Genomic DNA, 57,671 nt, shown 5'->3' with positions numbered 1-57,671 from the left:
CTAAAAGACTTATTATTTCACTTTCTGCAAATACAGTACACATACTTGATATATTTACAGGTGTTTTGTCAATTACAAATTCATCAATATTATTAATATCTTCTTCTAATATTCTCATCATAACATCCATAAATCTTCCTGTTCCTGCTGCACATTTATCATTCATCAAAAAATCTATAACATTTAATGATCTATCAAGTAAAATTGCTTTTGAATCTTGTCCACCAATATCTATTACTGCCCTAATATCAGGATTTAAAAATACTGCTCCCCTTGCATGGCAAGTTATTTCAGTAACTTTTTTATCTGCCTCTTTTAAAAGATTTCTTCCATAACCTGTTGTAACTACATATTGAACATTTTCACTATAAAGTTTATCAAATACTTTATAAATACTTTCTTTTGGTTTAGCTGCTGTTCTTATTATTAAAGTTTCTACTATTTCATTTCCATCAAATAAAACTCCTTTTGTTGTTGTTGAACCTGAATCTATTCCTAAAGTATATCTTTTCATAAAACTCCTAAAGCATTTCAATAAATGCAGCCATTCTAGTATTTAATTGTCCAATATCTGCTGTTGAGAAATCAGTTTCTACACTCATATAAGGTTTATTCTTTTTATCATTAACAAATCTCTTAATTGATAAAGTTTCAACGTTATATGTATGACAGGCTGTTAATATTACATCAACAACAGCATCAACTTTATATTCATCTATCATTTTATCTAAAAGTTTTATTCTATTTGGATTAGGTGTCATACATGAACATCCAATAGATAAATATTTACGAGCTAATGCATCATAAACATCAGGATTTTCTTCATCTACTAAATCTTCAACAGCCTTTGCTCCACTACAATTTTCAAGTGCAACAACATATCCACCATTATCTTCAATAGCCTTTATTACTTTTTCAGTAGCTCCTCCAATTGGACATCCTGTTATTAAAATACGTGGTTTTTTATCATATTTCTTTTCTTTTTCATATTCAGAATTAATTTTTTCTATTAACTCATCCATTTGAGCCGGTATTTTTTCTCTTTCAAAACTAAAAGTAGTTCCATTTAAAACTTTAAATATATCTTGTCCAAGTAGTGGAACTGGATCTTTTTTGCCTAATTCATAAAATCTCTTTAAAGCTTTTCTTTCTTCATTTTTTATTTTTATAGCCTTCTTAATATCTTCTTCTGTAATTTTAACATCAAACATTTCTTCAAGATTTTCTTTAAGTTTTATTATTTCATTTTTCCATAATTTTAATCCATCTTCAGTTTGTGAATTTGGAAGTTGCATAACATGTACTGGTTTAAATTCACTTAAATATTCATACATTTTTTTCTTTCCATCACATGTTGTTTCGCCAACTACTAAATCTGAAAAATAAAAATAAGGACACTTATCAGTTTTCCCAAATCCATAACTTGATTTAATTAAAGGGCAAAGATTACGTGGTAAATCTTTTTCAGCATCTGGTATTGTTTCATCTGAACTTGCACAAAGTGAAACTGTAGCTGCCCCCATAGCTAAAGCAAGTTCTTGTGGAAAGTAAGTACAAAAAACTCCAATTAAAGGTACATCTTTATCCTTTAATTCCTTTGCCTTAATAAAGCCATTTCTTCTTACTTCTCCAAATTCATTAAATACTTCTGGTAATTCTTTTTGTAAATCCATAAATTCTAAACTCCCCTTATAACATCAAATTTATAACATTATTTTGTTAACGTATACATTTAAATAATACCATAATTTCCTTAACTTTTAAAATTTTCCATGTTAATTTTATATGAACTTAAAACTAAAGTCTTTATAAAAACTATTTATTCATATCCAAGTAATACTTTCATTCCAAACAAATCCCCATAAATAGCTGTACCTTTTATTATTCTTTTATTTTTATATGAAATATTTTTATATGCTCTATATGCTTCTATTTCTGATTCATATGCAACTAATGCTTCCTCTTCTTCATTTTCTGAATTTCCAAGTACTATAAAACTATTTTTTATTTTTTCTTTCGGTAGATCTCTTTCAAAATTTATTTCATCAAAATAGTCATCATTTCTTGTATGTACATTATTCGCTAAAATTTTATGTTTGTAGTCTATTCTTTCCTCTAATTTTATAACATTTCCAACCGTCCTTCTAATCATGCCCCTTCCTCCCTTATATAAAATTTTCTATATTTAAATTTTATATTTTTTGTATATCATTGTAAATTACTATCAAATATTATTTTAAAAAAATTCAATTTTTGTAACTTTTTGTTTAATTTAATTAAATATTCACTAAAATTATTTATTCTTCATTATGGTAAAATTTGTTTCATTTTTCCTTTTATTTTCGTATAATTAATATATAATTTTATTATTATTTATTAAGGGCTTTTGCTAAAATTAATTTTACACAAAAATAGAGGGGATATATTTTTATGACTAATTTAAAAGAAGATACTTTATTAGAACTAAAGGATTATAATTTTCAGAGAAATCTATTAGAAATAAAAAATACTTTAGATAATGAAGAAATTTTTGAAGATTACTTTGAATCAGTAAATTACAGTGCTGAAATCGAAAGAAAAAGTCCTATTTCTGGAGGAAATTCTTTTGGATATTTATTTGTTGATGAATGGATATGGAATACTATCTTTGTTTTAAGTAACAAAAAGTTATATTTAATAAATACAAAGGAAAACTATGAAAAAGTTTCTATTAATGAAATAACTTTTGATAAAATTGAATATTTGAATTTATATTTAAATGATTCTAACGAACCACTATTAGAACTTAAACTTTATGATGAGCCAAAAATTCAATACAAGCCACGTTCGTGTAATTATTTAGATATATTGAAAAAATTTGATAAACTTAAAATTATAGAAAATAAGGAAGCACCTAATATGACTACTAAGAACAATATGTCAACTATAATTATTTGTTCTATTTTTATTATAATATTAATTGCTTTAATTCTTATCTACATCTTTATTTAAAAAAATAATACCTAAAAGGCAATGTCATGTAGTTAACTAAATGACATTGCCTTTTAGGTTCCTTTTTAAAGAAAACTAATTATACTATTAATAATTTTCTGCTCTAACTTCAAAAAATCCTTTTGAGTAATTACATACTGGACATACTTCTGGAGCTTCTATGCTTTCTATAAGGAAACCACAATTTAAACATTCCCATATTGTTTTTTCTTCTTTTTTAAATACTTCTTTATTTTCAATATTATTTAAAAGCTTACGATATCTATCTTCATGTGATTTTTCTATTTTTGATACTTCTATAAATTTTTCTGCTAAATCAAAGAATCCTTCTTCACTTGCATCCTTTGCAAATCCCGCATACATATCTGACCATTCATAATGTTCACCTTCTGCTGCATGAAGAAGATTTTTAATTGTATCACTTAAATTTCCAAGTTCCTTAAACCATAATTTAGCATGTTCTCTTTCATTACCAGCTGTTTTTAAAAATAATTGATAAATTTGTTCATATCCTTCACTTTTTGCAACATCAGCAAAGAAAGTATATTTATTTCTAGCTATTGATTCACCAGCTAATGCATTCATTAAATTCTTTTCTGTCTTAGTTCCTTTATATTTATTAGTTGATTCAGTTTGTTCCCCTATTTTAACAAATACTGATGCAGGACTTTTACAAACTGGACATACGAATCCTTCTGGTAGTTCTCCTTCATGTACATATCCACATACAGAACAACGATATTTAACTGATTCCTTCACTGATTTATCTTCATTATTAACTGATGTATCTTCATTGTTATTTAAAGACTCATTATCTTCTACTTTTACAAATACTGAAGCAGGGCTCTTACAAACTGGACATATAAACCCTTCTGGTAATTCTCCTTCATGTATGTATCCACATACTGTACAACGATATTTAACTGATTCACTCATTTTTTTACCTCCTAAATCTTCACTTCTATCAAAATATATTGTATGTAACATTTTTTCAGCAAGTTCACTTAAAGGCTTGCCATAAAACTCTTTGTAAAGTTCTTTTATTTCTTCATTTTCGTGACTTAAACGAATTTCCATATTAGAATCTCTTTTATAAAGGCCTTCAATACGTTTTGCTCTAAGAGAATCTCCTTTAAATTCAGTGTCTTTTGGTTGACCACCACCACCAATACATCCTCCTGGACAAGTCATAACTTCAATAAAATGATACTGCTTATCTCCATTTTTCATTCTTTTAATAAATTCAGATGCATTTTTAGTACCATAAATAACAGCAACATTTATATCCATATTGTCAATTTTTACTGTTGCTTCACGAATTCCTTCTAATCCTCTTACTGGTTCTAAATCAAAAAACTGCTTTGGTGGCTTTTCATTAGTAATATATGAATAAGCAGTTCTAAGTGCAGCTTCCATAACTCCACCTGTATTAGCAAATATAACACCTGCCCCTGAAGCTTCACCCATTAACTTATCATAACTACTATCTTTTAAATTATTAAATTCAATATTTTTTTCTTTTGCCCAAGTAGCTAATTCCCTTGTTGTTATAACATAGTCCATATCACGCATATCTTCTATGTCATAGTACTTTCCTGAGTCATTCATCTCATCTCTTTTAATTTCAAACTTCTTTGCAGTACAAGGTGTTAAAGCAACATTTATAATTTTTGATGGATCAATTCCCATTTTCTTTGCAAAATATGTTTTTATAGTTGGTCCTTGCATTCCAATTGGACTTTTAGTAGTTGAAATATTCTCTAATATTTCTGGATGAAATGTTTCTGCATACTTTATCCAAGCTGGACAGCAACTCGTAAATTGTGGAAGTGGTCTTTTTTTAGTTTTTATACGTTCTAATAATTCACTAGCTTCTTCAACTATTGTTAAATCTGCTGCAAAATTTGTATCAAGAACATAATTAGCACCTAGCTTCCTAAGTAAAGCTACCATTTTACCTTCAACAAAACTACCATCTGGCATATTAAATTCTTCACCTAATGATACTCTAACTGCAGGTGATGTAGAAAATATAACTATTTTATCATTGCTTTTTATTATAGATTCAACTTCTTTATAATCATATGATTCAGTAATACTACTTACTGGACATACATTAGCACATTGCCCACAATTAATACAAACAGCAATATCATTAGTATTTTTTAAATCATAATATCCATTTACTCCTATATAATCAGTACAAATATTTTTACACATACCACACTGTATGCATTTTTCTTCATGTCTAAAAATTGACGGATTATCTGGTTCAATTGCTACACGAATATTAGTAGATAAATGTTTGCTCATTTTTTCACTCCTTTCTTAGTGAACTAAATTATTAAAAATATTTTTAAGTTCATTTAAATTAAAATACTTATTTGTTAATAACTATTCTACATAATTATACTGCAAACTTTGAAAAAGTTTTCACAAACAATGTAAAGTTTTAGAAAATATAGTATGAATTTTATAGAATTTACCTCTTGAATTATTTACTTTTTATAAACTCTTAATATCTATTTCATATATTTGTTTTAAAAATAAAATTTTATACTTTTTATATTATTGATATATTTATAAAATAAAAAAGCATCTATATTTTGTAGATGCTTTTTAAAAATTATATTTTATTTAATATTTTTACTCATAATCAGATAATATTCTCTCTCCGAAAGCTATAGAATAAATTGCTGTAGCCTTTACTATTCTTTTTCTTTTATGAGTTATTTCATTATAAAACTTATATGCTTCAATTTCTGATTCATAAGATGCTACTGGGTTTTCTTCTCCATTTATATTAGTTTCAAGTACAATGAACATATTTGGAATTTTCTCCTTAGGTAAATACATCTTAAATTCTTCTATTGTAAACTCATCTTGATCTAATGGTAGGTTGTGTTTTATTTTTTCTGCTTCTTCGTCAAATCCTATTTCTGAGTTAGAAATATCTTCTCCACCATTATCTTTCTTATTAAGTTCATCTTCTAATATAATAATATTTTTGCTGTCATTTTTCATATTGCTTATGCTCCCCTTTTACTTAACTTCTTTAAGTATTATTCCTTTTTTAAAACTTCCTCTTTCAAGTCTTTTTTCTTCTCTTTTATTTAAAAGGTCTTCTTCTTTATATCCTAAATTATCTGCAAGTGCAAATAATACTTCCATAACATCTGCGAGTTCTTCTAAGTTTTTATCCTCTAAATATTCATTTACTTCTTCATTTAACTTTTTTTCTAAATACTCTGTTTTTTCTTTTCCTGTTACTATTTCTATATTACAAGTTTTTCCTGAATCTTCTATTATCTTTGGTATATCATCTCTAACTAATTTATTATACTTTTTCATCTTTAATCATCAGCTCCTACATTATCTATTCCTCTATTTTTATAATACTCAATTACTCTCATATTAATTGCATCAATTACATTTTCTTTAAAAGTATCATTATCTAAGAAATCTTTAAGTTTATCTGTTAAAGTAAATTTATCCTCTTTAAATGAAAAGAACTTCCCTCCGGATTTAACTAAAAACTTAAGTGGCATTTCTTTAGCCTTTTTTACGTATTCTTTTTTGCCCCAATTTTCTATACTGTCTTTATTATTTTTTCCTATAATATCTTGTTTATTTGATGGTTTACTATAAAACTCTTTCATCCAATTATATATATCATCTTCACTAATTGAAAGCCTCATATTTCCATTATTACAAAAAGCTAAAAGTATTGGCATCTTGTATGTTTTACTCATATTAGTTGATTCTATATAATTAATAAACTCTTCTGCTAAAGTTCCTCTTAAACTTAATTCATCCTTACTTATCTCTCCTAAACTATTTAAAAAGGATAAATAATTTCTAAAAGGATTTTTCTTTCCCTTTTTCCTAACTTCTCCGTAAATTTCACCATCTATTAAACTTATAAATTCTTCTCTATTTGGAATTTTATTAATTTCTTCTTTTACTCTATAAAATTCCTCTTTTAGCTTTTCTTCAAACTTCATTTCTTTACTTAAAAGTTTTTTGTATAAATCAACAAGTTCAAAATCAAAATCTATATAACAATCTTCTGGATAAGTAAAATAATTTGGATTATTTAATACACTTTTATCTTTGGGTTTAATTCCTCCAAGAAGTTTTGGAATCATATCAGCCTTTTTATAATTGCCTATAAAATCAAGTACATTTACATAATCTTTATTTTTGTCTAATCTTAGACCTCTTCCAAGTTGTTGCATAAATATAGTTTGAGATTCTGTTGGTCTTAAAAACATAACCATATCTAATGATTTTATATCAACGCCTTCATTAAACATATCAACTGAAAATATTATATTAATTTCTCCATTTTTAAGTTTTTTAAGAGCATCTTCTCTACTTAATGAATAATCTCCTCTTGCATCACTGTATACAGCACAAGCTTTAACTCCATTTTGCACAAAACACCTTGCCATATAATCTGCATGAGCTTTTGATGAACAAAATCCTAGAGCTTGTTTTGAATTAAACTTTTTATAATGGTTAAATATTAAATTTGCTCTTTTATCAATCATTAATGCTTTTTCAAGTTCTAAAGCATTATATTTTCCATTTTTAAATTGTATATCTTCATATTTTACTGTTTCATCATGAATTCCATAATATCTAAATGGACATAAATATCCTTTATTTATTGCTTCAGGAAGTCTTATTTCATAAGCAATATTATAATCACATATAGAGAATACATCTCTATTATCCATTCTTTCAGGTGTTGCTGTTATACCAAGTAAAAATTTTGGCTTAAAATAATTTATTATGTTTTGATAATTTTTTGTGACTGAATGATGAAACTCATCAATTACAATATAATCGAAATAATCTTTTTTAAACCAATTTTCATTTAAATACTCTTCCTTACCTAAACTTTGTACAGATGCAAAAAGAGCTTCTACATCTCTATCTTTATTTTCCCCTTTAAAAAAGCCTGTCTTTAAATTTTTTCTTACATTCTTAAAACTTTCCTCAGCTTGATTTAATATTTCTTCTCTGTGAGCTATAAATAATACATTTTTAAACTCTAATGAATCAAAGGCTGCAAGATAAGTTTTTCCTATACCAGTTGAGGCTATTACTATCCCCTTATCCATTCCATCTTCACGAAGTTTTTTAAGTTCACTTAATGCTTCTATTTGTGCTCCTCTTGGTGAAAACATTGGTATTATATTATCTTTTTCTTCCTCATTTTCATCATCTAAATTATTTAATTTATATATTTTAGGCTTTTTCCATGACTTAGAATATTTTTTAAGCTCTTGATCATTTAATACTATTGATTCATTTAAAAATAAGTTTTCAAACTCTCTGCAAAAATAATTAAAATCTTCCTTATTTTGCTCTTTTTTAAGTCTATAATTCCACTCTAATCCTGATGTTAAAGCTGATTTTGAAATATTTGAAGAACCTATAAATATATCTCCTTCTCCATCTTTATAATGGAAAATATATGCTTTCGGATGAAAAGACCTTTTTGAATCTTTATAAAATCTCATATCCGCCTTATCCCCTAATATATCTTTCATTAAATATAGGGCTGATGGTTCTGTTATCCCTAAATAGTTACCTGTAAGTATTCTTATTTTGCATCCATTTTCTACTGCAAGACTTAAATCTTCTTTTAAAAGCTTAACTCCTGTTTCTCTTAAAAATGCAACTATTATGTCAACCTTTTTTGCTTTTTTAAATGATTCTTTAAGCTTATATATTAAAAAGCTTGTATTTCCACCTGTTATACAATTACTATTTTCATCTATTCCTTTTTCTTCTACCCCTGTTATGCTAATTTCTTTTTCTATTATTAATTTTTCCATAAATACTCCTAACCATTATAAAAAACTAATTGCCTTTTTATTCTTCTTACCCCACCTCTTGGATCTTCTATATCACCTTTGTATCTTGGTATTATGTGCATATGAAGATGCATTATTGTTTGTCCTCCATAATATCCAACATTTACACCAATATTGTATCCATCTGGATTATATTTTTTATCTAATATGCTTTTTACTTCATGAGATAGCTTATACATATCATTTATTTCTTCTTCTGTTGCATCAAAGTAATTTTGAAAATGTCTTTTTGGTATTATAAGAACATGTCCTTCATTTACTGGAAATTTATCATATATCGCAAAACATAAGCTGTTTTCTGCTATGTAGTATTCTTTTTTGTAACTGCAAAATAAACACTCCATACTTTTCCTCCTTTTTCTTGTATGTAAATATTTTAGCATATATTATAATAAAGGATAAATTTAGATATATAAAAAGTGCTAATAACTTTTGTTAATTAGCACAATTAATAATTTATAAATTTAATTTCTTTGTATGTTGAAATGGCTCTATTTTCACTTCATATATTGAATTACTTTTTGTAAATTCAATAGGTTTTGATTTGAATAAAACCTGTATAAATTCCATATGTTTTTCAAATTCATCATAACTACATATACCTTGAATATCAATTAAAACCTTTGTCTTTGTTCCACCATCAAGTAATTCAATATTCTTTATTTTAGGAACTTTCCCCTGACTATTTGCTATTTTTCTTTCTGAAAAAACATAATAAAAAGCTTTTTCTATTAATCTTTTACTGCTACGATCTTCTAAATATCTCTTTAAATTTTTTATAAAAGTCATTACTAACCCCAAGTAAATTTATTAACTCTTAATAATAGTATACTTTTAAATTAATAATTGTTACATAATTTTATTTTCTTTCATTATTTAAATATTATTAAGTCTTAATTCTATTAACTATTTAATTAAAACTTCTTTATTTGCAACACTTATGCTGTCAATTGATATTTCCTTAGCCGTTATATTACTACTAAATCCATACATTCTTTCCTTTAAATAATCCCTAAGCTTCTCATCAGTACAATAAATATAACAACCTTTATTTCCTCTAGTCATTAATGTTCTATAAGTATTTTTTATTATTTCATCTGCTAATTTAAGAGCCTTATCTTTATCTTCTTTAAACATCTTCTTAATACCACTTAGACTTTTATCGGTCTTTGCTCTCTCATTAAAATCTGTAATAATTTTTTCTCCATCATACCTCATATCATTTCCTATAATAACCCCAACATAATCAAATTCAAGTCCTTGACATGTATGTATACACCCAACTTCATTTATTGAATTTTCATCAATTGCCCATGTTTTTGAATTTGACAAATTCCATTTCATTTTAAAAATTCCATCTTGAAGATTTATATCATATTCATCATCTTTAGAAAACTTCTTAGTTTTCCAATCCCAACAATATCCTGCTACAATTCTAGATTTATTACTAATTTTATTTTTTTCTTCAATAGCTTTTCTCATATCATTTGGATTATCAAATATTCTAAAATCATAATCAAATTCAAATCCATCAAAATTTGCTGTATCCTTTATTTGCAAAATATCATCTACCCAAGATAGATAACCATCTGATCCATTACACCTAAACTGAGATTCAAGTTTTAAATGCTTTGACTGTATACCTAGTTCACTTGAAACTCTATCAATCTCGCCTATACTTCCAAAATCGCTCAATGTAACCCTTTGATTTTCATCTATAAAAAATACTGATACCTTTGAACTTTTTATAATTTCTTTTATTTGATTTTCTCCTAAATTATGAAACATACCTGATTTTCTATTTAATCTATGTGCTTCATCTACTATTAAAACATCAATTTCATCTTCACAAGTATTTATATAACTTCCTGAACCTTTAAAAAGATTATTTATATAAGTTGTCTTATAATTTCCTTTAAGTTTTTTTGTATATACTTCTCTTGGCGCCGCATTTTTTGAAACATACTGACATGTTAGTTCTTTAGCTGTTACATTAACTAAAAGATTTATTGCAAGAACCGATTTACCAGTTCCCGGTCCTCCTTCTACTATAATTACACTTTTCTTATTATATTTTATTGAATTTTTTATATTCTTTAAAATTATCTCATATATAACTTTTTGATCATCAATCATTATAAATTCTTCATTTCCATCTAACATAAGCTTTAATGAGTCTTGTAAAGATTTAGAAGGTCTAATCTTTCCTCCTTCAATATCATATAGTCCTTTTTTGTAATCTGCTTTTTTCACATATTTACAAATAAATTCTCTAAGCTTAGTTGCTTGTCCTCTTGTAAATGTTGGTGCTTTTTTTAAATAATATTCATACACTTTATTTTCTATAGGATCATTTTCTTCTTTATAATAATTATGTAGATATGCACATGGTACTACATTTATCTTCTTTTCTTGAACTGATGAATTATAATCTTTTATTAAACTATAGTAACTCCATACTTGATATGCTGGATGTGGTGTTTTTCTTATACCTTTATTTATATATGTCTTTACAATTCCATCTTCATCTTCTACGCACTCTAACTCTTCCCATTGTTTTAATTCTATTATTACTAAATTTTCTTTATTATTTTCATCTAAACCAGAAACAATAAAATCTATTCTTTTTGATGTTGCTGGAATTCTATATTCTATTGCTATACCACATTCATCTGAAATTTCCTCTGTATTTAAAACTTTATACATACTATCCATTGAATTTTTCCAAGCTCTTATTTCTCCTAAATTTGCTTTTCCAATTCTTTTTTTATATTCATTTTCTATTTTTATGCTAATTTCATCATTTGTAACATGATCCATAAATTCTTTTTTACTAGCTTGATATATTAACAAAACCTTATTCCCCCTATGTTTTGCATTATAATTCTGTATATTTTTTTGAATTTCCCTTTGATTTTTCCACAGGATATTTTTTTTCATTTTTATCTATTTTTGCATTCATAATATTAATTATATCCACATCTAATCTATCTGCCATCATTAAGCAATATATCATTACATCTGCAAGTTCTTCTTCTACGTTTTCTTTATTAAATTTTGAATCCCATAAAAAGTTTTCTAATAATTCTGCTGATTCTATAGATATTGCTTTCGCTAAATTTTCCGGAGTATGAAACTGACTCCAATCTCTATCATCTCTAAATTTCAATATTCTTTTAATTAACTCTTCCATCTATTTTATCTTCCCCTTAAACTTGTTTTATAAGAAAATTATACCATAAAATCTTTTATCTAATTCAAACTAGATTATTATAAAAACTACTTATTTTCTCAACAAATATTATTTCATTAATACTCTGCTAATTATATGTAAGTTATATATTTCATCTTAATGTTTAACTTACAAAAATAAACCTGCATTAAATCTTTGCAGGTTTATTTAAATATAATTTATTTATTTTCTTCTAATAACATTTTTCTATAATCTTCTGCATTTTCATAACTATTATTTCCATCCTTTGGAGTAACATTTTTATAATTTTCATTTACAATAAATACCATTCCTTGATTTATCATATATACCTTATTATTTATTGCATCATAATAAAATTCTTGTGGTCCTGAAAACTCATCTTTTGGAATATAATGATATAAAGGTTTATTATTCATTTCTGGAATATTAAAGTTTTGTTTTACTACTCCTTCATAAACAACATTTTTAAATCCCTTAGAATGTATTATTTCTAACCCCGTATTTACAATATCTTCTTTTTTAGAATTTTCTTTTTTCTTTGTTTCTTCAGCTTTTTTCTGCTCTTGCTTTTTTAATTCTTCCTGTTTTTTTGTAATTTCATCTTTTATATTATTAACTTCTGATTTTTGTTTATCTGATAAATTTTTTATATCAATATTATCTACTAATTCTTTTGCTTTATTTAATGCTCCTTCTTTTATTAATCCTTTTATTTTTTTAATATTATCATTATATTCTTTATCTATTTTTTCTTTATCTTCTATATTTTTATGTAAATTTTTAATATCATTATTTAAATTTTGATAATCTCCAACTTCTTTTATATTATTCAATAATTCTAATGCTTTATCATAATTTCCATCTTTATACTCTTTCTCTGCTTCTAAATATCCATTTAATATATCATAAGTTTCTTTATTTTCTGTTCCACCACCCTCGTCGATTGCTAGTTTAAATAAATTTTTAGCTTTATCATACTCACTAGATGCAATTGCTATTTTCCCTTCTTCAACTGCTTTCTTAGCAGTTGAATTTCCACAGCCATATAAAACACTTGTTGCTAATATAACTGTTATAATTGTCGTAATTATCTTCTTGTTCATTTTATTTCCCCCATTTTATAAATTAAAATATATTATTTAAAAATTAATTTTTTATCATATACTAAAATTTAATCTAAGATTATCTCCTCTATAGCAAAAGAATATTTTATAAAATTATTTAGAAAACCATATAATATATCACTGCTATTCTCTTCATTTTCTAATTTTTCTTTATCTATTTTAGATATACAAATCCAATCATTGTTATCATAATTTATAATATCAAAATTAAGTCTTTCAGCTAATTCATCTCTTCTCTTTCTCTTAGCTTCTTTATTAGATCCCAATCCTTTATTTAATCTTGATATAGCACCTTCACCAGCCAATTTAGTTAAATTTTTCATTATATAAATATATTTATCATCTTCTAATGCCTGTGATAATTCTAATTGAGAAAAGAATTTTCCAAACTTATAATTTGTTCCAAGTACTATATGAACATCATTAATTCTATAATCATATCCCCAATCTCCTATACTCAAAAATAAATTATAGTTTTTATCATCAATTGTGAAACAAAGTTTATTTTCTTCTATTTGATCATTTAATAAATATATATCTTTCATAGTTCCATTAGCTTCTGTTTCAGCTAAAGAATCAATTTTTATATAAGCATTTAACTTATCAAAAGTTAATTCTATTTCTTTATTTATTGTATCTTTAAGTAATATCTTTTTAAGTTTACGAGCATTTTTCTTATATATTAATCTAACCTTCCTATTGTTTAAATCTAATAAATTATATCCTTTAACTACTTTATTGCTTTCATTTGAATTTTTATCTTTAATTATTTCATCAGAAGCAATATCAACATCTTTTTCTTCTGTATTATAATCTAAAGAATTACTCTTCTTCATATTTTCCCATCTAGTAAGTAGCTGAAGATTACTAAGTTCAGTAAGACCACCTTCTGATATAGGAACTATATGATCTATTTGAAAAATAACTTTATTTTTACTTTTATAATCACTTATAGCTGAATGATAATATCCATCTTTATCTTTGAATTTATTAAAAACAGCTTCTCTTAATTCGCTTGCTTTATCTGGATTTTCTTCTTCTAATTTATTTAAATCTAATGTTCTTTCATCTACATCTTCATAGTTTACTTCTATAGTATCTATACATTCTTCGTCAATACCAAAACTTATTTTTGATATTTCTTTGTTTACCATGTCATATAATAATCTTTCATTTCCATTAAAGAATAATTTTAAAAAGTTATTTTCATCTTCCCATAACTCATTAATATACTTACGCTTAGCTCTTTCTCCTAAGTCTTTATCATATATTTCTTTAGCTATTTTTGATATATCAAATTTTTCTCTTTCTTCTAAAGGCATAAATTTAGGCTTTTCCCCTGTTTGAGAATAATAAATTATAATATCTTTTATATCATCTTCATTGCAAGCTATTGAAGTATCTGACCCTTTTAAATATTTACTTTTTGCTAAATTATAAAGTTTATTTACTTCTATATCATTTAAATATTCTTTTTCTTCTACATTACATTCTTTAAAAATATTATTTAAATTATTTATAAGACTTTCTAAATCATTCTTAAAACAATCATAAACTAATATGTCACATATCTTTTCATTATGTTCATCATTAGTACTATTTAATAAAATACTAAAGGAATATATTCCAACTGGAATTCTTTCTATAAAAGGTAAGTCTTCTAAAGCTTCTGTATTTACTGTGTTATCTATTATTTTTGCAAACTCTTCTATTTTCTTTAGTGCAATTAATCTAACTATATTTTTATTTCTCTCTTTTGGATTATTTATATCATCATTGTAATTACTTTCAATTAATATTTTTGGATTTACCCAAGAAATTTTATCTTTCCAATCATCTACAAAACTAACTACATAAGCTTTTTCTGTTCCACCTGCTTTTTTCCCTCTTAACGCTCTTCCAATCATTTGAGTCATAAGTATGGAAGATGTAGTCTGTCTTGCTAAAAATACTGTTTGTGTATTTGGTATATCTGTTCCTTCTGTTAATATATTTACATTTATTAATACATCTAACATTCCATCTTTAAAATCTTTTATTATTCTATCTTTTTCTTCATTACTTATAGAAACTAAGGTTCCACCTGACTTTAATCCTGATATAACATAATCTGCTTTTACTCCATACTTTTCAAAAATACTTTTTAATGCTATTGCATTCATTTGATTTACTGCAAAAACTATTGTTTTTCCATACTTGTCCTTATTTTTTATGTAATGATCTACTATAAATCTATTTCTATCTTTATTTTCTGCTATAAATTTTGCTATATTCTCTGGAAGTACATCACTGTTTTTTATAAAATTTAATTGTTTTAAAGATAAATCTAGTGACATATCTATTTTTGTTTTTTCTTCTATAAATATTGGCTGTGATAATATTTCTGTATTTATAAGCTTCCTTAAATCAATTCCATATGTAATATCATCTTTAAATATTTTCTTTAAAGCACCTTTTTCATCTTCTGATGTTCTAAAAGGTGTTGCTGTAAGACCTATAATTCTTACTTTTCCTTTTGCTTCTTTTTCTACTTCTTTTAATATTTTTACATACCCTTTAGCAACTGCATGATGTGCTTCATCTACAACAATAAAAATATCTTCCTTTGAAACTTTAACCCAATTTTTTATTAAATATTTTATTCCACTTCTTAAGCTATCTTTACTTGCTATTATAATATCATCATAACTTTTTATATTTACTGGTCTATCATTCTTTCCTGATATTATTCTGTAATTGTAAAAAGTTCTATTAGGAACTAAATTACTATAACTATTATCTATAAATGATTTTAAGGCTTGATCCAAAAGTTCATGCCTATGTGCTATCCATAAAACTTTACTTTTTTTATTTATTGCATTTTTTAATATCCATTGGACAGCTGTTAAAGTTTTACCTCCACCTGTCGGAAGCACCAAAAGACCTTTATAATCTTCTTTATTTTCTACTTCAGCGCTTAATGCTTTCATAGCTTCAATTTGGTGAGGATAAGGCTTTCTCTTCGTTTCACCTTTTGTTATTTTTACCATGCCTGCATTTTTATTCTTTACTAAACTCATATTAATAAATCCTCTCTACTATTAAATCTTATCTTTTGTTATATTATAAGTTAAAGATACCCTTAAAATATTTCACTTATTAACTTAATCTTTTCCACTATTCCTTTACATTCGCCTCTTTCATCTTTATATAACTTAAGCTTTTCTTTACTTTTCTTTAAATGTAAGTTCTATTTCTTCCCAAGTTGATCCACAATCTTTACATTTACGATTAGGATCATCATCTGCAACCTCACATCCACCAAGTTCTATATTTCCTTTTTCATACTCTTTTATTCCTTCTTCATTTGGAAGTCCATATATTATTTTTATTACTTTATTTGATCCACAAACTGGACATATACTGTCATTATTATATTTACTCACTTAAATCACACTTTCTATTTAACATTTTATACAAGATAATTATACAATTTTATCAATAAAATTCCAATTATTCCAAACTTAATTTCCTATATAAATAAAAAACACTAACTCTTTTTAAAGTTAATACTCTTAAATATTATTTATTGATGCCAAGCTCACACTATATAAAAATATCTACTTATATGAATATTAAATTATATAGAACCAATAATTTTTGCAATGACACAATTATTAAAATAAATATTTTTATCATGATTATTATCATCATAATTTCTTTTAATAAATTTAATTAAAAATATTTTTTTAAAGTAGAAGTTAAATAAATTTAAGCCACTTATCCTAAAATAAGTGGCTTAAATTTACTTTTATTAAAAGTAAAACTTTAAAAATTTGAAATATTTTAATTCTCTTCTAATATTCTTGCTGAATCATTTGTAAGCTCAGTTAAAAATTTATAATTTTCTTCACCTAATAATTCTTTATATTTATTATGTAATTTCAATCTATATTTGGATATATCCTCTTGTATTTCTTCTCCCTTTTCGGTTAAGAATATATGAGATAATTTTCCTTCAGATCTTCTTTCAACTAAACCATTTATAACAAGTTTATCAATTAACCTTGTTATTGTAGATGGTTTTAAATGAAGCTCTTCACATAATTCCTTTTGAGTAATGCCTGGCTTAAATTTAACCCCAAGTAAAATATATACGTAAGAAGGTGATAAACCTAAAGGCTTTAATTCTTCGTCAGCTATGTTTGCTGCTATTTTTTTTAATCTAGTTGCAGTGAAAAATAAACATCCACAGAAATTTTGTTCTAGCATTTTTTCCTCCAGTATGAAATAATATAATATCTATATTAAAGATAAATGCTAAAATTTGCAACTATTCACACAATTTTTTACATTTAACTACAAAAATAAAGGAAGTTTAAACTAAACTTCCTTTTAAGTATTTTTATTTTATAAGTAATTGTTCCTTTGAATGAACTAATGATGTTAATAAATCATTATATGGTGTATCTATATTAAGTTCTTTACCTTTTCTTGAAACATATCCATTAATATAATCTATTTCAGTTAAACGATGATTTTGTATTAAATCTTGGTGCATTGAAGGATAATGAGCTCCAGCTTGACTTGGGTCATATATTGCTTCAATTCCTCTTGCAACCTCTTCAACGTTTAATTCTACTCCATAAGTTTTAGCTACTTTTGAAAACTCTTCAATTATCTTTCTAATTAATACACTAGATTCTTTTAATTCACCAAATTCTTTTATATTACAATCTAATATTGTACAAGTACTATTTAATGTAGCATTTACGCAAGCTTTTCTCCAAATTGAGAAAATTACATCTTCACTATAGTGAGCTTTTAATCCAGCATTATTTAATACATTACATATTTCTTTAGCTTCAACTTCCATTTTAGGATCTAAATTTTGAACCTCTAAACTTCCATCTCCTGTTAAAAGTACATGGCCTGGTCCTTTAAGCCCAGCTGTCCATAGAGTAACTCCCATAAGGATATTCTTCATATCAACATATTCAGCAATAGTTTCATTATGTCCTAATCCATTTAATAAACATAATACTTTTGTATTTTCTCCAATAATACCTTTAATTGATTCTAACATAGGTTTTAATCCCATTGATTTTGTAAATAAAACCATTAATTCTGGAACTTCTTTTGCATCTTCAGGAAGCATTGCAGGTATTTTTACCTTTTTTGTTTCCCCATTTTCTTCAATTAAAAGTCCTTCTTTATTTATAGCATCAACGTGATCTTTCCAACCATCAACTAAAAATACATCGTTTCCTGCTTTTTGTAACATATATCCAAAACGTGAGCCCATAGCTCCTGCTCCAATAATTCCTATTTTCATTTAGAACACTCTCCTTATTTTATATATTGTTAATTAAATATATTTAAAAATATTATCATCGTATAGTTTTAAAACTTTTCTGCAGAATAAATCAATTAAAAATGCACCAACAAATGGTATAACTATAAATGCTATAACTGCACTTGCTATGGCAAGTCCAACGCTTGCTGTTGATCCATTAATAGCTGCAAGTGGTCCAACTAAACCAACTAAACCAAATCCTGCACTATTTGGAGTACCAAGTATGTTAAATAAATATCCACCTATTCCACAAAGTATTCCATTTGCTATTATAGGAACTGCTATTATAGGGTATTTAACTAAGTTTGGCATCATCATCTTCATAGCACCAAGTAAAACTGATAAAGTAACTCCACTTTGATTTATTCTTCTTGAACCAATTACTAATACTGCTGTACAAGCTGCAACTCCAATTGCTGCTGCTCCTGCTCCTAATCCTGTTATACCAATAGCTATACCAATAGCTACAGTAGATATTGGAGATATTATTAAAATTGCAAATGATACGCTAATTAATATACACATTAATAAAGGTTGTAGTGTTGTAAATTTATTCATAACTGCGCCTATTCCAATAGTTATCTCTCTAACATATGGCAACATAAGCATACCAATAACACCAACACCTGCACCTGCTATGATTGGTAATAAAAGAATTGTTAAAGAACCAAGTTTATCACCAATTGCTCTTATTACTATAACTGCAATACATGAAACTAACATTATATTTATTAAATCACCAATTCCAACAAGCATAACGCCAGATTCTGTTACTTTAAAAGCACCTGATCCTAAAAATACTGCACAACCAACTATTACAGATTGCATTGCATTAAAGTTAAACTGTAATCCTACTAAAACTCCAACTAATATAGGAACTACAAATTGCATTATATTTACTGCATTGTAAAGAGTTAAAAACATAGGAGAAACTCCTATAAGTCCTTTAAAAATTGATCCTAAAATTGCATTTGGAATTAATCCAACAACTATTCCTGTAGCTGTACCTGCTAATATTTTATTTAAATAATCTTTAGCTGTAAGCCTGTCCTTATTTTTCATATTTTCTTTTGTCATCTCACTCTTCATCCTTCAAAAATAAATTTCTTTGTTTATTATTTGTCATTAAAATTTAAGGGTTTTATTTTTTTAATAAAAAATCACTAGTAATTTTAAAAAAGTTAATCGTTTAAATGTTATAAAAGTATGTTTTACACTTCTTCATTTGTATGTACAACTAACTTGTTCGTTAATAATATATCATACTTTATTTTTATAATGCAACATAAATTTTTAATTTTTTTTAATAATATAAAAATTTATATTTATATTTAAAATATAATAATTAAATTTCGTCAAAAAAATCATTATTTTTACTGACTTTTAATCTATTTATTAAATAAAAATAATTTAAATAAATTTTCTTTATAATCTAATTTAAGATCTAACCATAATTCCATTACAATTTCTTATGAATATTAACAAATTATTTTTTTATATACAAACCCTACCTTTAAAAATATTTATTATATTTAATAAATATGCATTTAGTAAAAAAACTAAAAATAGTAGATATTTAATTTATCTACTATTTCTGTTTAATATTTATTTTTTTAAAATTGTCTATAATAATACATATATAATTTTAAAATTTAAATTCTTTGATTCTTAATCTTATTTGATTTTCTTTTATAAATGTTATCCAGTATGTTTAAATCCAATACTTCCTCCATACCACTCATAAATCATATTTGCTGAATTATCTAAGTTATAAATATATAAAGATTGTATATCAGCTCCGCTATCTAATCTAAAATTATGCATTATATTAAGAAAGTTTCTTGACTCTTTATAATATTCATCAGAACCACCTAAGTCCTTAAAACAAATCTTTATGGATATTCCTTTATTTCCTTTTTGATCTAAAAAAGGTTGATATTTATATGGAATATTTAAATTATTCTTTAAAAGTGAATCAAGTGTTTGATCTTTTTGAAATAAATCTCTACCTTCACTATCTTTTTTTAAAAAATATTGTTTCTTAAATGCTTCATCTAATTTTTTCTCATTACTATTTTCTTCTTTACTTTGAGCTATATTACCAGGCTTATTTAATTCATTTTTATTTTTTTCTTCTATTTCTTTTCTAATTTTCTCTTCTAAGTTTTCTTGTAATTTTTCTTTTTCTTTATAAAAATCTTCTTGTATTTTTTCTTTTTCCTTATCAAATTCAACTTTTAGTTCTTCTTTTATTTCAGTTCTTATTTTTTCTAAATTATCTTCTTTTTCTTTGCTACACCCTACTGTTACAAATGAAATTATTAAAATTAATATTGATATACATACCCTTTTCAATCTTATCCTCCCATTACCGAAATTTTTATCAATACTATTATATTGTTATAATTATTTAATGTTATTAATTTTAAAAATATACTATTCATTTAAAATATAGTATTTTTTAGCTTTCATACATTTAATTTATATATAACCTTATTTCATCCTTGCATAAATATCTTACTTTTAATATATAAAACTTCCCATAAGTACTTTAATTAAAAGATTAAAAATTATTATTGAATTATTAAAAAAGACACCAACCTATTTGGTCAGTGCCTAAAATTTATTTATTTAAATTAAACTTCAACTTCTATACTTTTTGCTGGATAAAGAGTTGTTCCCCAAATTGAAAAAGTACTTTTCTTTGTTAAAGGAACATTTTTTTCATCAAATACCTTTCTCCACCACTCCCAAGCAAGGCCTGTACATTCATAAGCCTTAACTTGTATATTTCTTGCATTACCATCTAGTGGAATTTCAGTATAAAAGTGAGCTGTTCTATTATATCCATTTTCATCCCAAGATTTATGTTTTAAAACTTCATTTCCATCCTTGTCATATGAAACCTCATCCCAAGTTACATAAAACTTTGCAACATATGCACCGCTGTGGTTTAAAGCAATTTTTCCACTTGAATATTCAGTTGATGTAGTTTCTACATAATCTGTTTTACTATTAATTGTAGCTATTTTATTATCTTTTAAAAATACGCTAGTATATGATATTGGATATCCTGGATTTTTTGCACTCATTTCTGCATTTGATTTTATAACATTCTTTATTTCATTAAAATCATTAGTAATTATTTTATTATGTTCTTTTGAATCACCACCAAGTACCACAGCAGTAAATGTACTTTGATTTAAAACATCTTTGTACTCTGAATTATTTTCTACACTTCCATTTTTAAGTAATGCTTTAAATGCAGCTTTTATATTTTTACTTTTTGATGTAGATTCTAATTTTACAAATATAGTTCTTCCATATGAAACATTTGAAACTAAAGCTGGAGGATTTTCATTATTTACACCTTTATTTTGAAGATCTTTAAATGTCACATTTTCCCCAAATAAATCAGATGGTCTATCTGGAAGATCAACACTTGCTGTATAAAATATTTGCTTGTATGATGCAACCATTACAGTTTTTTGACCTTTTGCTATTGCACTAAAATCTATTCCAAGTGAACTACTAACTGTCTTACAATTAACTTTAAGTGCTGTTGAAAGTTGAGATTCACTATACACCATTGACTCTGAATATTGAGTTCTTGCTGGAAGTGTATGTGTTCCTGAATATTTTTCATTCCATTTTGATACTAAATTATCTATTCCAGCTGATACACTAGAATATGTAGGATTTTTTACTACAACTTTATTTTCTGTTCCCATTCCTGGTAAATCTACACTTATAGTTATAGGTCTTCTTTTTGTTATTATTATATCTGGTCTATTATGGACTAAATCTCTATTTGCAAGTTGGATTGCCCCTGGATATGTTCTATCGTTTACTGCATCAATTAAAGATATATCAGCACTTCTAGAAGATATGTTTTTCTTTTCATGATTTACTACTATAAATTTACCCGATAATTTTTTTCCTTCCTTTTTTGGAAAGCTTTCTATTTTGTCCCCATTTGATGATAAAATTTCATTACTATTGTAATTTAAATTATAAATGCCATTGTCTATACTATCTTTATTAGATTGTATATTTTCTTTTAATACATTAGTATTTTTAACCTCACTTCCATAGACTATTTCCGTAGGTAAAGCTATTACAAAACTAATTATAATTATGTAAAGCAGCCCTAGTTTAGATATTTTTTTCATTTGTATGTCCCCCCTTATTTTGAAAATTTATTAATTTTTTTACAATAAATTAATAAATTTGTTAATTCATTATACTTTGTATTAATATATTCAATCAATGTTAAATAGGTAAACTTAAAACTTTATTAACAACTGACTATCAGTATCTTTTGATACACTAAAATAGACCACCTATTTAATATAGGTGGTCTACTATTACTGTATTATTTTGAACAAAAGCATAGTCTATTTAATCCCATAATATATGCTATACCAGATATTGATGTACCATAGAAATATATTGGTTTTTTTATGTTTAAGAAGTTAGTTATAGTTCCATTACAACTTGTACTACCTGTAACTAATAATATATCTGCCCAATTTACAACTTTTGAAAAATCATTTATACCATGTTCTATAATTACATTTGATTTCTCTTTTCCTATGTTTTCATCATTTAAATCAAGTACTCTAACATTAAATTCTTTGCTTAATGCATTTAATATTCCTGGTTGAAGACCTATAAGAGCAATATTTTTCCCTTTATAACTTTTTTTCATTTCCATTAAAATCTTTTTTGCACATTCTTTTGGCTCATCATCTTTGCAGTGAATAGTATTATCTATAAGATTTAAACTTCTAAGTACTGCATTTAATGTAGCAATAAATACTGGTAAATTGTCTTCTACGTTTAGGTCTAGATTTAAAATATCTTCAAGTGTTCCTTTAAAATCTTTTGGATTATCTGTATAGGCTTGCCCTATAAATCCCTTATAATTTGAATTTAATAAAACTTCCTTTCCCTTAAGTATTGGGTAGTCGTCTCTATCTGGATTTCCTATTGCTTCTTTTGGAGTTAGTTTTTTCGTTAAAATTACTTCTTCATTTATATCCAAATTATTTTCTTCTATTATTTTAATAAAATTTTCTCTTATATCATTATAAAAATTCATATTATCACCTTACTTTAAAAGATTCTCATAAATACCTTCTTCATATTTTTCTTTAAATTTTTCTATACTCATAATATGTTTTAGCTCTCCATTTTTCATAATTCCTATATTATCAGCTAGTACTATTGCTTCATTAATATCATGAGTAACATGAATAATAGTTGTTTTAAAAGATTTTTTTATCCCTTTTATTTCTTCTATTAGTATATCTTTAGTAACTTTATCTAAAGCACTTAATGGTTCATCTAAAAGTAAAATATCTGGATTTATTATTAATGCTCTAGCTAATGCTACTCTTTGACTTTCTCCACCACTTAAATTTTTAGGATATCTTTTTTTCAAATGTTCTATTTTAAATATATTTAAATACTCATGTACTTTTTCTTTTATTAAATTTTTTTTATATCCACTTACTTTTAATCCAAATGCTATATTATCTTCCACATTTAAAAAAGGAAAAAGCTCATGTTTTTGATACACAAATCCTATTTTTCTTTTTTCTATATCCATATTAGAAATTATTTTCCCTTTATATATGATTTCACCTGAAAAATTTTTGTAAAGACCTGCTAAAGTTTCTAACAAAACTGTTTTGCCATTTCCACTTTGACCTAATATAACAAAATATTCTCCCTCATTTATATTTAAATTTATATTTTTTAAAGAGAATCTATTTAATTTTAAGTTTATATTTTTAATTTCTAGCATTACTTTTCCCCTCTAAAATTTCAAAAGGTAATATAGTTAAAATTGATACTATTATAAGTATTGTTGCAACTCCAATTGCTATATCCATGTCTCCAGTTGCAACATTTAAATATATAGCTGTTGGAAGAAGTTCTGTTTTCATTCTTGTAGTTCCAACTAAAAGCATTACAGCTCCAAATTCACCAATAGCTCTTGAAAATGTTATTATCAAGGTAGAAAGTATATCTCTTTTTATTGAAGGTAATATTACTTTATAAAAACACTTAGCCTTTGTACAACCAAGTGTTCTTGCAACAAATTCTAGTTTGAAATCCAAGCCTTCTATAGCTGTTTTAAGCATTTTTATAGAAAAAGATATATTAACGAAAACTTGTGCAAGTATTATTCCTTTAACAGTAAATACAAAATCTATTCCTATACTTTCTAAAAATCTTCCTATAAAAGAATTACCACAAACTAAAAGTAATGCAATTCCAAGTATTAAATGAGGAAGAGACATTGGAATATATAAAACTGTACATACTATCTTTTTAAATTTAAATTCTAACCTTGAAAGAGTATAAGCTACTGGTAATGAAACTAACATACATATTATTGTTGATATTATTGATGTTTTAAAACTAAGTTTAAATGCAAATCTTATTTCTTCAGATAAAATACACTGTTTTATTGTATAAGCTCCTCTTATTACTAAAAATAATATAGGAGTTAATGTAAATATTAGGGTTAAAACTAATAAAGTTATTAACCCTAATTTAAATATTTTATTTATCATTTTATTTTACTGGTTTAAATCCGTATTTTTTAAATACACTTTTGCCTTTATCTGAAGAAACATAATTTACAAATTCAGTTGCTAAATCTTTTTCTTTAGACGCTTTAACTACACCTATAGGTAGTATTTGATCAACATTTTGATCTTTTGGTATTTCTACAATAGAAACTTTATCATTATTATATACACTATCTCTTGTTGCTATTGCAGCATCTGCTTTACCATCTACAATTTGAGTTACAATTTCATTTACTGTTGCAACTTTAGCTACAACATTTTTATTTATTCCATTTAACTTATTTTTTTCTATAATTTTTTGAGTTGTTTGTCCAATTGCATTAGACTTTTCATCTCCTAAGATAACCTTTACACCAGACTTTTCAAGATCCTTTAATGTTTCTATATGTTTAGGATTTCCTTTTTTAGTTACTATAACAGGTGTATGATATGCAACTTGCTTACTATCTCCAACAAGATCTTTCTTTTTAGCTGTATCATAAGCCTTTTGAGATCCTACTATGAATACATCACCTTTTCCTGAAGTTTCCAATTGACTAAGTAGTTGCATTGAGCCTGCAAATATGTACTCTATCTTTACTCCCTTTTCTTTTTCAAAATCCTTTGCAATTTGTTCCATAGGTTTTTTAAGTCCTGCTCCACTATATACTAATAGTGTTTTTTCACTTTTCTTATCTGTTTGTTTATTTTCAGTTGATGTATCTTGTTTACTTGAACACCCTACAATACCAAAAGCAACCAAACAAATAGCTATCAATATTGATAACGTTTTTTTGATTCTCATAAAACTTCTCCCCCTTAGAAATATTTGTTTTTACTATTAAATTATACCATTAATATTGTTTTCAATATTTTAACAATTATAAAACTTTGTATAAATATAATGTGAAATCATCATATAATTAATAATTATTTCATAGCTTTTTTTAAGTAAATCACAATATAATTAAAAAATAATTATAAATTTAAGGCTATTATAGTATTAAAGATTATTTGAAAGTATTTTTATAGTTATGTTCAACTTCTAATACAATATAAGTTTATTTATAGTTATTTACTAAAATTTGAAAATATATTAAATTTAACTATTTAGTTTCAAAGTGTTATAATGAAATTGTTCTTAGGTTCTTTGGTCAAGCGGTTAAGACGCCACCCTCTCACGGTGGAATCAGGGGTTCAATTCCCCTAAGGACTACCATTAAATTCACTAAAAAAGTGCTATATACATTTTGTATATAGCACTTTTTCTAATTAATCATTCCAATCTGATTTTCCACGTTTTATAAACTTACCATCTCCCATATTCCCAATAAATTTATTATCTTTAACTATTACTTTACCTTTTGATATTGTATATATAGGATATCCTTTTACTTTTATTCCTTCATATGCTGAATAATCTACATTTGAATGAAGATTTTTACTGCTTAATATTACTTCTTTATTTGGGTCAATTATTACTAAATCTCCATCTGAACCAACTTGAATTGTTCCCTTTTTAGGATAAAGTCCAAATATTTTTGCAGGCTTTGTTGAACAAACATCAACAAATTTATTTATACTTATTCTATCTTTCATAACTCCTTCTGAAAATATTAATGGAATTCTTTCTTCAACACCTGGTGCTCCATTTGGACACTTTGTGAAATCATCTTTTCCCATTTGCTTGTCTTTATTAAATGCAAATGGACAATGATCAGTTGCTATTGTTTGAATATATCCATCTTTAATTCCTTTCCATAAAGCTTCACTATCTTCTTTTTTTCTAAGTGGAGGACTCATTATATATTTTAATCCTTCATTGTTTGGTAAATCATAAAGGCTGTCTTCTAATACTAAATATTGAGGACATGTTTCAGCGTATACCTTTTGCCCTCTTTCCCTTGCAAGTTTTATATAGCTAAGACCTAACTTTGATGATAAATGAACCACATAAAGTGGACCTTCACCTGCAATTTCTGCTATATTTATCATTCTATTAACAGCTTCCCCTTCACTTTCTACCGGTCTACTTAATTGATGAAATTTAGGAGCCTTTAATCCTTCTTCTACAAATTTTTCTCTTAAATATTTTATACTTCCATGATTTTCACAGTGAACTGTCATTACCCCATTTAATTCTTTTAATTTTTTAAGTACCTTTAATGCATCTTCATCATTAATCATATAATCATAAGTTAAATAAATTTTAAAACTTGATATTCCTTCATCATTAACTATACTTTCTATTTCCTCTAATATATTTTCATCTATACTTTGAATTACTCCATGAAAACTGTAGTCGATTACAGCTTTGCCATCAGCATATCCATGATAAACATCAACTTGATGCTTTAAATTACAACCCTTTGGCCCAAATCCCATATGATCTACTATAGTTGTTGTTCCACCACAGGCTGCTGCAATAGTTCCAGTATAAAAGTCATCATTAGCTACTGCAATTCCAACATCTAAATTAAAATGTGTATGAACATCTACTCCACCTGGGATTACATATTTTCCTTCTGCATCTATAATTTTCTCTGCATCTTTATTAAGGTTTAACCCAATTTCTTTTATAATTCCATTCTCAATATATATATCTCCCTTATATACATCACTAGCTGTTGCTATAGTACCATTTTTAACTAACAAATTCATATTAAACACCTCTCTCTTTTTTTGCATTAATACTTATTTTTAGTACCAATAAATAAATTAACATTGCAATAAATAATCCTAATACATAAGAATTATCATAGAAAATCTTTAATGGAGTAATAAATTTACCTACAAAAGGGAAAATTGATGTACCAAATAAAATTATTATAGCCTTATAATTCCATCCCCTATTATAATAATACAACCCTTCTTCTATCTTGTATAGGTCTACTAAATTAATCTTTGCTTTAATATTATAAATATCTAAAATAAATATAGGCACCTTAGAAACATTACTAAAGCACCCTTTAATTAATATATTTCATTTAAATTCCAATTTTACTATAAATATTCTATTTGTAATAAAACTATATCTTTACTTAACTGTTGCTCTTTCTATTAAGTAATCTTCTAATTCAATTGTTTTATTTAAAACTTTTTCCTTATTTATAAGCTTAAGTAAAAGTTTTATAGCCTCTTCTCCCATTTTCCATATAGGTTGTGCAACTGTTGTAAGTTCAGGTTCTATAAATGATGAAATATTTATATTATCAAAGCCTAATATACTTATGTCTTCTGGAATTTTATATCCATTTCTAAGTAAATATTTCATTCCCCCAATTGCCATAACATCACTACTGTAAAATATAGAATCTATATTTTTTTCTTTACTCATTAATTTTTCTGTTGCAGAAAATCCACCTTCCATAGAATAATCCTCATTTATTATAATGTCTTTATTTAATATATTGAGTTCTTCCATTCTTTCATTAAAGCCTATAAGTCTCTCTTTAGATGTTTCAAGATTACTGTTTCCAATAATAAAAGCTATATTTCTTTTATTATTTTTATAAAGAAAATCAACACCTAGCTTTATTCCTTCTTTATTATTGCAAAATACTCCATTTACATTTTCATAATCTTTTATTAATCTATCTACTAATACAAAAGGAACACCATTTGCCTCAAGCTTTTTAAGCCCATCAATTTCTTCTGAAACAGGAGCTATTATTATCCCATCAATTGATTTGCTCATTAAAAGATTTATATGATTTTCTTCTTTTTCTTTATTATTAAAAGTATTACAAAGCACCATACTATATCCACTTTTTTCAGCTATTTTTTCTATTGCTTTTGCTATTTCACTAAAAAATGGATTTTGTATATCAGGTACTATAACTCCTATACTATAAGATTTATTAGTAGTTAAACTTTTTGCTAAAAAATTTGGAACATAATTAAGTTCCTTTGCTTTTTTTAATATTTTCTCTCTTGTTTCTTTTGATATATTTCCATCTTTATTATTAATCACCATAGATACAGTTGTTTTTGAAACTTCAACCTCTCTTGCTATGTCTGCTAAAGTTGTCTTCCTCATTTTACACCTCATTATTATTTATATACTACAAATTATACCATATTTTTTTTTATAATTTGTAAAGAAATTATCCTTGCTAGGCCCCTATTTAATTTCTTATTTTTAAAATTTACTTTCTCTTTTAAACTAAATAATTATATAAAAAATCTTTATAACTATTCATAAACTTAAATTTATACTTTATTAATTTTTATACATTTAAAAAGAGCACTAGCTCAAAATCTCTATTTTTTAGATTTTAGCTTAGTGCTCTTTAATTTTTTAATCTAATTTTGATTTTGATTTGTATAAACTTTAAGATCTGCTGCTATATTTTTATCGACTTTTTCTCCATTATATATTTTTGCTGCAAGTTCAACACCAAGTGCTCCGATTTCATCTGGTTGTTGAGCTATAGTCGCTTTCATTGTTCCAGCTTCTATTGCATTTTTTGCGTCATCATTTCCATCAAATCCAATTACCATAGTATTAAGTCCAGCTGCTTGTATAGCTTTAGACGCTCCAAGTGCCATTTCATCATTATGTGCAAATACTACTTGAATATCTGAATTTCTTTGTATTATGTTTTCCATTACTTGAAGACCTTTTTGTCTATCAAAATCTGCTGCTTGTATTGATATAAAATTAGCTTTCTTATCTTTATCTAATACATTATGGAATCCTTTTCCTCTATCTCTTGTAGCTGAAGCTCCTGGAATACCTTGAAGTTCAACTATATTTATTTTATCTTTATCCTTAAATTGATCAAGTACATATTTCCCTGCCATTTCTCCACCAACTATATTATCTGATGCTATATGGCTTGTAACAACTCCACCATTTGCTTGTCTATCTAGTGTTATTACTGGAACATTTGCTTTATTTGCAACTTCAACTGTTTTAATAGCTGCATCACTATCTGTTGGGTTTATTAAAAGTGCTACTACACCAAGTTGTATTAAATCCTCTACATTTGATCTTTCCTTTGCAGGATCATTTGTTGAATCAAGAACTATAAGCTCGAATCCTAATTTCTTTGCTTCTTTTTCTGCACCCTCCTTCATGGATATAAAGAATGGATTGTTAAGTGTTGATAATACCATCCCAATCTTCTTGTCATTATCTTTTTTCATGCAGCCTGTTAAGGAGCCTACAAAGAAAATACTAATTAGCATAAATGCGATTAATCTCTTTTTTCTTTTCATTATGTTACCCTCCTTAAATCAAATTATTTTTTTCTGCTTTTCTTATCTAATAATACTGCTATTAATATAACTAATCCTTTTACGATTGATTGATAAAATGGTGATACGTTCATTAAGTTTAATCCATTATTTAATACTCCAATTATTAATGCACCGATTATTGTTCCTGAAATTTTACCTTCTCCACCAGCAAGTGAAGTTCCTCCAATAACCACTGCTGCGATTGCATCAAGTTCAAATCCTGTTCCTGCATTTGGTGAAGCAGAGCCTATTCTACTTGTAATAATTACACCAGCTATTGCTGAAACAAATCCTGAAACAACATATGTCATCATTTTAATTCTATCAGTATTTATTCCTGAAAGTTTTGCTGATTCTTCATTTCCACCTAAAGCGTAAAGATATCTACCAAATTTAGTTTGTGATAATATAAATATTGCTATAATTGCTATAACGATTGTAATAATAACTGGCACTGGTATAAATCCTAATTTTGCATTTCCTATTTTTGCAAAACTTTCAGATAATTTTGATATTGGTGTTCCATCTGTATATACTAATGTAACTCCTCTAAATATTGTCATAGTTGCAAGTGTTGCTATAAATGCTTGTAATTTTCCTTTTGCTATTAAAATACCGTTTATGAATCCAATAATAATACCGCATACTGCTGCACCTAAAATTGCTAAAGTAATACTTCCAGTTGATTTTACTATTGATGCTGAAAGAGCTCCACTAATTGCAAGTGTTGAACCAACAGATAAATCTATTCCTCCTGTTAATATAACGAAAGTCATACCAACAGCTATAATTGCATTAACTGAAACTTGTGTAAATACGTTTGTTATATTTGCTATACTTAAAAACTTTGGTGTTACACATGTTATGATTACACATAATAATACTAATCCTATTAAAGATTTATATTTGTCTAAGTATACTTTGTAGTTTTCTTTCATTTTAAAAACTCCTCTCAAAATAAAAATTTATATTTCCTTTTATACTTTTATTTTTACTTTATCCCAACGGCTAATTTCATTATTTTTTCTTGTGTTGCTTCTTCTCTACTTACTTCTCCTGTTATTTTTCCTTCACTCATAACAAGAATTCTATCACTTATTCCAAGTACTTCTGGCATATCAGAAGAAATCATTATAATTGCTTTTCCACTTTGCTTAAGTTCATTTAATAATTCATAAATTTCCTTTTTAGCCCCAACATCTATACCTCTTGTTGGCTCATCAATTATTAAAACTTCTGGTTTTGTTAAAAGCCATTTAGCTAAAATAACTTTTTGCTGATTACCACCACTTAAGTTTTTAATATATTGTTCTGGACTTGGTGTCTTTATTCTAATCTTTTTTATATAATCGTTTACATCAGATGCTTCTTTTTTCTTATCTAATACAAATAATTTATTTTGATAACTATCAAGATTTGATATAGTCATATTATCTGAAACAGATAGCCCAAGGACACATCCTTCCTTTTTTCTATCTTCTGAAAGATAACATATACCATTTTTTATTGCTTCTGTTATACTATTTCCATGAAGCTCTTTTCCATTTATTTTTATAGTTCCATTTGTCTTTTTATATGCACCAAATATTGTCTTTGCAAGCTCTGTTCTTCCTGAACCCATAAGTCCTGCAACTCCAAGTATTTCACCTTCTCTAACTTCAAAGTTTGCATCTTTTACACCTGCATTTGAGCTTAAATTTTTTACATCTAAAATAACATTTCCTTTTTTAACTTCTCTGTATGGAAACTGATCTTCAATCTTTCTTCCAACCATCATTGTTATAAGATCATCATTATCTATATCTTTAATTAATGCATTTCCTGCATACTTACCATCTCTTAAAACTTCAACTCTATCGCATATTGCAAATATTTCTTCCATTCTATGTGATATGTAAATTATAGCAAGTCCCTTACTTTTTAAATTTTCTATTACTTTAAAAAGATTTTTTGTTTCAACTTCTGTAAGTGCTGTTGTTGGCTCATCCATTATAATTATAGCTGCATTTTTTGTTAATGCTTTAGCTATTTCAACCATTTGTTTTTCACCAACATTTAAATTTCCAGCAAGTTCATTTGGATCAACTGCACATCCAATTTGCTCTAAAAACATCTTACTTCTTTCAACCATAAGTTTTTTATTTATTTTTCCAAACTTATTAGCTTTTTCATTACCTAAAAATATGTTTTCAGCTACTGTTAAATTATTTATTATACTAAGCTCTTGGTGAATTATTGTAACTCCAAGTTCTTCTGCTGATTTTATACCGTGAATATTTGCTTCTTCACCTTGAAGATATATTTTACCTTCATCCTTTGTATAAACTCCACTTAGTATTTTCATAAGAGTTGATTTTCCTGCTCCATTTTCACCCATTAAAGCAGTAACTTCTCCTCCATAAGCAGTAATATTTACATTATCTAGTGCTTTAACACCAGGGAATGACTTACTCACACCCTCCATTTTAAGCATTGGTTTTTTTGCATTCATTCTAAACGCCTCCTCTTAAAATACAACTCCTGACTTTAATATAATATTTGCATAAGGAGTTTGCTCACCTGTTCTTATTACAGCTTTGCATTCCTTTAAGTTTTCTTTTAATTCTTCATGACTTACGAATGTTATTTTTACATCACCAATTTCTTTCTTTATTTCTTCATAAAGATCATTGCTTACTTTTTCTGTCTCTGTTGCAAGTATTACTTCTTCTATTTGTAGCTCTAATAAAACTGCTTTTAATGTATCCATAAATGTTGGTAGATTCTTAATTATTGCAAGATCTATTCTCTTTACATCTTTTGGTATAGGTAATCCACAATCTCCTATTGCCAAAGAATCTGTGTGTCCCATTTCTGAAATTACTGAACTTATTTGGCTATTTAATAATTTTGTTTTTCTCATATATTAATCTTCCTCTCCATAAACTTCAATTACCTCTTCTATACTTGCTATTGAAGGTTGTGCTCCTTTTCTTTGTACTGTTATTGATGAAACTTTATTTCCAAATTTAACTGCTTTTAAAAGATTTTTAAAAGTTAATTCATTTACATTTAACTTAGTACTTAATCCTCCAATAAAACTGTCTCCTGCTGCTGTTGTATCTATAGCATTTACTTTAAAAGCTTTAACTATTTCAGCATTTTCTTTACTTATAACAGCTGCTCCTCTTGAACCTAAAGTTATAATTACAAACTTAACTCCCTTTTTGAAAAATTCTGAAGCTGCAAGTTTTGCTGTTTCTAAATTATTAACTTCTATCCCTGTTAAAAGTTCTGCCTCTGTTTCGTTTGGAATTATTATATCTGTATATTTTAATAATTCATATTTTATTTCTTTTGCTGGTGCTGGATTTAAAATAGTTATTTTATTATTTTCTTTAGCCATTTTGAATCCTTCAATTGTTATATCTTCTGGAGTTTCAAATTGAGATATTACTATATCACTTTCTCCTATTGCACCTTCACATTTTTTTATTTCATCATTATTTAATGTCATGTTTGAACCTGATATAACAACAATTGAATTGTTTCCATTATCATTTACTGTTATCATAGCCATTCCTGTTGGCTCTTTTTCATCAACAAATATATATTCTGTATTAATTCCTTCTTTATCTAAAAGACCCTTTAGTATATTACCATTGTCGTCTTGTCCAATTTTACTTATCATTGTAACTATATTGCCACATCTTTTTGCAGCAACCCCTTGATTAGCTCCTTTTCCTCCAGCTATCTTTTCAAAGGATTTTGAAAGTATGGTTTCTCCTTCCTTTGGCATGTTCTTAACTTTTATAACTAAGTCCATATTTATGCTTCCAATTACGCAAATCTTATTCATATTCCCCATCCTTTCTTTACTTTACCGTTTCACTGAATCGGTTAAGTACATAATAATACATTTTTAAATCGTTTACAAGTGTTTTTTGAAAATTTTTTATATTTTTTTATTTTAATTTATATATAACAAATAATTATTTATAAAAATAAATAATTAAACAGGTAGTTAATTAAAAAACTACCTGTTTTAAATAAATATAACTTTATTTCATATAATTATTAACTAATTCATAGCATCTCTTTTTTGTTTCTTCGGCTTCTGTACTAGTATATGTAAGTGGTGCTAATGTTCCACCTTTATATTGATCAGCCTCTTTTTGTGCTATACGTTTTTTCTCTTTTATCCATTGAACCTCTTCTTTTTCTAATTTTTTAAACTGGTCCTTAGGTAAATTGTTTTTTAAATCTTGATATATTCTATTCAACTCATTATCCCATAAAGTATATATATATCCTATTGCTTCTCTCATTTCTGGATCTGTATCACCTACATAAACATTATCTGCTTTCCTTTGAATATTATTAAGTTCCCCTAAATATTTTTCTTTACTTAAAGCTGTACTATTACTCTGTGATTTATTTGAATTGCTATCATTATTTGCTTCATTTGATTGACTTGAAATTTTAATTTCTGCACTTAATCTTGCATTTAAATCTTTAACAGTATTTTTTTGCTCTTCTGTTAATTTTTCATTATTTAATTTATTAACTAATTTTTTTGCCTCGTCATATTTTTTATTATCAATTAAAGTTCTTAATTTATTTATGTCATTAACAGTACTTGTATTTGCTTTTAAACCTTCTTCAATTTTTTCTTTCAATTTATCAACATCACTTTTAAAAAAAGAATAATTTGTATAACTACTTGGAAGTTCTTTTATTTCTTCTTCTGCCTTTTTAAAATCACAATCTTTTACATTTTTCTCAGCTTCAATATATTTATCTAGCATATCTTTTCCTTCTATTGCCTCTATATTCCCTGAATCTTCATCTAATACAAGTTCAAAAGAAGCCAAAGCTTTGTCATATTGTCTTTGTTCAATAAGTTGCTTTGCTTTTTCTATTCCTTTATTTTTTGATTCACCTTGATAAATGAAAAATGTAGTTCCTCCAACTATTAATATAATAATAGCAATTATTATTGTTATTATTAATTGTCTTTTCTTCATCATAAATTCCCCCTATAATACATTTTTACTTATTATTAATTATACATTTCAATACCCAAATTTTTCTTTTATTTCATAATATTAAATAATTTTTCAAAATTTATTTTTCTATTTATAAATTAATTATCAAAATTATATTTAACTAAAATTTATTAAAAATAAAAACTTCACTAAATTAAAGCACTAATTTAACTTTAATTTAGCAAAGTTTTATTTAAATAATTATATTATTATATTAAAAAAGTTTCATTTGAACTGAATCTAAATTTACACTATTTAAAAATTCATCTTCACTTATTATTTTAATTCCAAGCTCTTTAGCTTTTGATATTTTACTAACACCTGGATTATCTCCAACAACTACCATATAAGTTTTTCCACTTATACTTTGTGTAACTCCTGCGCCGTACATTATTGCAAGTTCTTGAAGTTCAATTCTATCTTTTTTAGTGTCCCCTGTAAAAACTATTTTTTTACCTTCAAATAAGTTTTCTATTATGTTTTCTTTTGCCTTTTCAAGCCTTAATTTTTCCGCTTCTTTTTCTTCTTTACTCTTTCTTACAAACTTAGGCTTTGATTTTTTATCTAAATCATTTAATGCTTTATTTTCTATCTTTTTTTCACTATTTTTATCTAAACTATATTTAACACGACTATCTATAGTTTGCCATTTCTCTGGTTTCAATCTTTTTAAAACCTCTAATAAATCAAGAACATCTTGAATTGCATTATGTTCTTGTCCATCCTTAATTCCATAATAGTTTAATAAATCAACAAGTTTATAACTATCAAGCTTAACCATTGCTCTTATGGTATTTAAACTACAATAAAATTTTTGCTTATCATCAACAAAGCCCCAATGTTTTAAAAACTTTCTATCAAAACTTGCATTATGAGCTAATAATGGGCATTTGTATTTTTTAACTAAAGCTTTAAATTTATCTTTAAACTCTTCATTTTCCTCTATAGCCTCTAATCCACATCCATAACCTTTTTTATATTCTTCTTCATCTATAATCTTCTTTAAATGTAGAGTATCTATAACTCTATAATCTTCAACTACAACAGCCGCTATTTCTCTTATTCCATCTTCTTTATTAAAGCTCATAGGAGTCTCTATATCAACTATTATAAATCTTTCTTTCTTTTGCATATCTAAAAAATATTCAGGATGTATACTATGTAATTTCTCACCAATTTTTAAAATTATCTCATTCTCATCTACATATCCAACTACATCACAAAGTACTGAATCTTCACTATATGCACCTTTATAATATAATTCTTTAATATCCTTGGCTTTTGAAGATATTATTTTTAATTCTTTTAACTTTTCAATTTTTTCTTCTTCTGATTTAAATTCTATCCATTCTCTCTTTGGATTTATCATATTATTCCTCCAATATACACTACCAATTATTATATAACATTATATCATATATAATATTTACACGAAGTAAATGATTTTAAAATCTATAAAATTTTAATAACCCTTATAAATAAAATACATATTTCATCTATAATAAATTGAATTTTATTATTTTTATATTATTATGTAAATATAAATTAAATTTAAAAGAGGTATATATTATGTAAATTTTTGCAATTACTTATTATTTAAAAGAAGAAGCAAGTTCTTGTGGATGTGGTAATCAATACCCTCAACACTATAGTGATGATTATGAAATAACAGCTAATATAAAAACATTAGGTTCATGGGCACATTTTATGCCTACTAGTTTTCTTCTTAAAAGCGAATTATCTGCTGATGAAATATTAAATAAATTAAAAAATACAGTTGAAGCTGAAGATTTAATTTTTGTTACAAAAGTTAACAAAGATTCAGTTGCTTCTTTAACTCCTAATGTAATAGAATGGATAAATAAAATATAATAAAAAACCAGTAGTTTAAAATTATACTACTGGTCTTTTATTATATAAATTATTTACTATACTAAAGAAGTCCCTCTTCTCTATATCTCTCTATAGCTTTAATTAAATAACTTAATGTACAAAAATCTCTATCTATTCTCTCTGATGCAATTTTAAGTCCTTGAACTAATGATTTCTCATTAAAGTTTTCCTTTAATCTCATTATACTTATAGTATTTAATTTACCTTCTTTTGTATCTAATACTCTTGATCTCTTAATATACTCATTGTCCATAGCTTTATCTAATGATGCTTTTAAATTATCGCTAATTTCTATATTCGGAAATTTATCTAATATTTTAATATCTTCATCTTTAAATTTTAAATTTACTGCTTTACTTATATCAGTATTTAAAAATATAACATTTTTAAACTTAGCACCATCAAAATCAACACCTTCTAAGTTAACACCTTCAAATACTACATTTTTAAATTCAGCCTTTTTAAATTTACTTTTTTTTAAGTTACTACCTATAAATTCAGCCCATTTAAAAGTACATCCAAAGAAATCACATGATTTAAAATGTGCTCCTCTAAAACTTGCAAAATTAAAGTTTGAACCTGAAAATTCACTGTTATAACAATTAGCTCTTCTTAAATCATTATACATAAAGTTTTTATTTGTTTTTTTAGCATTATTGTAATGGAATCTGTCGTTTATTTTTTTATTTATAGCCATATAATCCTCCAAAGCTATTATTTATAAATTTTATTAATAATTTTCTATTAAATTTTAATCTTATCTCATTTTATATTATCATACAATACAATTTATTTATATGGTTTCTTTGTTTTCATTTACGAGTATTTTAAATAAGTTATAAAAATACACTAAAATAATTTCATAAAAACTTTCAATTATAATTTATCATTTGGATTTACATTGATTTTAAGGTGTATAATTAAAATAAGTTATATTTAAATTTTGGAGGTATTAAAAATGGATTTTAAAAAAATAAATAATACTTGGATTTTAAGAATAGATAAAGGTGAAAACATAGTAAGTTCTATTAAAAGCTTTTGTAAAGACAATAGCATAAAACTTGGTTCAATTTCTGCTATAGGTGCAGCAACAAATATAAGAATAGGATACTTTAATTTAAAAACAAAAGTATATAATGAAACTTTATTTGATGGAAAATATGAAATAACAAGTTTACTTGGAAATTTAACAACTAAAGATAATGAACCTTATCTTCATCTTCATATAAATTTTAGTGGAGAAGATTGTATAACTTACGGTGGTCACTTTGTTGAAGGAGAAGTTACTGCTGTTTGTGAACTTGTTTTAACTGAATTAGATGGAGAAGTTCCTAGATATTTGGATAATATTTCTGGTTTAAATGTAATGAATTTAAAATAATATATAAAAAAAGATATAGGAAGTTACTGAATTAATCCTATATCTTTTTTAGTTATAGTTATTTATCTTTAAAATTTTCTATAAGAATATTTTATTGTTAATTTCTTTTTATTTAAAGAAAAAAACTAATGTTACTACGCCCAAAATATATTCTCCATATGTAAAAAGAGCTTTAAATTACATAAAAAAAATTATCAAAATCAAATAACAATAGATTCAATTTGTAATGAATTTAATATAAATAAAAGTTATTTTTGTAATATATTTAAAAAAGAAACTAATTATACTTTTACTAATTATTTAAATTACTTTAGGATTAAAAAGAGTAAAGAACTTCTTTCAAATACGGATTTATCTATATTAGATATTGCTTTAATGGTTGGATATATAAATCAAAGTTATTATAGTACTATGTTTAAAAAATTTACTACAATAACCCCAATATATTATAGAAACAAATCTTTACATATTGTATAAATTTTATAAAAGGGATAATCTTTAATATTAATTAATGTTAAAGACTATCACTTTTCTTTTAAAATTTTCTATTTCTATAATTAAAAGACTTATTCTTAAAATTTAAATAAGTCTTTTTAAATTAAATTAGTTATTATTATATCTAAAGAACTCTAGCTCTTATATAAGCAATTAAAAATAAAAAAGATATAAAGTTTTACTAAATAAACTCTATATCTTTTAAATTAATACTTTTAATTATTTGCTGAGGCAGCTGCCGCTGCAGCTCCAGCTGCTGCAGTAGATGCTGCAATTTCCATTGCTATAACAATAGTTAATGATGTGTTGTTTGTTATATTACTTATATTTTCTTTAATATCATAACTTAAATCATCTAAGTAACTTGATATAACTATTCCAACCGCTATCATATTTCTAATATAACTATTTAAAGAAAATATTCCAAATCCTCTTTCTTTTCTTAAGCTTATAACAACTTCACTTACTTCTTTTGCAAAATCACTATAATCATTAGTTATAAAGGGCGCTATCCCTAGAAGAGGAAGGGCATATCCCTTTAATGGAACATTATTATTTTCCAAAGCATTATATAAACTATTTACTTTTTTAACTTTTTCTTCAGAAGTTAAATTAATAAGTGATAACATATTAGTTAAAGATTGAAGATTATTTCCCATACAAAATCCACTATTTCTAAGTAAATTATAGCACTCTTCAATTTCTAAAAATGTTACTTCAAAATCTTTAGATGTAGTCCCAATTATTGCTGCTGAACATATATCTTCCTGACCTGTTAAAAATCTATGATTCTTTTTCATATAATCATAAGCTACTCTAGTATTTTTTATAGCATCATAAATATTTACTCTATATCTTGCTGAAAATATTATTTGTGCCGCCAAGACTAAATACTGATTATTAAAAAACAAATTTTTAAGACCTTCATATATTTCAATAATGTTATTTAAACTTTCTTCCATATTTTCTTCATTTGCTATAAGTACAGCTGTAGTTAATAAATTATTTCCTCTAAAATTAGAAAATAAAAATGTTTTCCCTTTTATTAAATCTATTGCACTATTAATCTTATTTGCATTAGCAACTTTATTTTTCATTGTAATATTAAGTGCATTGCATTTTTTAAAAATATTCATTCCAAATGTATTTTTAACTTCATCCAAAATTTTACTATTCTCAATTAATAATTTAAACTTATCATCTACCATAAAATCCCTCATATATAACTATTTAAAATTTATATTTTTTCTGTTATTTCCTTTAAAAAATTAAGTTCATCCCCATTTAAGTATTTTGATAATTTTTCTCTAACTATTTCATGATAATTATTTATCCATTCTATTTCTTTTTTATTTAAAAGTTCTTTATTTATACCTTTTATATCTATTGGACAAAAAGATATAATATCAAACTTATAAAATTTTCCAAATTCTGTTTCTTTATCTTCTACAACAAGCATAGTATTTTCTGTTCTTATACCATGTTTACCCTCTTTATATATTCCTGGTTCATTAGTTATAATCATACCAGGTTTTAATACTACATTATTTTGAATTGGACTTATACTTTGAGGACCTTCATGAACATTTAAGAAAAATCCTACTCCATGTCCTGTACCACATTTATAATCTATTCCTTTATCCCATAAAGGTTCTCTAGCCTTTATATCAATATTTGAACCTGTTGTTCCATCTAAAAACTTTGTAGTTATTAAATTTATATGTCCCTTTAAAACTAACGTAAAATCATTTTTCTCTTCTTCTGAAATATTTCCAAGTACAAAAGTTCTTGTAATATCAGTAGTTCCATCTAAATATTGACCACCTGAATCTACTAGGAAAAGTCCCTCTTTCTTAAGTTCATAATCACTTGTTTTTGATGCACTATAATGCATCATAGCAGCATGCTCTTTGTATCCTGCAATTGTATTAAAACTTATTCCTTTATATAAATTTCCATAACTTCTAAACTCTTTTAACTTATCTGATGCTGATATTTCTGTAATTTTTTCTTTACCAACATTATTTTCTAGCCACATTCTAAATCTAACCATAGCTATTCCATCTCTTATTTGGCATCTATTTAAATTTTCTAATTCAATTTTATTTTTTATAGCCTTTAATGAAGTTGTTATATTTAATTCTTCGATAATTTTACAATTTAAATTTATATTTTCATATATAAGTGAGTTAACTTTTTTAGGATCAATAAATATATTTCCATCTAATAATTTAGTATCTTCAATTATTTTTTCATAACCTTTAATAAATATATTATCTTCTTCTAACTCTCTTTTAACATCATTTGAAATCTTTTTCCCATCAATATATATAAATGCTTTATCTTCTTTAATTATTGAATAGCTTAAAACTACAGGATTATATGAAATATCATTTCCTCTAATATTATAAAGCCAGGCAATATCATCTAATGAAGTTAATATATAACTATTTACATTTAAAAAATTCATTTTTTCTCTTATTTCTTTTAATTTTTCTATTCTGCTTTTTCCTGCATACTTTATGTCATGAATAAATACTTTTTCCATTGGAAGCTCAGGTCTATCATTCCAAACATATTGTAGTAAATCTTCATCTATTTTTATTTTAAATTCATTACTCTTTTCAATTTCTTTAAAAGCTTTATAGTCATTTACTGAAAATACCTTACCATCAAAAGCCAAAACTTCATCTTTTTTAATATTTTCTTTAATCCATTCATTTAAAGTTGGATATCCTTCTACCCTCATCTTAAATAAGTTTATATCAGAACCTTTAAGTTCTTTTTCTGCTTGAATGAAATATCTACCATCAGTCCAAAGTATTGCTTTATCTAAAGAAATAAGTAAAGTTCCTGCAGAACCTGTAAATCCTGACATAAATTCTCTTCCTTTGAAATGTTCACTTACATATTCACTTCCATGAGAATCTGAACTTGGAATTATATAATAATTAATTCCTTTTTCCTTCATTATTTCTCTAAATTTTTCTAATCTTTCTTTAATAATATTATTCAAAAAAATCGCCCCATTTCTATTAATATTTTATCATATATTAATGTATAAATTTTTATAAATTGTAATTATTTATACATATTTTTATAAAACAAAAAGTCTTGAAGCTGTGATTAAACCTCAAAACTTTTTACTATATAAATATTATTTTTATAATTCTCTATTTTTAATTCTTTTTGCTAAACCTTTAACTTTATTTTCTATTATTTTCGCTGTCCTTATAAACTCTTCATCTGATTTTCCTGTTGGGTCTTCAAGACCCCAATCTTCAATATGCTTTGCTGGTAAATATGGACATACTACATTACATCCCATCTTTATAACTACATCAACCTCTTCTGGTATATCTTTTAATAATTTCGATTTATGAGTTTTATTCATATCAACCCCATAAAGTTCCTTCATAATCCTAACTGCATCTCCATTTATTTCTGGTTTTGTTTCAGTTCCTGCTGAATAACTTTCAAAAAGATCACTAAAAAAAAGATTTCCAAGTGCCTCTGCCATTTGTGATCTACATGAATTATGTACACATATAAATGCAACTTTTAATTTGCTCATATTACCTATTCTCCTTTATATTTAAACACTTATTGCTATTTTTCTCTTTACAAATACATTTATCTGTATCTGTAGTTAAATTCATTAAAAATAATATTAGTTTATTTGTATTTGTGAAATTTAAAGAATAATAACTCCAAAGACCTTCTTTTCTACATTTTACAAGCCCACACTCCATAAGTACTTTCATATGATGTGATAATGTTGGTTGAGTAAAATCGAAATATTCTAATATATCACATGCACATTTTTCACCACATGATAATATATCAATTATTTTTAATCTATTGCTATCTGCTATTGCCTTTATTATTTTTGAATTTGCTTCATAATCAGGTTTCATAAAACACCTCTATATAGACAGTTATCTATATATAATATAAATCATACCTTTCATATAAGTCAATAGACATAATGAAGCAGCTAAATTTACTATATAAAATAAAAAAGCCTAAATTAATTTAGACTTTTTCATTTAGTTATTTAATTATTGTATTATCTATTTCACTAATTAACTTGTTAGATTTCTCTAGTCTATATAATATTCTATATATTGTAATAAAGACTAACTTATCTTTTTCATCAGATATACCATTAAATTTATTTTTTATAGAGTCTTTTAAAATTTTAACTTTATCTAAGTCTATAATTGGATCTCCATCTTTAAAATGATATGCTCCATTTACCCCTAATTTAAATTCCTTTAAAATATTGCTTTGTATTTTATTTTTAAAAACATAAAAATATAAATAATATATATCATTATTTAAAAATCTCTGATTATATATAAATTCATTAACGCATTTTAACTTATATGTACTATTATTAACTATTATCTTACTTTCAAATAATTTAGAAAGCAAAACTTGTTCATCTATATAAGTTGTTAATTTAGCATTTATTTCTTTTCTGCTACCTTCATATACTATATTTAAGCTAATGTTATAATATTCTTTACTTAATCTATCTATAGAATCTCTTAAGCTATATGGAAATATATATTTGCTTCCTATATAACCTATAAAAATCCCTACAACCATAAATATAAATCTATAAAAATCTCCACTTGCAGGTGCATCAGTTATAATTGAAAATACCCCAAGTCCAACTGTAGTTGTACATATAGTTTTTACAGTAAAATCTGAACTTAAAGAATATATATAATATAATATAGCAAATATAAATATCTCCAAATAAAAACTTCCAACAAATATATTTATTAAACTAAATATTATTATTCCGATAATAGTTCCTTTAAATCTTTTAGTAAATCTTTTTTGACTATCTTCTATATAAGGTTGTACTACTGTAAATATAGTAAATGTAATCCACTTTCCTTCTGGTATTTTAAGAAGTTCAACAATAAAATAAGATACTGATAATAAAAAAGATAATCTAAAGGCATATGTAAATTTAATTGATTTTTTAAAATTATATTTAACTATGTTTTTTACTTTAAACTTATTAATAGCTGAAAATATATTTTTTATTTTAAACTTTCTTTTTTTGTTCGAATTAATTAAATTTGTAAGAGAAAATTTAAGCATCTCAATATTTTGCATTATATCATAAAATGAATAATTGTTATTTAAATCTTTTGAATACTTATTTAAAAAATCTTCAATATCTAAAATAAATGATGCATCATAATTATCATTTTTAATATAACCTTTCATTTTATTAATCAAGTTTGATAAATCAATTAAAATCTCATCTTCTTTAATACAATTATTTAGCTTAACTCTATTTATTGAATTATTTAATCTTTCTAAACAAACTGATAAATTAAGGAGAATACTATCATTATCATCAATATAGAAAAATGAAGCTCGTCTATTATAAATAGTAGCTACTATATTATCTAAGTATGTTGTTATTTTAGAATTTTTATTATCTATACCTTTTTTATTTTTTAAATCACTTATTTTATTTAAAATATTATCTAATAGCAAAATAAAGTCTGATTTTATTTTATTTTTTGACTTATTTTTATTTAAAATTAATTGACTAATTATTATAAACAGTGAACCAATTGCTAATGCAATTAATCTTTCCTTAAGTTCATATCCATAAGAAACAGGTTTAACTAAAAGATATAAGTATCCAAGAACAAAAGGAATCCAAATTGATATTGTTAAGTCTGAAACAAAATTATATGTAATAAAAAATAATGCAAAAAAGTTTATAAATAACCCTAAAAAGATATTAAGTGTAGCAATATATGAAAACACACCTATATATAAAAATGCTAATAAAAATATTAATGAATTTTTTATTGGATTAGCAGTTAAGTCTTTATTTAATAAAGTTAAAGCGCCTTTAACTACTGCAACTCCAACAAATGCATTTACAGTTCCAAGAAAGAACCAATAGGAAAGAAAAACTATAACACCAAGAATAAATATTATAGTTTTTAAGAAGTATTCCTTCTTTAAAATTTTTTGCATACTTTATCACTCCAAATTTATATATTATCTAGCAATTATAAATAGCAATTTATTTATAATTCAATAATTTATTTTAAATTTAGTAACAATATATATATTAAATTAATTTTAAATACTACCATTTTAGTATATTAATAAATATACTTTATCATTAATACATAATACATTTAATCTTTTATAAAAATTCACTTAAAAATTAATATGAATTAAAGAAATAATTAAAGTAATATACAAAATAATTTCTTTATTTACCTAAAAATCCAATTGAAGCCAAACCAATGCCAAAATTTCTGTCAAATAATCCAGTAGTAGAAATATCCATATAAAGCTTACCAACTTCTAAACTAAGTGTTTCCTTATCATTTACTTTACGAACTGCTAATTGTCGTAAATCTTCTGCTAATTTCATTTCTTGTTTCTCAAAGTCTTTTCCCATTTCAACTGCATTTTTAAATTCAATCAATTTAGAACGTTCATCATCAAGAGTTTGTGTATTTAAAATTAAATCATAAACTCTTGCTAATAAAGCATTTTGTTTCTCTGTTCTTTTTTCTTTTTTACCCAATTTAATTACCTACTTTCTACCAAAATATTAATCCAAAGTATAGCTTACAACCCACCTTAAATAAACTTTAAGGTGAGATTTAAATCCCACCTTTTAAAATTTATTTAAAGTCTTTTAAAAGTGCTGCAAATGGATTATTTATATCCTCTTCAGCTTCCTTTTTCATCTTCTTCATTATTTTATTTACTTCTCGTTTATTTACTTTATCATTTTTATTAAATCTTTTCTTAAATACTGATTCTTTTTCTCTAAAGTTACAGTTTTCTCCTGGGCAAACATATATTTTTCCTTCACCAGAACCTCTAAGTTCTAATCTTTTTTTACACTCAGGACATCTTGCATTTGTAAGTCTTGCTATATTTTCTCTATGCCCACATTCCCTATCTTGGCATACATACATCTTTCCTTGCTTTCCTTTAACTTCAAGCATATATTTTCCACACTCTGGACACTTTTTACCTGTTAAATTATCATGGTGGAATTTTGAATTTTCTTGTTTTACTGCTTCAACAAGAGCTATTGAATAATTTCTCATTTCTTTTGCAAAATTTTTAGGATCTTCTTTTCCTTTTGAAATTCTATCTAATGAAGCCTCCCATTTTGCTGTAAGAAGTGGTGACTTAAGTTCATTTGGTACAAGATCTATAAGTTGTTTTCCTTTTGATGTTGGATAAATTTCTTTTCCTTTTTTCTCTATAACAAATGAATTAAATAATTTTTCAATTATATCAGCTCTAGTTGCAACAGTTCCAAGTCCACCTGTTTCACCTAAAGTTTTAGAAGAAGCTTTATCTACTTGTATATATTTTTGAGGATTTTCCATTGCAGATAAAAGAGTTCCTTCATTAAATCTTGCTGGTGGCTTAGTTTCTGAAAGTTTCACTTTAACATCTGAAACTTTTAAGCTATCACCTTTATTTATTTTTGGAAGTTCTTGTTCTTTTATATCCTCTTTATCATCCTCATCTTCTCTATCAAATACTTTTTTCCAACCTTTTGATTTAATTACTTTTCCTTTTGCAATAACCTTTTCTCCATTTACATCACCTTCAAGTGTTGTTTGAATATATTCAAATGGAGGTAATAAAACTGATAAAAATCTTTTAACTACTAAATCATATACATGTCTTTCATCTGAGCTTAAATTTGCTAAATTACTCTTTTCTTCTGTTGGAATTATAGCGTGGTGATCTGATACTTTATTATTATCTACAAAACTTTTATTTGCTTTTATTTTATTCTTTAAAAGTTCTGATGCTATAGTTCTATATTCTCCAAAGGCTATTCCTTTAAGTCTATCTGGAATTGTAGATACAATATCTTCTGATATATATCTTGAATCTGTTCTTGGATAAGTTAATAACTTATGATTTTCATAAAGTCTTTGCATTATATTTAATGTTTGTTTTGCTGAATATCCATAAATTTTATTACAATCTCTTTGAAGTTCTGTTAAATCATAAAGTTTTGGTGAATAAGTCTTTTTATTAGCTTCCTTAATATCAACTATTTTGACTTCACCATTTTTTATTTTTGATAAAACTTTATCTTTAAAATCTACATTAAATATTCTTGAATTATTATCTTTATTTACCCAAGTAAAATTACACTTATCTGTTTTTACATCTATTGTATAATATTCTTTTGGTTTAAAATTTTTAATTTCTTCTTCTCTTTGAACTATCATAGCCAAAGTTGGTGATTGTACTCTACCTGCTGAAAGCTGTGCATTATGCTTACAAGTTAAAGCTCTTGTTACATTAAGTCCAACAAGCCAGTCAGCTTCTGCTCTACATTCTGCCGCATGGAAAAGATTGTCATAAGCTCTTCCATCTTTTAAATTTTTAAATCCGTCTTTTATTGCTTTATCTGTTTGAGATGATATCCAAAGTCTTTTAAGAGGCTTTTTAACATTAGCTTTTTCAATTATCCATCTTGCAACAAGCTCTCCTTCACGACCTGCATCTGTTGCTATTACAATTTCCACTACATCTTTTCTATACATCTGTTCTTTTACAATTTTATATTGCTTTCCACTACCTTTAATAACTGTAAGCTTCATATGCTTTGGAAGCATTGGTAGTGTTTCCATAGTCCATGCCTTCCAAGCTGGATTATATCCTTCTGGTGCATCTAAAGTTACTAAATGTCCTAATGCCCATGTTACTATGTACTTTTCTCCTTCTAAATATCCATTTCCTTTTTTATTACACTTTAAAACCCTTCCAAGTTCTCTTCCTACTGAAGGTTTTTCTGCCAAAACTAATATTTTACTCATATAAATTCCTTTCAATCTATATTAAAAAGTTATTCTATACACTATTTAACATACTAATTTAATATTTAATTCTTATTATTTCATTATAAACTAAATAATAATTAATACAAAATTTTTAATAAAAATACCCTATAAAATAAAACTTTAAGTTCTATTTTATAGGGCTTTATTTTTAAATATTATTTTAATAATCTGTTTTTAAATTATCCTTTGTCCAATATTCAAAAGCTTCTAAACATTTACTTTTATCTAAAGCTTCTAAATCTATTATTTTCTTATCACTGCAGCCTTCCTTTAAAAACTTTAGTATATGTTCATCTCTAAAGCCAATATCTCTAGCATCTTGAACAGTACATCCATAATATACTTTTGATATATTAGCCCAAATAATAGCTGACATACACATAGGGCAAGGCTCTGATGTTGTATATAATTCACATCCACTTAAATCAAAAGTATTAAGTTCTTTGCAAGCCACTCTTATAGCGTTTACTTCACCATGAGCAGTTGGATCATTATCTTTAATTACGGTATTATGTGCTACTGCTATAACTCTTCCATCTTTAACTATTGCAGCACCAAAAGGTCCTCCTTCATGATGTTTCATTCCATCCATACAACTTTCAACACATAAATCCATTATCTTATCTTTTTCCATACTTATACCTTCTTTTTATTAATTAATCATTAAATTATCTACATACTAATAATTATACTTATAATATTAATTGTAAAAAAATACATCTAATAATTTATGCATCTTTCTTTAATTTTTTCATTAGTATTTTTTCAGCAGTCATCGGTAAATCTCTTATATTAACTCCCATTCCATTATATATAGCATTTGCTATTGCTGGAGCTGGTGTATTAATAACAATCTCACCTATTGACTTAGCTCCAAACGGTCCTGTTGGTTCATAACTACTTTCAAATTCAACTCTTACACTACCAATATCTAACCTAGTTGGTAACTTATATTGCATAAAAGTATCATTAACCATTCTACCATTTTTATCATAATTTATATCTTCAAGTAAAGCCATACCAATACCTTGTACTATTCCACCTTCTGCTTGAATTCTTGCAAGAGCTGGATTTATTACTGTTCCACAATCAACTACAGAAACATAATCAACTACAGAAGTTTTTCCTGTTTCTTTATCAATTTCAACTTCAGCTAATCCAACCATAAAAGGAGGTGGTGAAACTGGACTTGAATGTGATACTGAAGCAACTATACACTGTCCATCTCCAACAAGCAATCTTTCTGAAAGTTCTTCTAAAGAAATTTTTTTACTTCCATCTAGTGCTCTTATTGTTTTTCCATCAAATTCAACCTCTTCTTGTGTAAGGTTTAACTCTTTAGCACCTTCAATGCAAATTCTTTTTCTCATTTCTTCACAAGTCTTAACTACAGCCATTCCTGTTACATATGTTGTACTTGATGCATAAGAACCAACATCATATGGTGACATATCTGTATCAACACCACTTACAGTAACATTTTCTACAGGGCAATCAAGACACTCTGCTGCCATTTGAGTAAATATAGTATCAGAACCTGTTCCCATATCAGATGATGCAAGCATTAATTGATAAAAACCTCCATCTCCCAATTTTATTTCAACAGATGCTTTATCTATATTTTCTATACCAGAACCTTGCATAGTTATTGCTACACCTACAGATCTTACTTTATTATTTCCAATATCTTTACTTGGATATTTTTCATCCCATTTAAATATTTCCTTAGCCCTTTTTAAACATCTATCAAGAGCACAACTATTAAGAGTTTCTCCATGATATGCTGGAAGATATTCGCCTTCCCTAACCATATTTATTTCTCTTATTATAGTAGGATCCATATTAAGCTTTGCTGCTAACTCATTTATTATAGACTCAACCGCAAAAAATCCTTGAGTTGCACCATATCCTCTAAATGCTCCAGCTGCCATTGTATTTGTATATACAACCTTATAGTCAAAATTATATGCTTCAACCCTATTGTATACTGTTAAAGGTTTAACTCCAACTAATTCCACAACCGTTGGTCCTTGCTCACCATAAGCTCCAGTATTTGAAATAACTGAAATATCAAGAGCCTTTATAGTTCCATCTTTATTTGCTCCTAATTTAACTTTTAATTGCATTGCATGTCTGCTTGATGTTGCAGTAAATGTTTCTTGCCTATCGTAAATTATCATTGCAGGCTTTCCTGTTTTTAATGTAACTATAGCAGGATATATTTCACAACATAATGTTTGTTTAGCTCCAAAGCCTCCTCCAATACGAGGTTTAATTACTCTTATTTGTGATTTTGATATATCTAATGCTCTAGCTAATATTCTTCTTAAGTGAAAAGGGATTTGTGTTGAACTAACAACTACTAATCTTCCATAACAATCATAATGAGTAAAAGCTCTCATTGTTTCCATCATTGCTTGTGCATTGGCTTTTGTGTTATATGTTTCTTCCAAAACTATATCACAGTTTTTCATTACTTCTTCAGTGTTACCTTTTTTCATATTACCTGATGCACATATATTTCTTTTTTGATCTGTTCCAAAATCAAAATGGACAAAATAATCTTCCTCATCATGTATTACTATATCGTTATCTATAGCTTCTATTGGATCAAATATAGCTTTTAATTTTTTATATTTTACTTTAATTAGTTTCATTGCTTTATCAACTGATTTTTCATCAATTCCAGCAACTATAGCAACAGCATCTCCAACATGCCTAACTCTATTTTCTAAAATTAATCTATCATATGGAGCTGGCTCTGGATATGACTGTCCGGCAATTTGGAATCTTTTATTAGGTACATCTTCATAAGTTAATATACATTCTATACCTGGAACCTTTAATGCAATATCTTTTTTTATTTCTAAAATTTCTGCATGTGCATGTGGACTCCTTAGCACTTTAACTATTAAAGGATTACTAGGTGCTAAATCCTCAGTATAAACAGGCTTTCCAGTAAGTAATGACATAGAATCTACTTTTGCATAGCTTTTATTTACTATCTTCATTTACTTTGCCTCCTTGCTATTTAAATACTTTTTAATAGCTCTAAGTTGTCCCATATATCCTGTGCATCTACAAAGATTTCCAGATAAATATTCTTTTATTTCTTCTTCTGTAGGATTTACTAATTCTTTTTTCATAGCTAACACATTCATAATAAATCCTGGGCTACAAAACCCACATTGTTCTGCTCCTTCAGCTGCCATAAACTTTGCAAATTCACGTACTTCACTATCTAATCCTTCTAGTGTAAGTATATGTTTTCCATCCATTTGAACAGCTAATGTTGAACATGATAATATTGGCTTTTCATCAGCCCAAACAGTGCATAATCCACAATTTGAAGTATTACACCCTCTTTTTACACTTAAATATCCTTTTTCTCTAATAAAATCTATAAGCAATTTATCAGCTTCTATATCCTCAGTGTAAAGTCTATTATTGATCCAAATTTTAGTAATCATATATAATTACCTCCACCTAATTTTTGTATACCTCTTTTTATAAATACTTTAGCTAAAATTTCTCTATATTCTTTAGATCCTCTCATATTACTTCCAAATACTAACTCTGAAACTGCTTTATCACAAGCTTCTTTTATTTCTTCTTCATTTGGATTACTTGATAATATTTTTGATGCTTCTTTAGCTATTTCTGCTCTGTTTGGTCTACCACCAACTACAATTTTCCAATCTTCACCTATTTTACTTAATGAAACTACTAAAATTGGTAAATCAGTTTCTGAAAGTCTCTGAGTAAAATATATATTTTTACTTTTATTTTTTTTAACTATTATTTTTTCTATTATATCCTTTTCATAAGGAAGTTTAGAAAATTCCTCTAATGAAATAGTTCCTCTTTTATGCAAAACTACATAACTATCTAATGTTAAAAAAGCAGCTAAAACATCTGAGAAACCAAACCTTGAATATATACTTCCTCCAACTGTTGCTAAATTTCTAAATTGAACTCCAACAATATGTTTAACAGATTCTTTAAAAAGATTTTGAAATTCATCATTTAAAGCTTTATTTAACTCTAAATCTCTAAGAGTAACCATAGCTCCTATATGAAATTCATCATCTTTTTCTTCTATCTTATTTAAATTTAATTTTGATAAGTCTATAGCTGTATTTATGTTTTTCTTTTCCATTTTAAGCCATAAAAGGCCTCCTAGAATAGTGTTTGTTTTATTTTTGCCTAATATTTCATAAGCTTCATCTAATGAGTTTGGTCTTACATACTCTTTTATATTGAACAAACAAATCCCTCCATCAAATAAATTTAAATTTTACTTTTCTAGTCTTTTTCTTCTTAAAATAGCTTTTTTAGTTGCATTAAATATTTTATTATATCCAGTACATCTACATAAATGTCCTGATATTTCTCTTCTTATTTCTTCATCTGTATAGTCTTTTCCACTTTCTACCAAAGCTGTTGTTGTTAATACTAAACCTGGTGTACAAAAACCACATTGAACTGCACCTTCTTCAATAAAAGCTTCTTGAACATCAGAAAGCTTACCATTTTTTTCAAGCCCTTCAACTGTTTTTATTGTTTTTCCATCAGCCCAAGCGGCTAAGTAAATACATGAATCTGTTGGAACACCATTTACTAAAACAGTACATGCACCACATTCTCCAACTAGACATCCTTGTTTAACTCCTGTTAAATGTAGTCTACTTCTTAATACTTCTGATAAAGATTCTCTAACGTCTATTTCTAATTCATATTTTCTTTCATTTACTGTAAATGATATCTTTCTTTTTAAACCCATGATTATTCACCTATCCTCTCGCTGCTCTTTCTACTGATTCTTTTATAGCTCTATATGTTAATTCATCTATTAAATGTTCTTTATATTCTTTAGATGCATTCCAAAAATCTATAGCTCTTGATGATTTTAAAGCTAAATCTCCAAGTAACTTCATATTTTCATCATTAACTTCCATACCTTTTGCTTCACATTCAGCTATTTCACATCTTATTGGTACAGGTCCTGATACCCCTAAAGCTACTCTAACATCTACAAATTTTCCATCTTTAACTTCTACAAGAGCTGCAACTCCCATTAATGCTATATCCATAGCATTTCTACTAGCAAACTTAATATAATTTCCATATTTATTTTCATAATCTTTCTTTTCTATAATTATGCTAATTAATATTTCATCTTTATTTATATTAGTCATTCCAGGTCCTTTATAAAAGTCTTCTATATTAAGTATTCTTTCACCTGATTTAGATTTAAGTTTAACCTTACTATTTAATGCAAAAAGACTTGGTGCACTATCACCAGATACAGCTCCGTTACATACATTTCCTCCAATTGTAGCCATATTTCTAATTTGTGGGCCACCCATTGATACAGCTGCTTCTGCTAAAATTGGAATGTGCTTATTTATTATCTCACTTCTAAATATTTCTGAGAAAGTTGCCATAGCACCAACTTCAATAGATTCATCTTCAAGAATTTTTATCTCATTTAATCCTTCAATATCTCTTATACTAATTAAATTTAAAGATTTGAATCTTTCTTCGTGAAGCTTTACAAGTACATCTGTTCCTCCAGCTATTACTGTTAAATTATCTTTTTCATCTAATAAATTTAATGCCTCTTCTAATGTTTTGGGTTCTATTATTTCATTTATATCATACATACTCTTTCGCCTCCTATATAAGTCCAACTTCTTTAAATTTTTCAAATACTGATTGTGAATCCATTGGTAGTTTATTAAATGCTACACCAGTTGCATTTAATACTGCATTACGAATTGCAGCTGCTGGAGAAATTGTTGTATTTTCTCCCAATGATTTTTGTCCATAACTTGATGTTGGATCATAAGTATCAACAAATTCACATTTTATTTCTGGAGTATCCATTATTGTTGGTAATTTATAATGTAATAAGTTATTATTTATTACTGCTCCAGTTTTCTTATCTATTATAAATTTTTCAGATAAAGCAAATCCTAGAGACATACTTACTCCACCATGAACTTGTCCTTCTGCTAATTTTTTATTTAAAATTTTTCCTGAATCATGTAAATTATATAAATCTATAATTTTTATTTTTCCAGTTCTTATATCAACTTCAACTTCTACAAATGTTGCTCCATAAGCAATAGCATTATTTTGAACCTTTACAGTTAAATCACTTGTTATAGGTGCATATTTTACTTTGTTATAGTATGCTTCAAGTGCTATATCCTCTAATGGATATAATTCTCTCTTTGTTCCTTTTTCTATTATTTTTGCATCAGCTATATCTAAAAGACTTGCATCCAATCCACACTTATTACTTGCAATTTCTAAAGCTTTTCTCTTAACTTCTGATGCAGCCTTTTTAATAGCTTGACCAGCAATAAATGATTGTCTTGATGCATATGAACCTGTATCAAAAGGAGTAACATCTGTATCTTGTTCTGAAACTAAAGTTACCATATCAAATGGTATTCCTATAGTTTCTGCAACCATTTGGCTAAATACTGTATCACTACCTTGTCCTATTTCTGTAGCTCCAACTTGAACTTGAACTGAACCATCTTGATTCATTACTATTCTTGTGCCTGCAGCTTCAAGTGCTACTGGCCATGTACCTGAGAAATAGCTAAATACTGCCATTCCAACTCCTCGTCTTATATTACCTTCTTGATTTTTATATAATTTTCTCTTTCTGTCCCAATCAATTAATTCTCTACCTCTTCTAACACATTCAGGTAATCCAAATGTACGTACAACAAGACCATTATCTGGATCTACATGTCCTTCTTTTATGAAATTATTTAATCTAAACTCAACTGGATCTAAATTTAAATTATTACATACATCATCTACAAGTGATTCAATAACAAAACACATTTGTGGTATACCATAAGCTCTCATAGCACCTGCTACTGGTAAATTTGTATATATTGTCTTTGGACGATATTTTTCAGCTTTTATATTATAAAGAGGTCTTATTTTGCTTCCCGCACTCATTGCAATAGAGTGACCATGAGATGCATATGCCCCATTGTTTACAAAATTCTCTATATCATAACCTTCAATTTTATTATCCTTTGAAAGAGCCATCTTTATATTAACTCTCATTGAATGTCTTGTTCTAGTTGCAACTATTGCTTCTTCTCTACTTAACTGAAATCTTACAGGTCTTCCTCCTACAGCTAATGACATTGCTGCTGTTAAAGGTTCAATTATAACATCCTGTTTTCCTCCAAAACCTCCACCTACATATGGCTTTATTACTCTTACCTTACCAATAGGTAAATTGCAAGCCTTTGCAACTATTCTTCTTGCAATATGTGGTATTTGAGTTGAAGAAATAACTAACATTCTTCCTTTTTCATCAAGTTTTGCTATTGCATTATGTGTTTCCATTTGGCAATGTTGAACAATTTGAGTTTCATATTGTCCACCATATATTTTATCTGCATTTTTAAATACTTCATCTGGATCTCCAACTGTTATTCCAAAATCACTAACTATATTATTTGGTCTTTCATCATGAATAACTGGAGCACCAGGCTTTATAGCTTCTTCTTGATCTATTACAAAAGGTAATACATCATAGTCTACTTTTATTAATTTTAAAGCTTTTTTTGCTGTAAGCTCATCTATTGCAATTACAGCTGCAATAGCATCTCCTACAAAACGTGCTTTATCTGCAAGCAATTGATAATCTTCTATATCCCTATGACTTGGATCTAGAGAATATGGATGTCCTGCTGTTGGAAATTTAGTGTTTGGTACGTTTTTATAAGTTAATACTGCCTCAACACCATCTAATTTCTCAGCTTCTGTAGTATCTATATCTTTAACTCTTGCATGTGCATAAGGACTTCTTAAAACCATTCCAACAAGAGCATCTCTTTCAAAATAATCTGAACAATACTTAGCTTTTCCTGTAACTTTAGCTACTGCATCAACTCTATTTATACTTTTACCTATTAAATCATAAGCTTTACCCATTTTTCTACAATCCCTTCTCTAACTAAAATACTTAGCTTTTTTTATATTCAAAATACTCATTTACACTTAATGGATAAAATTAATTATACATTTAATATAAATCACCCTCCCCTTAACTTAATTAAGGGGATAATGATTCATCTTTGTATTTACTTTCTAAACCTTAGATACTACTTGAAATAATTTAAATATAATTAAACTAATTGACCTTCATCTAAAGGTTTATTTTTTTGTAATTTATATAAATTATATAAATTAATTATTACTATAAGCCCATTTGCAACTGAAACAGGATAAGCTCCAACTATAACCCCGTATATAACAAATAATATGCAACCAATAGTGTTGATTATTCTAAGCTTTACTATAGATGTCATAATTAATGACACAACTATCATAGCTGATGCTATATAACCAACCCATTCAACAAGTGTACTATTCATATTCTAATTCCTCCACCTCATAATATTTTATTATGTTTATTAATATTTTATTTCTTTAAATTTTAAAATAAATGTGGTTTTTTCTTTATTATGTCTACACTTTGCAAGCAACTTGTTAATTTCAATATTTATCTAAGTTTAAAATATTAAATTTTTAATGGGCTTTATATATCTTAATTAATTTATAAATACAAAGCTTTATTAAATTTTATAATTGTAATTTTAATTTTTCTTCTACTTCTTTTTTAACCTCTAAATTTTTTTTTAGTTTTGCTTCTTTTTGATATTTATTTGATAAAAATAATACTATAAATGCTAGTACAACATTAAACCATTGAGTAAATTGAATAAATATATTTACATTACTTATTGTTAAGTTTACAGCTATGCAAGCTACTCCAACAGTTAGTATTGTCCAATATTGAAGGTTTATACCATCAGCATTTTTTAACTTTATTAATTTATATATTTGTGGTAAAAATGAATATATTAAAGTTAAACTTCCTAATAATTGTGCAACATTTCCTATAAATTGTAAATCAGTCATATATAAAATCTCCTATCCACGTAATTTATCTTTTACTTTTCTCTTTTTTCTCTTTTACACTAAAATAAACAATCAATATAGTACTAAATACAGCGAATATAACGTTTACACTCTGAGTTATTAATTGTACCTTTGGGACTTGACATATAAATTGATTTACACATATACATGTTATTCCAAATGTCATAATTACCCAATATTGTATACTATTATTCCCTGCACTTTTAGTTTTTAAAAGAGTATAAATTTGTGGGAAAAATGAATATATAACTAATATACCTCCTATAATATTTATGATAGTTCCAAATTTTATTAAACCGCTCATAGCACCCTTATTTCTAAAACCTTTATTTTAAAGGCGAACTATTTAGAAATAAGTCCCTCCCTTCTCTAAAGAAATTTTTATTTTTATCTAACTATTTTTAAAATTCACTATATATTTTTATATAAATTTTATTTATTGTCTCTACAGTATATTGTTGGCATTGCTGCATAAACTGCTGCACATCTTACTAAATCTTCTTTCCATGTTTTTTCATTTGGAGCATGTGCTTCTTCTTCTTTTCCTGGTCCAAATCCTATACATGGTATTCCGTATCTTCCCATTATTGAAACTCCATTTGTTGAGAATGTCCATTTA

General features: G+C 26.1%; 55 protein-coding genes and 1 tRNA gene (1 of these 56 running past the window's edge). 5 read left to right on the top strand and 51 right to left on the bottom strand.

The annotated features are described in order from the left end of the window. The 3 genes from O212_RS0107520 to O212_RS0107510 form a co-directional block, all read right to left on the bottom strand. On the bottom strand, window positions 1-514 hold the 5' portion of the coding sequence (locus tag O212_RS0107520; RefSeq protein ID WP_024614507.1) for an acyl-CoA dehydratase activase. It extends 248 nt beyond the left edge of the window; only the first 514 of its 762 coding nucleotides appear in the window; its start codon is at window positions 512-514; its stop codon lies off the left edge, out of view. 7 nt (window positions 515-521) lie between these two features. Continuing rightward, on the bottom strand, window positions 522-1,673 hold the full coding sequence (locus O212_RS0107515) for a double-cubane-cluster-containing anaerobic reductase (protein WP_024614506.1): 1,152 nt from the start codon (window positions 1,671-1,673) through the stop codon (window positions 522-524). A 146-nt stretch (window positions 1,674-1,819) separates the two neighbouring features. Next, window positions 1,820-2,152, bottom strand: coding sequence for a hypothetical protein (locus O212_RS0107510; RefSeq protein WP_024614505.1), 333 nt, complete (start codon window positions 2,150-2,152; stop codon window positions 1,820-1,822). A gap of 278 nt (window positions 2,153-2,430) precedes the next feature. On the opposite strand from O212_RS0107510, the gene O212_RS0107505 reads away from it, so the two are divergent. Further along, a complete protein-coding gene (locus tag O212_RS0107505) occupies window positions 2,431-2,991 on the top strand; it encodes a hypothetical protein (RefSeq protein WP_024614504.1) in 561 nt (186 codons plus the stop codon). An 87-nt stretch (window positions 2,992-3,078) separates the two neighbouring features. On the opposite strand, the gene rbr is transcribed toward O212_RS0107505, so the two are convergent. From rbr to modA, 20 genes are all read right to left on the bottom strand, one after another. Next, window positions 3,079-5,304, bottom strand: a complete 2,226-nt coding sequence (gene rbr, locus O212_RS0107500) for a rubrerythrin (RefSeq protein ID WP_024614503.1) — start codon at window positions 5,302-5,304, stop codon at window positions 3,079-3,081. 333 nt (window positions 5,305-5,637) lie between these two features. Beyond that, complete coding sequence (locus tag O212_RS0107495; RefSeq protein WP_024614502.1) at window positions 5,638-6,015, bottom strand: hypothetical protein; 378 nt, start codon at window positions 6,013-6,015, stop codon at window positions 5,638-5,640. 18 nt (window positions 6,016-6,033) lie between these two features. Next, window positions 6,034-6,342, bottom strand: coding sequence for a nucleoside triphosphate pyrophosphohydrolase (locus tag O212_RS0107490; protein WP_024614501.1), 309 nt, complete (start codon window positions 6,340-6,342; stop codon window positions 6,034-6,036). 2 nt (window positions 6,343-6,344) lie between these two features. Beyond that, window positions 6,345-8,840, bottom strand: coding sequence for a DEAD/DEAH box helicase family protein (locus tag O212_RS0107485; RefSeq protein ID WP_024614500.1), 2,496 nt, complete (start codon window positions 8,838-8,840; stop codon window positions 6,345-6,347). An 8-nt stretch (window positions 8,841-8,848) separates the two neighbouring features. Next, entirely contained in the window at window positions 8,849-9,262 is a 414-nt protein-coding gene (locus O212_RS0107480; RefSeq protein WP_081705818.1) for an HIT family protein, read from the bottom strand. 73 nt (window positions 9,263-9,335) lie between these two features. Then, window positions 9,336-9,668, bottom strand: coding sequence for a hypothetical protein (locus O212_RS0107475; protein ID WP_024614498.1), 333 nt, complete (start codon window positions 9,666-9,668; stop codon window positions 9,336-9,338). A 117-nt stretch (window positions 9,669-9,785) separates the two neighbouring features. After that, window positions 9,786-11,732, bottom strand: coding sequence for a DUF2075 domain-containing protein (locus O212_RS0107470; RefSeq protein WP_024614497.1), 1,947 nt, complete (start codon window positions 11,730-11,732; stop codon window positions 9,786-9,788). Between the two features lie 25 nt (window positions 11,733-11,757). Then, window positions 11,758-12,072, bottom strand: a complete 315-nt coding sequence (locus O212_RS0107465; protein ID WP_024614496.1) for a nucleotide pyrophosphohydrolase — start codon at window positions 12,070-12,072, stop codon at window positions 11,758-11,760. Window positions 12,073-12,290: 218 nt separating this feature from the next. After that, a complete protein-coding gene (locus O212_RS0107460; protein ID WP_024614495.1) occupies window positions 12,291-13,196 on the bottom strand; it encodes a hypothetical protein in 906 nt (301 codons plus the stop codon). Window positions 13,197-13,264: 68 nt separating this feature from the next. Beyond that, complete coding sequence (locus O212_RS0107455; RefSeq protein WP_024614494.1) at window positions 13,265-16,276, bottom strand: DEAD/DEAH box helicase family protein; 3,012 nt, start codon at window positions 16,274-16,276, stop codon at window positions 13,265-13,267. 147 nt (window positions 16,277-16,423) lie between these two features. Continuing rightward, window positions 16,424-16,642, bottom strand: coding sequence for a hypothetical protein (locus O212_RS0107450; RefSeq protein WP_024614493.1), 219 nt, complete (start codon window positions 16,640-16,642; stop codon window positions 16,424-16,426). A 400-nt stretch (window positions 16,643-17,042) separates the two neighbouring features. Beyond that, the gene (locus O212_RS0107445; protein WP_024614492.1) at window positions 17,043-17,468 is read right to left on the bottom strand and encodes a MarR family transcriptional regulator; all 426 of its coding nucleotides are present in this window, start codon (window positions 17,466-17,468) and stop codon (window positions 17,043-17,045) included. 133 nt (window positions 17,469-17,601) lie between these two features. Further along, a complete protein-coding gene (locus tag O212_RS0107440; RefSeq protein WP_024614491.1) occupies window positions 17,602-18,531 on the bottom strand; it encodes a 2-dehydropantoate 2-reductase in 930 nt (309 codons plus the stop codon). Window positions 18,532-18,564: 33 nt separating this feature from the next. Next, window positions 18,565-19,629: a PTS sugar transporter subunit IIC gene (locus O212_RS0107435; protein WP_024614490.1), complete on the bottom strand. Its 1,065-nt coding sequence runs from the start codon at window positions 19,627-19,629 to the stop codon at window positions 18,565-18,567. 621 nt (window positions 19,630-20,250) lie between these two features. After that, the gene (locus O212_RS0107430; RefSeq protein ID WP_024614489.1) at window positions 20,251-20,907 is read right to left on the bottom strand and encodes a hypothetical protein; all 657 of its coding nucleotides are present in this window, start codon (window positions 20,905-20,907) and stop codon (window positions 20,251-20,253) included. Window positions 20,908-21,188: 281 nt separating this feature from the next. Continuing rightward, window positions 21,189-22,724, bottom strand: coding sequence for a thiol-activated cytolysin family protein (locus tag O212_RS0107425; RefSeq protein WP_029699243.1), 1,536 nt, complete (start codon window positions 22,722-22,724; stop codon window positions 21,189-21,191). Window positions 22,725-22,927: 203 nt separating this feature from the next. Further along, window positions 22,928-23,656, bottom strand: coding sequence for a DUF364 domain-containing protein (locus O212_RS0107420; protein ID WP_024614487.1), 729 nt, complete (start codon window positions 23,654-23,656; stop codon window positions 22,928-22,930). A gap of 9 nt (window positions 23,657-23,665) precedes the next feature. After that, window positions 23,666-24,364, bottom strand: a complete 699-nt coding sequence (locus tag O212_RS0107415) for an ATP-binding cassette domain-containing protein (protein WP_024614486.1) — start codon at window positions 24,362-24,364, stop codon at window positions 23,666-23,668. Further along, window positions 24,351-25,139 carry an ABC transporter permease gene (locus O212_RS0107410; RefSeq protein ID WP_024614485.1) on the bottom strand — a complete coding sequence of 263 codons (789 nt, stop codon included), beginning with the start codon at window positions 25,137-25,139 and terminating at the stop codon, window positions 24,351-24,353. Before O212_RS0107410 ends, O212_RS0107415 begins: the two co-directional genes overlap by 14 nt. Before the next feature lies 1 nt (window position 25,140). Continuing rightward, window positions 25,141-25,941 (bottom strand): molybdate ABC transporter substrate-binding protein, encoded by an 801-nt coding sequence (gene modA / locus O212_RS0107405; protein WP_035279301.1) that lies wholly within the window; start codon window positions 25,939-25,941, stop codon window positions 25,141-25,143. Between the two features lie 339 nt (window positions 25,942-26,280). On the opposite strand from modA, the gene O212_RS0107400 reads away from it, so the two are divergent. After that, a tRNA-Glu gene (locus tag O212_RS0107400) sits at window positions 26,281-26,355 on the top strand. A 53-nt stretch (window positions 26,356-26,408) separates the two neighbouring features. Here the strand turns inward: O212_RS0107400 and hydA are convergent. The 9 genes from hydA to O212_RS16890 form a co-directional block, all read right to left on the bottom strand. Further along, window positions 26,409-27,797, bottom strand: coding sequence for a dihydropyrimidinase (gene hydA, locus O212_RS0107395; protein ID WP_024614483.1), 1,389 nt, complete (start codon window positions 27,795-27,797; stop codon window positions 26,409-26,411). A 376-nt stretch (window positions 27,798-28,173) separates the two neighbouring features. Then, window positions 28,174-29,175, bottom strand: a complete 1,002-nt coding sequence (locus O212_RS0107385; RefSeq protein ID WP_024614481.1) for a LacI family DNA-binding transcriptional regulator — start codon at window positions 29,173-29,175, stop codon at window positions 28,174-28,176. 266 nt (window positions 29,176-29,441) lie between these two features. Beyond that, on the bottom strand, window positions 29,442-30,359 hold the full coding sequence (gene rbsB, locus O212_RS0107380) for a ribose ABC transporter substrate-binding protein RbsB (protein WP_024614480.1): 918 nt from the start codon (window positions 30,357-30,359) through the stop codon (window positions 29,442-29,444). A gap of 23 nt (window positions 30,360-30,382) precedes the next feature. Next, the gene (locus tag O212_RS0107375; RefSeq protein ID WP_024614479.1) at window positions 30,383-31,318 is read right to left on the bottom strand and encodes a hypothetical protein; all 936 of its coding nucleotides are present in this window, start codon (window positions 31,316-31,318) and stop codon (window positions 30,383-30,385) included. Window positions 31,319-31,371: 53 nt separating this feature from the next. Continuing rightward, on the bottom strand, window positions 31,372-32,871 hold the full coding sequence (locus O212_RS0107370) for a sugar ABC transporter ATP-binding protein (protein WP_024614478.1): 1,500 nt from the start codon (window positions 32,869-32,871) through the stop codon (window positions 31,372-31,374). A 15-nt stretch (window positions 32,872-32,886) separates the two neighbouring features. Then, a complete protein-coding gene (rbsD, locus tag O212_RS0107365; protein WP_024614477.1) occupies window positions 32,887-33,282 on the bottom strand; it encodes a D-ribose pyranase in 396 nt (131 codons plus the stop codon). A 3-nt stretch (window positions 33,283-33,285) separates the two neighbouring features. Beyond that, a complete protein-coding gene (gene rbsK / locus O212_RS0107360) occupies window positions 33,286-34,218 on the bottom strand; it encodes a ribokinase (protein ID WP_024614476.1) in 933 nt (310 codons plus the stop codon). A 202-nt stretch (window positions 34,219-34,420) separates the two neighbouring features. After that, window positions 34,421-35,389 carry a lysozyme inhibitor LprI family protein gene (locus O212_RS16205; protein WP_081705817.1) on the bottom strand — a complete coding sequence of 323 codons (969 nt, stop codon included), beginning with the start codon at window positions 35,387-35,389 and terminating at the stop codon, window positions 34,421-34,423. Between the two features lie 232 nt (window positions 35,390-35,621). Next, entirely contained in the window at window positions 35,622-36,776 is a 1,155-nt protein-coding gene (locus O212_RS16890) for a 3'-5' exonuclease (protein WP_024614474.1), read from the bottom strand. Between the two features lie 338 nt (window positions 36,777-37,114). Here O212_RS16890 and O212_RS16920 point away from each other — a divergent pair, with 338 nt between their 5' ends. Then, entirely contained in the window at window positions 37,115-37,279 is a 165-nt protein-coding gene (locus O212_RS16920; RefSeq protein ID WP_242829564.1) for a hypothetical protein, read from the top strand. Between the two features lie 61 nt (window positions 37,280-37,340). Here the strand turns inward: O212_RS16920 and O212_RS0107340 are convergent, their stop codons facing one another. Then, window positions 37,341-37,997: a pentapeptide repeat-containing protein gene (locus O212_RS0107340; protein WP_024614473.1), complete on the bottom strand. Its 657-nt coding sequence runs from the start codon at window positions 37,995-37,997 to the stop codon at window positions 37,341-37,343. A 261-nt stretch (window positions 37,998-38,258) separates the two neighbouring features. Here O212_RS0107340 and O212_RS0107335 point away from each other — a divergent pair, with 261 nt between their 5' ends. Together O212_RS0107335 and O212_RS16915 are read left to right on the top strand one after the other, a co-directional pair. Further along, window positions 38,259-38,681, top strand: coding sequence for a PPC domain-containing DNA-binding protein (locus O212_RS0107335; RefSeq protein ID WP_024614472.1), 423 nt, complete (start codon window positions 38,259-38,261; stop codon window positions 38,679-38,681). Window positions 38,682-38,828: 147 nt separating this feature from the next. Continuing rightward, complete coding sequence (locus tag O212_RS16915; RefSeq protein WP_347452294.1) at window positions 38,829-39,158, top strand: helix-turn-helix transcriptional regulator; 330 nt, start codon at window positions 38,829-38,831, stop codon at window positions 39,156-39,158. 233 nt (window positions 39,159-39,391) lie between these two features. On the opposite strand, the gene O212_RS0107330 is transcribed toward O212_RS16915, so the two are convergent. The 18 genes from O212_RS0107330 to O212_RS15985 all read right to left on the bottom strand — a co-directional run. Then, complete coding sequence (locus O212_RS0107330; protein ID WP_024614471.1) at window positions 39,392-40,384, bottom strand: DUF4003 family protein; 993 nt, start codon at window positions 40,382-40,384, stop codon at window positions 39,392-39,394. A 29-nt stretch (window positions 40,385-40,413) separates the two neighbouring features. Further along, entirely contained in the window at window positions 40,414-42,192 is a 1,779-nt protein-coding gene (locus O212_RS0107325) for an aminopeptidase P family protein (protein ID WP_035279298.1), read from the bottom strand. A gap of 147 nt (window positions 42,193-42,339) precedes the next feature. Continuing rightward, a complete protein-coding gene (locus O212_RS0107320) occupies window positions 42,340-42,750 on the bottom strand; it encodes an arsenate reductase ArsC (protein WP_024614469.1) in 411 nt (136 codons plus the stop codon). 1 nt (window position 42,751) lies between these two features. Beyond that, entirely contained in the window at window positions 42,752-43,093 is a 342-nt protein-coding gene (locus O212_RS0107315) for a metalloregulator ArsR/SmtB family transcription factor (protein ID WP_024614468.1), read from the bottom strand. A gap of 136 nt (window positions 43,094-43,229) precedes the next feature. Beyond that, window positions 43,230-45,197, bottom strand: coding sequence for an FUSC family protein (locus O212_RS0107310; RefSeq protein WP_024614467.1), 1,968 nt, complete (start codon window positions 45,195-45,197; stop codon window positions 43,230-43,232). A gap of 244 nt (window positions 45,198-45,441) precedes the next feature. After that, entirely contained in the window at window positions 45,442-45,762 is a 321-nt protein-coding gene (locus O212_RS0107305) for a bacteriocin immunity protein (RefSeq protein ID WP_024614466.1), read from the bottom strand. A 100-nt stretch (window positions 45,763-45,862) separates the two neighbouring features. Further along, on the bottom strand, window positions 45,863-48,040 hold the full coding sequence (locus tag O212_RS0107300) for a DNA topoisomerase III (RefSeq protein ID WP_024614465.1): 2,178 nt from the start codon (window positions 48,038-48,040) through the stop codon (window positions 45,863-45,865). 184 nt (window positions 48,041-48,224) lie between these two features. Continuing rightward, entirely contained in the window at window positions 48,225-48,698 is a 474-nt protein-coding gene (locus O212_RS0107295) for a nucleoside deaminase (protein ID WP_024614464.1), read from the bottom strand. A 94-nt stretch (window positions 48,699-48,792) separates the two neighbouring features. Next, on the bottom strand, window positions 48,793-51,075 hold the full coding sequence (locus O212_RS0107290) for a molybdopterin cofactor-binding domain-containing protein (RefSeq protein WP_024614463.1): 2,283 nt from the start codon (window positions 51,073-51,075) through the stop codon (window positions 48,793-48,795). Continuing rightward, entirely contained in the window at window positions 51,076-51,534 is a 459-nt protein-coding gene (locus tag O212_RS0107285) for a 2Fe-2S iron-sulfur cluster-binding protein (RefSeq protein ID WP_024614462.1), read from the bottom strand. Beyond that, window positions 51,531-52,331: an FAD binding domain-containing protein gene (locus O212_RS0107280; RefSeq protein WP_024614461.1), complete on the bottom strand. Its 801-nt coding sequence runs from the start codon at window positions 52,329-52,331 to the stop codon at window positions 51,531-51,533. The genes O212_RS0107285 and O212_RS0107280 overlap by 4 nt, the downstream gene beginning before the upstream one ends. Window positions 52,332-52,361: 30 nt before the next feature. Continuing rightward, window positions 52,362-52,847 carry a xanthine dehydrogenase subunit XdhC gene (gene xdhC, locus O212_RS0107275; RefSeq protein WP_024614460.1) on the bottom strand — a complete coding sequence of 162 codons (486 nt, stop codon included), beginning with the start codon at window positions 52,845-52,847 and terminating at the stop codon, window positions 52,362-52,364. A gap of 10 nt (window positions 52,848-52,857) precedes the next feature. Continuing rightward, on the bottom strand, window positions 52,858-53,730 hold the full coding sequence (gene xdhB, locus O212_RS0107270; RefSeq protein WP_024614459.1) for a xanthine dehydrogenase FAD-binding subunit XdhB: 873 nt from the start codon (window positions 53,728-53,730) through the stop codon (window positions 52,858-52,860). Window positions 53,731-53,743: 13 nt separating this feature from the next. Then, entirely contained in the window at window positions 53,744-56,041 is a 2,298-nt protein-coding gene (xdhA, locus tag O212_RS0107265; RefSeq protein WP_024614458.1) for a xanthine dehydrogenase molybdenum-binding subunit XdhA, read from the bottom strand. Between the two features lie 194 nt (window positions 56,042-56,235). After that, window positions 56,236-56,484, bottom strand: coding sequence for a YgjV family protein (locus tag O212_RS0107260; protein WP_024614457.1), 249 nt, complete (start codon window positions 56,482-56,484; stop codon window positions 56,236-56,238). 208 nt (window positions 56,485-56,692) lie between these two features. Beyond that, a complete protein-coding gene (locus O212_RS0107255) occupies window positions 56,693-57,031 on the bottom strand; it encodes a PQ-loop domain-containing transporter (protein WP_024614456.1) in 339 nt (112 codons plus the stop codon). A gap of 25 nt (window positions 57,032-57,056) precedes the next feature. After that, the gene (locus O212_RS0107250; protein WP_024614455.1) at window positions 57,057-57,356 is read right to left on the bottom strand and encodes a hypothetical protein; all 300 of its coding nucleotides are present in this window, start codon (window positions 57,354-57,356) and stop codon (window positions 57,057-57,059) included. Window positions 57,357-57,484: 128 nt separating this feature from the next. Continuing rightward, window positions 57,485-57,671: M20/M25/M40 family metallo-hydrolase (locus tag O212_RS15985; protein WP_029699386.1), on the bottom strand; the 187-nt coding region annotated here is incomplete at its 5' end.

The sequence above is a fragment of the Clostridium sp. Ade.TY genome (assembly GCF_000498355.1).
Taxonomy (GTDB): Bacteria; Bacillota; Clostridia; order Clostridiales; family Clostridiaceae; genus Clostridium.
Note: the sequence above shows the minus strand (reverse complement) of the source record. Positions and strands in the feature narration are given on the sequence as shown.

Coding starts and splice junctions, on each gene's coding strand:
- O212_RS0107460 (WP_024614495.1), bottom strand. CDS start 13,196: ATGAACAAGAAGATAATTACGACAATTATAACAGTTATATTAGCAACA.
- rbsB (WP_024614480.1), bottom strand. CDS start 30,359: ATGAAAAGAAAAAAGAGATTAATCGCATTTATGCTAATTAGTATTTTC.
- O212_RS0107315 (WP_024614468.1), bottom strand. CDS start 43,093: ATGAAACCTGATTATGAAGCAAATTCAAAAATAATAAAGGCAATAGCA.
- xdhA (WP_024614458.1), bottom strand. CDS start 56,041: ATGGGTAAAGCTTATGATTTAATAGGTAAAAGTATAAATAGAGTTGAT.
- O212_RS0107290 (WP_024614463.1), bottom strand. CDS start 51,075: ATGAAGATAGTAAATAAAAGCTATGCAAAAGTAGATTCTATGTCATTA.
- O212_RS0107410 (WP_024614485.1), bottom strand. CDS start 25,139: ATGATAAATAAAATATTTAAATTAGGGTTAATAACTTTATTAGTTTTA.
- rbsK (WP_024614476.1), bottom strand. CDS start 34,218: ATGAATAAGATTTGCGTAATTGGAAGCATAAATATGGACTTAGTTATA.
- O212_RS0107420 (WP_024614487.1), bottom strand. CDS start 23,656: ATGAATTTTTATAATGATATAAGAGAAAATTTTATTAAAATAATAGAA.
- O212_RS0107370 (WP_024614478.1), bottom strand. CDS start 32,871: ATGAATGCAAAAAAACCAATGCTTAAAATGGAGGGTGTGAGTAAGTCA.
- O212_RS0107340 (WP_024614473.1), bottom strand. CDS start 37,997: ATGGCTATAAATAAAAAAATAAACGACAGATTCCATTACAATAATGCT.
- O212_RS0107510 (WP_024614505.1), bottom strand. CDS start 2,152: ATGATTAGAAGGACGGTTGGAAATGTTATAAAATTAGAGGAAAGAATA.
- O212_RS0107505 (WP_024614504.1), top strand. CDS start 2,431: ATGACTAATTTAAAAGAAGATACTTTATTAGAACTAAAGGATTATAAT.
- O212_RS16890 (WP_024614474.1), bottom strand. CDS start 36,776: ATGATAAATCCAAAGAGAGAATGGATAGAATTTAAATCAGAAGAAGAA.
- xdhC (WP_024614460.1), bottom strand. CDS start 52,847: ATGGGTTTAAAAAGAAAGATATCATTTACAGTAAATGAAAGAAAATAT.
- O212_RS0107455 (WP_024614494.1), bottom strand. CDS start 16,276: ATGAGTTTAGTAAAGAATAAAAATGCAGGCATGGTAAAAATAACAAAA.
- O212_RS0107440 (WP_024614491.1), bottom strand. CDS start 18,531: ATGAAAATAGGAATTATTGGAGCAGGAGCTATGGGCTCACGTTTTGGA.
- O212_RS0107285 (WP_024614462.1), bottom strand. CDS start 51,534: ATGATTACTAAAATTTGGATCAATAATAGACTTTACACTGAGGATATA.
- O212_RS0107465 (WP_024614496.1), bottom strand. CDS start 12,072: ATGGAAGAGTTAATTAAAAGAATATTGAAATTTAGAGATGATAGAGAT.
- O212_RS0107415 (WP_024614486.1), bottom strand. CDS start 24,364: ATGCTAGAAATTAAAAATATAAACTTAAAATTAAATAGATTCTCTTTA.
- O212_RS0107310 (WP_024614467.1), bottom strand. CDS start 45,197: ATGCAAAAAATTTTAAAGAAGGAATACTTCTTAAAAACTATAATATTT.
- O212_RS0107425 (WP_029699243.1), bottom strand. CDS start 22,724: ATGAAAAAAATATCTAAACTAGGGCTGCTTTACATAATTATAATTAGT.
- O212_RS16920 (WP_242829564.1), top strand. CDS start 37,115: ATGCCTACTAGTTTTCTTCTTAAAAGCGAATTATCTGCTGATGAAATA.
- O212_RS0107330 (WP_024614471.1), bottom strand. CDS start 40,384: ATGGTAGATGATAAGTTTAAATTATTAATTGAGAATAGTAAAATTTTG.
- O212_RS0107250 (WP_024614455.1), bottom strand. CDS start 57,356: ATGAGCGGTTTAATAAAATTTGGAACTATCATAAATATTATAGGAGGT.
- hydA (WP_024614483.1), bottom strand. CDS start 27,797: ATGAATTTGTTAGTTAAAAATGGTACTATAGCAACAGCTAGTGATGTA.
- O212_RS0107515 (WP_024614506.1), bottom strand. CDS start 1,673: ATGGATTTACAAAAAGAATTACCAGAAGTATTTAATGAATTTGGAGAA.
- O212_RS0107300 (WP_024614465.1), bottom strand. CDS start 48,040: ATGAGTAAAATATTAGTTTTGGCAGAAAAACCTTCAGTAGGAAGAGAA.
- O212_RS0107260 (WP_024614457.1), bottom strand. CDS start 56,484: ATGAATAGTACACTTGTTGAATGGGTTGGTTATATAGCATCAGCTATG.
- O212_RS0107490 (WP_024614501.1), bottom strand. CDS start 6,342: ATGAAAAAGTATAATAAATTAGTTAGAGATGATATACCAAAGATAATA.
- modA (WP_035279301.1), bottom strand. CDS start 25,941: ATGAGAATCAAAAAAACGTTATCAATATTGATAGCTATTTGTTTGGTT.
- O212_RS0107375 (WP_024614479.1), bottom strand. CDS start 31,318: ATGAAAGAAAACTACAAAGTATACTTAGACAAATATAAATCTTTAATA.
- O212_RS0107295 (WP_024614464.1), bottom strand. CDS start 48,698: ATGGAAAAAGATAAGATAATGGATTTATGTGTTGAAAGTTGTATGGAT.
- O212_RS0107475 (WP_024614498.1), bottom strand. CDS start 9,668: ATGACTTTTATAAAAAATTTAAAGAGATATTTAGAAGATCGTAGCAGT.
- O212_RS0107435 (WP_024614490.1), bottom strand. CDS start 19,629: ATGACAAAAGAAAATATGAAAAATAAGGACAGGCTTACAGCTAAAGAT.
- O212_RS0107485 (WP_024614500.1), bottom strand. CDS start 8,840: ATGGAAAAATTAATAATAGAAAAAGAAATTAGCATAACAGGGGTAGAA.
- rbsD (WP_024614477.1), bottom strand. CDS start 33,282: ATGAGAAAAACAAAATTATTAAATAGCCAAATAAGTTCAGTAATTTCA.
- O212_RS0107255 (WP_024614456.1), bottom strand. CDS start 57,031: ATGACTGATTTACAATTTATAGGAAATGTTGCACAATTATTAGGAAGT.
- O212_RS0107385 (WP_024614481.1), bottom strand. CDS start 29,175: ATGAGGAAGACAACTTTAGCAGACATAGCAAGAGAGGTTGAAGTTTCA.
- O212_RS0107480 (WP_081705818.1), bottom strand. CDS start 9,262: ATGCTAAAATATTTACATACAAGAAAAAGGAGGAAAAGTATGGAGTGT.
- O212_RS0107335 (WP_024614472.1), top strand. CDS start 38,259: ATGGATTTTAAAAAAATAAATAATACTTGGATTTTAAGAATAGATAAA.
- rbr (WP_024614503.1), bottom strand. CDS start 5,304: ATGAGCAAACATTTATCTACTAATATTCGTGTAGCAATTGAACCAGAT.
- O212_RS0107445 (WP_024614492.1), bottom strand. CDS start 17,468: ATGCTAGAACAAAATTTCTGTGGATGTTTATTTTTCACTGCAACTAGA.
- O212_RS0107320 (WP_024614469.1), bottom strand. CDS start 42,750: ATGAGCAAATTAAAAGTTGCATTTATATGTGTACATAATTCATGTAGA.
- xdhB (WP_024614459.1), bottom strand. CDS start 53,730: ATGTATGATATAAATGAAATAATAGAACCCAAAACATTAGAAGAGGCA.
- O212_RS16205 (WP_081705817.1), bottom strand. CDS start 35,389: ATGATGAAGAAAAGACAATTAATAATAACAATAATAATTGCTATTATT.
- O212_RS0107495 (WP_024614502.1), bottom strand. CDS start 6,015: ATGAAAAATGACAGCAAAAATATTATTATATTAGAAGATGAACTTAAT.